The sequence below is a fragment of the Pseudomonas sp. P4_C4 genome, assembly GCF_056402055.1.
Genome location: NZ_JBFUID010000005.1, coordinates 111,943 through 168,433, shown reverse-complemented (window position 1 = coordinate 168,433; position 56,491 = coordinate 111,943). Strand labels below are relative to the sequence as shown.

Sequence of the window (56,491 nt, the reverse complement as noted above, 5' to 3'; positions counted from 1 at the left end):
GGCCAGTTGGGGGCGGTGACCGGGCGGTTGATCAGCGCCCAGAAGCCGGTAAACAAGGCTGCGATGGCGAGCACCACGACCAGATTGAGTCCAAATTTACGCGATGACATAGCTATTTCGGGTTCCAAAGACTGTGGAACGAAGGAACGGTTGGCGGTCGCCAAGGGGCGCGCATCCTACACCGGGCATTCTCTTGTCGTACAGCGGACAGGGAATTGCCAGACATTGGGCAATCTGGTTTCGCTAAAGTTCTTTCGCTTTTTCCTGTAACTGATTTTGTCTTCATATCGCCATATAATGCCCGCCGGTTTTTGGGGTAATGGTCATGAGTACAGAAGATCCGCGGTTTGCAGGCATCGCCCGTTTGTATGGCATCGAAGGCCTTGAGCGCCTGCGCGCGGCCCATGTGGCGATCGTTGGCGTCGGTGGTGTCGGTTCCTGGGCGGCGGAAGCCATGGCCCGCTGTGGGGTCGGCGAGATTTCGCTGTTCGACCTGGACGACGTCTGCGTCAGCAATGCCAACCGTCAGCTGCATGCGCTGGACAGTACCGTCGGCAAGCCCAAGGTCGAGGTGATGGCCGAGCGTCTGCGCGGGATCAATCCGGACTGCACGGTGCACGCGGTGCCTGACTTCGTCACCCGCGACACCATGGCCGAGTACATCACACCGAACATCGATTGCGTGATCGACTGCATCGACAGCGTCAACGCCAAGGCTGCGCTGATCGCCTGGTGCAAGCGGCGCAAGATCCAGATCATCACCACCGGCGGCGCGGGCGGACAGATTGACCCGACGTTGATCCAGGTCTGTGACCTGAACCGCACGTTCAATGATCCGTTGGCCTCGAAAGTGCGCTCGACACTGCGCCGCGACTACGGCTTCTCACGCACCGTGACCCGCCATTACAGCGTGCCGTGCGTGTTTTCCACCGAACAACTGCGTTACCCGAAACCGGATGGCAGCATTTGCCTGCAGAAAAGTTTTGTCGGTGATGGCGTGAAGCTCGACTGCGCCGGCGGGTTTGGCGCGGTGATGATGGTGACGGCGACGTTCGGCATGGTTGCGGCGACCAAGGCTGTGGACAAGATCGTGGCGGGTGTGCGGCGGCCGGCGGAGCGGGTCAAGCCGCAGGCCTGATCTGTAAGGCTGATGACCCCATCGCGAGCAAGCTCGCTCCCACAGGGATTTCGGTGATCCTGTAGGAGCGAGCTTGCTCGCGATGGGCTGCGAAGCAGCCCCTTTATTGAGCTAACTCCCGCATCCGCTGAAGCACCGCATTCAAGCCATTACTGCGCGATTCGGACAACTGCCGCCCCAACCCCAACTGATTGAACCAGTCCGGCAAATCCACCTGCTGCAACTCAGCCGCCGACAACCCGTTGACCCGCGCCAGCAGCAACGCCACCAACCCGCGAATCAGCCGCGCATCGCTGTTGGCGCAGAACAGCCAATGACCATCGCGCAATTCGCCCACCAGCCACACCTGGCTTTCACAGCCGTGCACCCGGTTGGCATCACACATCTGCGCATCACTCAAGGCCGGCAGACGCTCGCCCCATTGCATCAGCAGGCGCGCGCGTTGTTCCCAGCCGGCCGCTTTCTGAAAGGTTTCGAGTGCCGTCACGGCATCGGCAGGCAGGTTCATCGCAATAGCTCCAGCGCCTGATCCAAGGCTTCAAAGAACCGCTCCAGGTCTTCGGAATCGTTGTACAGCGCCAACGACACCCGAATCGCCCCGGCCAGTTCAAAGCGTTTAAGCAGCGGCATGGCGCAGTGATGGCCGGCACGCACTGCGATCCCTTGTTCGGTCAGCAAATGCGCGAGATCGGAATTATGTACGCCCTCGACGGTAAAACTGGCCAGTGCCACTTGCGGCTTGCCCAGCAGGCGAATGCCGTTGCGCGCTTCAAGGCCCTTGAGCAGACAGGCATGCAGCGCCGCTTCATGGACGGATACGGCGTCCTGATCAAGCCCTGCGAGGTAATCCAGGGTTGCTCCCAGGCCGATCACACTGGCAATCGGCGGCGTCCCGGCCTCGAAACCCAGCGGTGCCGGGCGAAAGCGTGCGTCGTGATAATTGGCATCCAGCACCATTTCGCCGCCGAACTGCCAGGGACGCAGCTGTTGCAACGCTGTATTGCGCCCGAACAACACGCCCAGGCCATCGGGGCCGTAGAGCTTGTGGCTGGAGAACACATAAAAATCGCAGCCCAGCGCTTGCACGTCGTGGCGGCCATGGACCACGCCTTGGGCACCGTCGATCACGGTCAGGGCGTTGTGCGCCTTGGCCAGTGCCAGCAATTGAGGCAGTGGCTGCCACGCGCCAATCACGTTGGACAGTTGACTGACGGCCAGCAGACGTGTGCGCGAGCCGATCAAGCCGGTCGCGGCTTCAAGGTCGATCACGCCGTCGGCATCCAGCGGCAGGATCACCAGTTTCAGGTCGCGACGGTGCGCCAGTTGCTGCCACGGCAGCAGGTTGGCGTGATGCTCCAGGGCGCTGATGACAATCTCGTCGCCCGGATTGAAAAGATGTTCCAGGCCGTAGGCCAGGAGATTCAGCGCGGACGTCGAGCCGTGGGTAAAGATGATCTGACCGCAATCGCCAGTATTGAGCCATTGCGCGGCTTTGCGGCGGCTGTCTTCGAAAGCCTGGGTGGCGTGGGCGCCGGGCAAATGCTGCGCCCGATGCACGTTGGCCGCGCCGTTGGCGTAGTAATGCGCCAGGGCATCCAGCAGGGCTTGAGGTTTTTGCGTGGTGGCGGCGTTGTCCAGATAGGTCTGGCCTTGCCGTTGCAGGGCGGCGATGGCCGGAAAATCGGCACGCCAGGGAGAGAGAATCATCATGTTGTTCGGCCCTGGTGAACATGGGCGGGCGTACGCCAGACCCCTGTAGGAGCGAGCCTGCTCGCGATGGACGTGAACGATAACGCGCATTGTCTGAATAACCGCGTTGCCCTTACGTTTTTCGCGAGCAGGCTCGCTCCTACAGGTGGACGTGTGCTGCTTAGTTGTGAGCGTGCAGCGCTTCGTTCAGTTCGATGGCCGATTTGTGGGTTTTGCATTCCACGGCACCGGTTTCCGAATTGCGACGGAACAGCAGGTCGGTCTGGCCGGCCAGTTCACGGGCCTTGACCACTTTGACCAGTTGATTGTTTTCGTCCAGCAGCGCGACTTTGGTGCCGGCGGTCACGTACAGGCCCGACTCGACGGTATTGCGGTCGCCCAACGGGATACCGATACCGGCGTTGGCGCCGATCAGGCAGCCTTCGCCGACCTTGATCACGATGTTGCCGCCGCCCGACAGGGTGCCCATGGTCGAGCAGCCGCCGCCCAGGTCCGAACCCTTGCCGACGAATACGCCAGCGGAAACGCGGCCTTCGATCATGCCCGGGCCTTCGGTGCCGGCGTTGAAGTTGATGAAGCCTTCGTGCATCACGGTGGTGCCTTCGCCAACGTAGGCACCCAGGCGCAGACGCGCAGCGTCGGCGATACGCACGCCGGCCGGAACCACGTAGTCGGTCATTTTCGGGAACTTGTCCACCGAGAATACTTCCAGCAGCTCGCCGCGCAGGCGGGCTTCGAGTTGCAGTTCAGCCAGTTCGCTCAGATCGACCGCGCCCTGGCTGGTCCAGGCCACGTTCGGCAGCAGCGGGAAGATGCCGGCCAGGTTCAGGCCGTGTGGCTTGACCAGGCGATGGCTCAGCAGGTGCAGCTTGAGGTAGGCCTCCGGGGTGGACGACAGCTGGGCGTCTTCAGCCAGCAAGGTGGCAACCAGCGGCTTGTGACTCTCGGCCAGGCGGGTCAGCAGGGCGGCCTGGGCAGCATCGACGCTTTTCAGTGCTTCAGCCAGTTGCGAGGCCTGGGCGGTGCTGAACGCAATGGCCTGATTGCCTTCGGTGTAACCCAGGATCGGTGTGATGGCGGCGAGGACTTCAGCCGATGGCTTGAGTACCGGGGCGGCGTAGAACACTTCCAGCCATGCGCCTTGACGGTTTTGAGTGCCGACGCCGAAGGCCAGGCTGAACAGGGTAGTGGACATGTGTATACCTCTAACAAAATTGAACGGGCTGCTTACTTGAGCGCGGCCGCGTAGATGTCTGGCTTGAAGCCAATCAGGGTTCGGTCACCGAGATCGAGCACCGGGCGCTTGATCATCGAGGGCTGTGCGAGCATCAGTTCGATGGCTTTCGTCTGGTCGAGATCGGCTTTGCGTTCGTCGTCGAGCTTGCGAAAGGTCGTGCCTGCACGGTTCAACACCACTTCCCAGCCGTGCTCGTTGCACCATTGGGTCAGGTGTTCACGGTCGATACCGACCGCTTTGTAATCATGAAAGTCATAGCTGACAGCGTGTTCATCGAGCCAGGTGCGCGCCTTTTTCATGGTGTCACAGGCTTTGATGCCGAAAAGGTGCAACGTTTTGCTTGAAACGGCCAAGGAATCGCCCCCTTTACAGGTGCTGGATTTGAAAGGTGACGGATTATGCCATGGCCGAACGGTTTCGCGGCGGCTGTGGCACAAAACCTGTGTTGCGTGGCGCTGAAGCCAGTCCGGACGACAAACGGCGTAATGAAGTGCGCGGCGCCTGCGTTTGAAGGCGTTGCGGGCGCAGCGCCTGGAATTGTACAGCCTCAGTCGTCATCACCAGATTGGCGATGACGTGTTGCGTGAGGTGTTGGGGGAACTGGATTTGAGTGAGGCCAAACTCGGCCAGGTGAAACAACACCTGGCCCTGAGCGGCGGCGCGGTTATTTGCGGCGCTGGATGAACGCGCGAATCCGCTCGGCAGCTTCGACACACTCGGCAAGCGGCGCCACCAGTGCCATGCGCACACGCCCGGCACCCGGGTTGACGCCATCCACATCCCGCGACAGGTAAGAACCCGGCACCACGGTCACGTGTTCCTGCTCGAACAGGTCGCGGCAGAAGGCGGCGTCGTCACCGGCTACATTCGGCCACAGGTAGAAGCTGCCATCCGGGCGCTGTACGTCCATGACCGGGCTGAGGATTTCCAGAACCGCATCGAATTTCTCGCGATACAGCGCACGGTTGGCGCGCACATGCACCTCGTCATTCCACGCGGCAACACTGGCCAGTTGTGTTTGAACCGGCATCGCGCAGCCGTGGTAGGTGCGATAGAGCAGGAAGCCCTTGAGGATGTCGGCGTCACCGGCAACAAAGCCTGAACGCAGTCCCGGCAGGTTCGAACGCTTGGACAGGCTGTGGAACACCACGCAACGCTTGAAGTCCTTGCGACCCAGTTCTGCGCAAGCGCTGAGCAGGCCAGGCGGCGGGGTTTGTTCGTCGAAGTACAGCTCGCTGTAGCACTCATCGGCGGCAATCACGAAGTCATATTCGTCGGCCAGGGCGATCAGCTTTTTCAGGGTTTGCACCGGAATCAAAGCACCGGTCGGGTTGCCTGGCGAGCACAGGAACAGGATTTGGCAGCGTTTCCAGATCTCTGGCGACACGGCGTCGAAATCCGGGTTGAAGCCGTTTTCGTCCAGGCACGGCAGGTAATGCGGCTTGGCCCCGGCGAGGAACGCCGCGCCTTCGTAGATCTGATAGAACGGGTTCGGGCTGACCACCAGCGCGTCATCGCCACGGTTGACCACGGTCTGGGTGAAGGCGAACAGCGCTTCGCGAGTGCCGTTGACCGGCAACACGTTGCGAGCGGGGTCGATCCAGCCCTTGGGGACGTCGAAGCGACGCTCGCACCATGCCGCAATGGCTTCACGCAGCTCCGGGATACCGAGTGTGGTCGGGTACACAGCCATTTTTTCCAGATTGCTGGCCAGGGCCTCGGCGACAAAGCTTGGCGAACGGTGTTTCGGCTCGCCGATGGACAGCGCGATCGGACGCTTGTCCGGGTTCGGCGTCACGCTGCCAAGCAGGGCGCGGAGTTTCTCGAACGGGTAGGGCTGGAGCTGGGACAGGGCGTTGTTCATCAATGTATCTCGTTCGGTGTGGGAACGGGCAAGCCCTGTTTCCTGTAGGAGCTGGCTTGCCAGCGAAGGTCGTCAACGATAACGCGTGCTTACTGGGTAAGCGCGGCGCTCTTTAGTCCATCGCTGGCAAGCCAGCTCCTACAAAGGGCAGGCTCGCGTTGTTGGTTCAGATGCTGATTCGCGACAGTTTGATATCAGGTTCCTGGTTGACGCTCAGTTGTTCGACGATCGCATCCTGCAGGCGGCTGCACAGCAGCGGGTCGGACAACGGCTGATTGTTGGCGTCGGTGATGAAGAACACGTCTTCCACGCGCTCGCCGAGGGTGGCGATCTTGGCGTTCTGCAGCGACAGATCGAACTCCAGGAAGATCGTGCCAATCCGCGCCAGCAGGCCCGGGCGGTCGGGCGCCGTGAGTTCCAGCACCGTCACTGGGCGCTGGGCGTCGTTGTGGATCGTCACCTGCGGTGCAAAGGCGAAATGCTTGAGCTGGCGCGGCACCCGGCGCTGGATGATGGTCGGGTAGTCGTCCGGGTTGCGCAGGGCTTCGGTCAGGCCCTCGCGGATCTGTTTAACCCGCGCCGGATTGTCGCCAATCGAGTCGCCGTCGGTGTCGAGCACGATATAGGTGTCGAGGGTGAACTGGCTGCTGGAGGTGATGACCCGGGCGTCGTGAATGTTAAGGTTGAGCTGGTCCATCGCCGCCACGGTCACGGCAAAGAAGTCGTGCTGGTCCGGGGCATAGATGAAGATCTGCGTACCGCCTTCGAACTCGCGCTGGGTGGTTTCCTTGATCAGTACCAGTGGCCCGCCGTCGGCCGGTTGCTGGAGGATCGCGTCGCTGTGCCAGGCGACGTCGCCGGCGGTGTGACGCAGGAAATAGTCATCGCCCAACTGCGCCCACAGTTGCTCGACATCGTCCGGGTCGGTGCCGCCGCGCACCAGGATATCCAGAGCGGCGCTCTGGGTCTGGCGGATCTGCTCTTCGCGATCCACCGGGTTTTCCAGGCCGCGACGCAGGGCGCGCTTGGTCTCGGTGTAGAGCTGGCGCAGCAGGCTGGCGCGCCAGGAATTCCACAGGGTCGGGTTGGTCGCGTTGATGTCGGAGACGGTCAGCACATAGAGGTAGTCGAGGCGGGTTTCGTCGCCGACGATCTGGGCGAAATCGTGGATCACCTGCGGGTCGGACAAATCTTTGCGCTGGGCGGTGGTCGACATCACCAGGTGGTTTTGCACCAGCCACACGATCAGGCGGCTGTCCCACACTGGCAGCTGATGGCGCTGGCAAAACGCCTCGGCATCGACCGCGCCGATGTCCGAGTGGTCGCCATGCCGGCCTTTGCCTATGTCATGGTACAGGCCGGCCATGTAAATCAGCTCGGGTTTGGGCAGCTTGCCCATGAGCTTGCTGGCCAGCGGGAATTTTTCCGACACCTGGGTGTACTGCAACTTACGCAGGTGTTTGATCAGGTTCAGGGTGTGCGCGTCGACCGTATAGATGTGGAACAGGTCATGCTGCATCTGCCCGACGATAAAACCGAATTCGGGCAGATAGCGCCCCAGGATGCCGTACCGGTTCATCCGCCGCAGGTTGCGGTGGATACCGATCTTGCATTTGAACAATTCGATAAACAGGCTGGTGTTGCGAATATCATTGCGGAAGTCGTCGTCGATCAGGTGGCGGTGTTCCCGCAGCAGACGAATGGTATCGGCGCGCACGCCCTTGATTTCCGGCTGCTGGGCCATCAGCACGAAGATTTCGAGCATCGCGAACGGCGTGCGGCGGAAGACGTTGTTATTGCGTGCCTCGATATAACCGTCATGCAACTGGAAGCGCGAGTTGATCGGCTGCGGTGGGGCTTCGTCTTCCGGTGCGAGGATGACTTCCTCGAAGTGCTGGATGATCAGGTCGCTGAGCTGGGCGATGCTCATGACCACCCGGTAATACTGCTGCATGAAGTTTTCGATGGCTTGCTTGGCGTCGTCGCCTTTGAAGCCCAGCAGCCCGGCAATGGTGCGCTGGTGATCGAACAGCAGGCGGTCTTCGGAACGGCCGGCGAGCATGTGCAGGGCATAGCGAACCTTCCACAGGAACTCCTGGGAGGAGGCGAGCAGGGCGTTTTCACTCTCGACCAGGAATCCTTCGCCAGCCAGTGCCCGCAGGTTCAGGGTGCCGTACTCGCGACGGGCCACCCACAGAATCGTCTGGATATCCCGCAGGCCGCCGGGTGAGCCTTTGACGTTGGGTTCCAGGTTGTATTCGGTGTCGTTGTACTTGTGGTGGCGGGCCTTTTGTTCGGCACGCTTGGCCAGGAAGAAGTCCTTGCTCGGCCACATGTGCCCGGTGCTGGTGACGTCCAGCATGCGCTGGCGCAGATGCTCGGGGCCGGCGATGGTGCGGCTTTCCATCAGGTTGGTGACGACCGTCAGGTCGGCGCGGGCCTCGACGGCGCATTCGTCGACCGAGCGAACGCTCTGACCGACCTCCAGGCCGATGTCCCACAGCAGCGTCAGAAAACGCTCGATGGAATCGCGGAAAACTTCGTGGTCGGCGCTGTCCAGCAGGATCAGCAAATCGATATCGGAGTAAGGGTGCAATTCACCACGGCCGTAGCCGCCGACCGCGACCAGCGCGATGTCGGCGTCCTCGCTCCAGCTGAACTGCTCCCAGGCCTTTTGCAGGATGTTATCGACGAACCAGGCGCGATCCTCGATCAGCCGGCGAATGTCCCGGCCATCGCGAAAGCGCGTGTCGAGCACTTCGCGGGCCTGGCGGATCGCCTTCTTGAAAGCCGCGATCGGGCTTGCCTTCAGGGCCAGTTCCGCCTGGAACTGGCCACGGTCGAAGAGTTCGGGATCCACCTGCGGCATCGATTGGCTTTCCTTTCTATAGGCGAGGTTCGGTGGCGGGATCAGGCCGAAACGCGAGGGATGGTGTCATCGCTGCGCAGGGTGAAGATCTCGTAACCGGTTTCGGTCACCAGGAGGGTATGTTCCCACTGTGCCGAGAGCTTGCGGTCCTTGGTGATCGCGGTCCAGCCGTCGCCCAGTACCTTGGTGTCGGCACGGCCCTGGTTGATCATCGGCTCGATGGTGAAGGTCATGCCGGCCTTGAGTTCCATGCCGGTGCCAGCGCGGCCGTAATGCAGGATCTGCGGTTCTTCGTGGAACACCTTGCCGATACCGTGGCCGCAGAATTCGCGAACCACCGAGAAACCGTTCTTTTCAGCGTGCTTCTGGATGATTTCGCCGATGTCGCCCAGGCGGCAGCCGGGTTTGACGATTTCAATCGCCTTGTACATGCATTCCTGGGTGACCTGGGACAGGCGCTCGGCCCAGACCGGCACGGTGCCGACGTGGAACATGCGGCTGGTGTCGCCGTGGTAACCGTCCTTGATGACGGTGACGTCGATGTTCAGGGTGTCGCCATCTTTCAGCGGCTTGTCGTTCGGGATGCCGTGGCAGACAACGTGGTTGATCGACGTGCAGATCGACTTCGGATAGCCCTTGTAGTTGAGCGGGGCAGGGATGGCTTTCTGCTCATTGACGATGTAGTCGTGGCAGATCTGGTTCAACTGATCGGTGGTAACACCCGGCTTGACATGTTCGGCAATCATTTCCAGCACATCGGCGGCCAGTTTGCCGGCGATACGCATTTTGGCGATATCCTCGGGGGTTTTGAGGGTGACGGTCATACAGGCTCTCTCTGCGCCAGGCGGCGCTTTCTAAACGGAAAGGGCGTTGCGCGATTGATCTTCGCAGCCCTGAAAAATGCGATTCTACCAGACGATCAGCGCAAATCTGCGCCTGTGTGCATCGCTTCTCTCTATAGAATGGTGCATTCTTGGCGGATTCCAAGGGATGGAGCAAAGCGTCCGCCAGGATTTCAGAATCCGGGTTCCGTTTTGCCCTGCCTTGTGATATAAAATGCGCCGCTTTCCGGGGATGTCCCGAAAAGCCTAAATCCACACACGTGTCGACACGATGACCTGGGTGCCTTCAGCTGATGCTGCTGGTTGGTCATTGGGATACGTGGAGGCCAAACCCGACTTATTAAGGAACTATCATGTCCCAAGTCAACATGCGCGATATGCTGAAGGCCGGTGTGCACTTCGGTCACCAGACCCGTTACTGGAACCCGAAAATGGGCAAGTACATTTTCGGCGCGCGTAACAAGATCCACATCATCAACCTTGAAAAAACCCTGCCAATGTTCAACGAAGCTCTGACTTTCGTAGAGCGTCTGGCCCAGGGCAAAAACAAGATTCTGTTCGTCGGCACCAAGCGTTCCGCTGGCAAGATCGTTGCTGAAGAAGCGGCACGTTGCGGTTCGCCGTACGTCGATCACCGCTGGTTGGGCGGCATGCTGACCAACTTCAAAACCATCCGTGCTTCCATCAAGCGTCTGCGTGACCTTGAAGTTCAAGCCGAAGACGGTACTTTCGCCAAGCTGACCAAGAAAGAAGCGCTGATGCGCTCCCGTGACCTGGAAAAGCTGGATCGTTCCCTGGGTGGTATCAAGGACATGGGCGGTCTGCCAGACGCTCTGTTCGTTATCGACGTTGATCACGAGCGCATCGCGATCACCGAAGCCAACAAACTGGGCATCCCGGTTATCGGCGTAGTCGATACCAACAGCAGCCCGGAAGGCGTTGACTACATCATCCCAGGCAACGATGACGCAATCCGCGCTATCCAGCTGTACATGGGTTCGATGGCTGACGCTGTCATCCGCGGTCGCAACAATGTTGCCGGCGGCACCGTTGAGTTCGCAGCTGAAGAAACTCAGGCTGCAGCTGAGTAATTGACGCCTTGGCGTTGACTCAGTAAGCAAAAAGGGGGCTTGGCCCCCTTTTTGCCACCTCGAAAACCATTTGTCGGCGCCCACTGCTCTATCTGTAACGTGCGGCAGCTAACAAGGGTGGTTCGGGAAGAATTGATCGCCCGTTCGATCGGGTGGAATGGTTGAAAACCTATCCAAGAGGATTTTGAAATGGCAGAGATTACTGCAGCGTTGGTCAAAGAACTGCGCGAGCGTACCGGCGAAGGCATGATGGATTGCAAAAAGGCCTTGACCAAGGCTGGCGGCGACATCGAGAAAGCCATTGATGACATGCGTGCTTCGGGCGCCATCAAGGCTGCCAAGAAAGCCGGCAACGTTGCCGCTGAAGGCGCTATCGCCATCAAGGCTGACGACAAGGTAGCCGTGCTGCTGGAAGTGAACTCGCAGACCGACTTCCTGGCCCTGCAAGACGACTTCAAGAACTTCGTTGCTGCCAGCGTAGAAAAAGCCTTCGACGAAAAACTGACCGACGCAGCTCCGCTGATCGCCGCTCAGGAATCGGCCCGTGAAGCCCTGGTGGCCAAAGTTGGCGAAAACGTCAACATTCGTCGCCTGGTACGCGTAGAGGGTGACGTAGTCGGCACCTACCTGCACGGTAACAAGATCGGTGTTGCTGTTGTTCTCAAGGGCGGCGATGTTCAGCTGGCCAAAGAGATCGCCATGCACGTGGCGGCAAGCAACCCTGAGTTCCTGCTGCCATCGCAGGTTTCGCCAGAGGCCATCGAGCGCGAGAAGGGCGTTTTCCTGACCCTGAACGAAGACAAGATGAAAGGCAAGCCAGCTGAAATCGTCGAGAAGATGATTGCTGGTCGTATCACCAAGTTCCTGGCTGAAGCCAGCCTGGTCGAGCAAGCTTTCGTCATGAACCCGGAAGTCACCGTGGGTGCCCTGGCCAAGAAAGCCGGCGCTGAAATCGTTTCCTTCACTTACTTCAAGGTAGGCGAAGGCATCGAGAAGCCAGTGGACAACTTCGCAGAAGAAGTTGCTGCCCAGCTGGCTGCCGCCAAGCAATAAGACGGTTTTTTAACTGTCGCCCAGAAGAGGCTGCCCGCTTACGCGCGCAGCCTCTTTTCAGATGGGGCACCAATTTTTATTTGGTTTCCTTTTGGAACTGGCTTACAAAGCCATGTTCCGATGGCGCTGAAGCAGCGCCAAGCTAGATTGAGCGCCAGCTGTAAACAGCTCGCAAAGAATTTTTAAAATACGCCGCAGGAGAGATTCGCAATGGCTCAGCAGGGCAGTGGTTATCAGGCTCGCTATAAACGCATTCTACTCAAGCTTAGCGGCGAGGCCCTGATGGGCTCGGAAGAGTTCGGGATCGACCCGAAAGTTCTGGATCGCATGGCATTGGAAGTTGGCCAACTGGTCGGCATCGGTGTTCAGGTCGGTCTGGTCATCGGTGGTGGCAACCTGTTCCGCGGCGCGGCGCTCAGCGCGGCGGGCATGGATCGGGTTACCGGCGACCACATGGGCATGCTGGCCACTGTGATGAACGCCCTGGCAATGCGCGACGCGCTGGAACGTGCCAATATCTCGGCCATCGTGATGTCGGCCATTTCCATGGTAGGCGTGACCGATCACTACGATCGCCGCAAGGCCATGCGCCACTTGAACTCCAAGGACGTGGTGATTTTCGCGGCCGGTACGGGTAACCCGTTCTTTACGACGGATTCGGCTGCCTGCCTGCGTGCAATCGAAATCGATGCCGATGTCGTGCTCAAGGCGACCAAGGTCGATGGCGTCTACACCGCTGACCCGTTCAAAGACCCGCATGCCGAGAAGTTCGATCATCTGACCTACGATGAAGTACTGGATCGCAAGCTGGGTGTGATGGATCTGACGGCCATTTGCCTGTGCCGCGACCACAAGATGCCGCTACGCGTATTTAACATGAACAAGCCCGGCGCCCTGCTGAACATCGTGCATGGCGGCGCTGAAGGAACCCTGATCGAGGAAGGCGAACAATGATCAACGAAATCAAGAAAGACGCTAAAGAGCGCATGCAGAAGTCCGTGGAATCGCTGGCGCACAACTTCGGTCGTATTCGTACCGGCCAGGCGCACCCGAGCATCCTGGAAGGCGTGATGGTGCCGTACTACGGCGCCGACACCCCGATCAAGCAAGTGGCCAACATCTCCGTCAAGGACGCCCGTACCCTGCAAGTCGTCGCCTTCGAGCGCAACATGCTGGGTGCTGTCGACAAGGCGATCGGCAGTGCTGGTCTGAACCTGAACCCGACCAACCTTGGCGAGTTGCTGCTGATCAGCATGCCGGCGCTGACTGAAGAAACCCGTCGTGGCTTCACCAAGCAGGCTCGCGACGTTGCTGAGGATGCCCGTGTAGCGGTGCGTAACATCCGTCGTGATGCCAACAGTTCGCTGAAAGATCTGGTCAAGGAAAAAGAAATCAGCGAAGACGAAGAGCGTCGCGCCACTGGCGAGATTGACGATCTGACCAAGAAGTTCGTGGCCGAAATCGACGCGAAGCTGGCAGAGAAAGAAAAAGACCTGATGGCCGTATAAGGGTCGCGTTTTCATGGAAAAGACCAAGCAGACTGCACCGTCCGCGGTGCCGCGCCATGTCGCGATTATCATGGATGGTAACAATCGCTGGGCGAAAAAGCGCTTTATGCCGGGTGTCGCCGGGCATAAAGCGGGTGTGGATGCGGTGCGTGCGGTCATTGAGGTTTGTGCCGAGGCCAAGGTCGAAGTGTTGACCCTGTTCGCCTTTTCCAGCGAGAACTGGCAGCGTCCGGCCGATGAGGTCAGCGCCTTGATGGATCTGTTCTTCAGGGCGCTGCGTCGTGAGGCCAAGCGCCTCAACGACAACAACATCAGCCTGCGCATCATTGGTGACCGCTCGCGTTTTCATCCGGAGCTGCAGGCTGCCATGCGTGAAGCCGAGGCCATGACGGTTGGCGCCAATCGTTTTATCCTGCAGATCGCCGCCAATTACGGCGGTCAGTGGGATATTGCGCAAGCTGCGCAACGACTGGCACGAGAAGTTCAGGCCGGGCACTTGCGTCCGGAAGACATCACACCTGGTCTGCTGCAGACCTGCCTGGTCACGGGCGACCTGCCGTTGCCGGACCTGTGTATCCGTACCGGTGGCGAGCGCCGCATCAGCAACTTCCTGCTCTGGCAACTGGCCTATGCCGAGTTGTATTTTTCCGACCTGTTCTGGCCGGACTTCAAACACGATGCCATGCGCAATGCGCTGGCCGATTTCGCTTCCCGCCAGCGCCGCTTCGGTAAAACGAGCGAGCAGGTCGAGGCTGGAGCCCGGGTTTAATGCTTAAACAACGAATCATCACCGCGCTGATCCTGCTGCCGATTGCCCTGTGCGGGTTTTTCCTGCTTGAAGGTTTCGGTTTTGCACTGTTCATCGGGCTGGTCGTGACCCTGGGTGCCTGGGAGTGGGCGCGCCTGGCGGGTTTCGCCGCTCAGGCGTTCCGCGTCGGCTATGCCGCCTTGGTCGCTTTTGCGCTGTTCCTCATGTACATCCTGCCCGGCCTCGCGCCTTGGGTATTGGGTGCTTCGGTGTTGTGGTGGGCGGTGGCGACGTATCTGGTGCTGACCTATCCGCATTCGAGCGAGCATTGGTCCAATGCGGCGACCAGGTTGGTGATCGGCCTGTTGATTCTCCTGCCGGCCTGGCAAGGTCTGGTGCAGATCAAGCAATACCCGCTGGGTAACTGGCTGATCATGGCGGTGATGGTGTTGGTCTGGGGGGCCGATGTTGGCGCCTACTTCTCTGGTCGTGCTTTCGGCAAGCGCAAGCTCGCACCGCAGGTCAGTCCGGGCAAGAGCTGGGAAGGCGTTTACGGTGGTCTGGCGCTGAGTCTGGTGATTACCGCAATGGTTGCCCTGGTGCGCGACTGGACGGTGGCCGAGCTGCTCAAAGGGCTGATCGGTGCCGCGCTGATCGTGTTCATTTCGGTGGTGGGCGACCTCACTGAGAGCATGTTCAAGCGCCAGTCCGGGATCAAGGACAGCAGCAATCTGCTTCCGGGGCACGGCGGCGTGCTGGATCGTATCGACAGCCTGACAGCAGCGATTCCGGTATTTGCCGTGCTGCTGTGGATGGCGGCCCCATGAGCCGCTCGCAACAGATTACCGTTCTGGGTGCGACCGGCTCGATTGGCCTGAGTACGCTCGACGTCATCGCTCGCCATCCTGACCGTTATCAGGTCTTTGCCTTGAGTGGCTTCAGCCGCTTGAGTGAATTGCTGGCGCTGTGCGTGCGCCATGTACCGCGATTTGCTGTCGTGCCTGAGGTCGCTGCTGCCCGCACCTTGCAGGATGATTTGCGCGCGGCCGGTCTTTCGACCCGTGTTCTGGTGGGTGAGGAAGGTTTGTGTCAGGTCGCTTCCGATCCGGAAGTCGATACGGTCATGGCGGCCATCGTCGGTGCAGCGGGATTGCGCCCGACACTGGCGGCGGTCGAGGCTGGCAAAAAGATCCTCCTGGCCAATAAAGAAGCACTGGTCATGTCCGGCGCGCTGTTTATGCAGGCGGTGCGCAAGAGCGGTTCGGTGTTGCTGCCGATCGATAGCGAGCACAACGCGATTTTTCAGTGCATGCCGCTCGATTATGCCCGTGGCCTCGAGGCGGTCGGTGTACGTCGGATTCTGCTGACAGCTTCCGGCGGTCCGTTCCGGCAGACGCCAATAGCTGAACTGGCGCATGTTTCTCCCGATCAGGCGTGTGCGCACCCGAACTGGTCCATGGGGCGAAAAATCTCCGTTGACTCGGCCAGCATGATGAACAAGGGGCTTGAGTTGATCGAAGCCTGCTGGCTGTTCGATGCCAGGCCATCCCAGGTCGAGGTGGTGGTTCACCCGCAAAGTGTGATCCATTCGCTGGTCGACTACGTCGATGGTTCTGTTCTGGCGCAGTTGGGTAATCCGGACATGCGCACGCCCATCGCCAATGCCCTGGCCTGGCCGGAGCGGATTGACTCGGGTGTGGCTCCGCTGGATCTGTTTGCCATTGCACGGCTGGATTTTCAGGCACCGGATGAAGAACGTTTCCCTTGCCTGCGTTTGGCCCGTCAGGCGGCCGAGGCGGGGAACAGCGCGCCAGCGATGCTCAATGCGGCGAACGAAGTGGCGGTGGCGGCATTTCTCGACGAACGGGTTCGTTACCCGGAAATCGCGAGTATCATCGAAGAAGTATTGAATCTTGAGCCCGTAGTAGCAGTGGGTGATCTCGAGGCAGTGTTCACGGCGGACGCGAAGGCGCGATTGCTGGCCGGACAATGGTTGAGTCGTCACGGGCGCTAAATGCTGCGGATAGTTGACCCAGGCAGCAGCGGATCGGATTGCGGAGAAAGTAGATGAGCGCGCTCTATATGATTGTCGGCACCCTGGTTGCTCTGGGTGTGCTGGTTACCTTCCACGAGTTCGGCCATTTTTGGGTCGCGCGTCGTTGTGGGGTCAAAGTGCTGCGCTTCTCCGTAGGCTTCGGCATGCCTTTGCTGCGCTGGCACGACAAGCAAGGCACCGAATTCGTCGTCGCCGCGATCCCGTTGGGCGGCTACGTCAAAATGCTCGACGAGCGCGAGGGTGAAGTCCCCCTCGATCAGCTCGGCCAGACCTTCAATCGCAAATCCGTTCGTCAGCGCATTGCCATTGTAGCTGCAGGGCCGATAGCCAATTTCCTGCTGGCATTGGTGTTCTTCTGGGGTTTGGCAATGCTCGGCAGCGAGCAGGTGCGTCCAGTCATCGGGGCTGTCGAGTCCGGCAGTATTGCGGCCAAGGCGGGTTTGAGCCCCGGCCAGGAAATCGTGGCCATTGATGGTGAGGCGACTTCCGGCTGGGCGGAGGTGAACCTGCAATTGGTTCGTCGCCTGGGTGAAAGCGGCTCGTTGCAGATAATGGTTCGCGAACAGGGGGGCACGGCTGATTCTCCTCGTGAACTTGCGCTGAACAAATGGCTCAAAGGGGCTGACGAGCCCGACCCTATCCACTCATTGGGGATTCGCCCGTGGCGCCCGGCATTGCCGCCTGTCCTGGCTGAACTCGATCCAAAGGGGCCAGCTCAGGCTGCCGGCCTGAAGACGGGTGACCGGTTGCTGGAGCTTGATGGTCGTACGCTGGATGACTGGCAGCAGGTCGTCGATACCGTCCGTATGCATCCTGATACCAAAATCATGCTGCGGGTTGAGCGCGACGGTGCTCAAATCGACGTCCCGGTGACGCTGGCCGCTCGCGGCGAGCGCAAATCACCCAGCGGATACCTGGGGGCGGGGGTGAAGGCGGTCGATTGGCCACCGGAAATGATCCGCGAGGTCAGTTACGGGCCATTGGCAGCGATTGGCGAGGGGGCTCGACGCACCTGGACCATGAGCGTGCTGACCCTTGATTCTCTGAAGAAAATGTTGTTCGGCGAGCTCTCGGTAAAAAACTTGAGTGGACCGATAACCATTGCTAAAGTGGCGGGCGCTTCGGCCCAGTCGGGCGTTGCTGACTTCTTGAATTTCCTTGCTTATCTGAGTATTAGCCTGGGCGTTCTGAATTTGTTGCCCATTCCGGTACTGGATGGGGGGCATTTGTTGTTTTATCTGATCGAGTGGGCGCGTGGTCGTCCCTTGTCGGATCGGGTGCAAGGTTGGGGGATACAGATCGGTATCAGTTTGGTGATCGGGGTGATGTTGCTTGCTCTGATCAATGATCTGGGTCGACTGTAACGCTTCGCTGAATTGCGAATCTGCCGCATTTTGCGGCAGTTTGTTTATTGCCAGTTGGAATAAGAAAGGACTTCATGAAACGTCTGCTGCTAACTGCGGTTCTCACCGTATTGATGATCGCCGAAGTTCACGCCGAGTCCTTCACTATCTCTGATATTCGCGTCAATGGCCTTCAGCGGGTCTCCGCGGGTAGCGTCTTTGGTGCTTTGCCGTTGAACGTCGGTGAACAGGCGGATGATCGTCGCCTGGTGGAATCCACTCGTGCGTTGTTCAAAACCGGTTTCTTTCAAGATATCCAGCTGGGCCGCGATGGCAACGTCCTGGTCATCACGGTAGTCGAGCGCCCGTCTGTTGCCAGTATCGAGATCGAAGGTAACAAGGCGATCTCTACCGAAGACCTGATGAAAGGCCTCAAACAATCCGGTCTGGCCGAAGGCGAGATATTCCAGCGTGCCACCCTTGAAGGTGTTCGTAACGAACTGCAGCGCCAGTACGTCGCCCAGGGTCGCTACTCGGCTACCGTCGACACCGAAGTGGTGCCGCAACCGCGTAACCGCGTTGGCCTGAAGGTCAACATCAACGAAGGTACGGTTGCCGCTATCCAGCACATCAACGTGGTGGGCAACACGGTTTTCCCCGATGAAGACCTGATCGACCTGTTCGAACTCAAGACCACCAACTGGTTGTCGTTCTTCAAGAACGACGACAAGTACGCCCGTGAAAAACTGTCCGGTGACCTGGAGCGTCTGCGTTCCTACTACCTGGACCGTGGCTATATCAACATGGATATCGCTTCGACCCAGGTATCCATTACGCCGGACAAGAAACACGTCTACATCACCGTCAACGTCAACGAAGGCGAGAAATACACCGTTCGTGACGTCAAACTCAGTGGCGACCTGAAAGTCCCTGAAGACCAGGTCAAGTCCCTGCTGCTGGTGCAAAAAGGCCAGGTGTTCTCGCGCAAGCTGATGACCACCACCTCCGAACTGATCACCCGCCGTCTGGGTAACGAGGGCTATACCTTCGCCAACGTCAATGGCGTGCCTCAACCGCACGATGAAGATCACACCGTAGACATCCTGTTCGCGGTCGATCCGGGCAAGCGTGCTTACGTGAACCGCATCAACTTCCGTGGCAACACCAAGTCCGAAGACGAAGTGCTGCGTCGTGAAATGCGCCAGATGGAAGGCGGCTGGGCTTCGACCTACCTGATCGACCAATCCAAGACCCGTCTGGAACGTCTGGGTTTCTTCAAGGAAGTCAACGTTGAAACCCCGGCCGTGCCGGGTGTCGATGACCAGGTGGACGTCAACTACAGCGTTGAAGAGCAAGCCTCCGGTTCGATTACCGCCAGCGTCGGTTTCGCCCAGAGTGCCGGTCTGATCCTCGGTGGCTCGATCACCCAGAACAACTTCCTGGGTACCGGTAACAAGGTCAGCATCGGCTTGACCAAAAGCCAGTACCAGACGCGTTACAACTTTGGTTTTGTCGACCCCTACTGGACGGCTGATGGCGTGAGCCTGGGTTACAACGCCTTCTACCGCACCACCGACTACAACGACCTCGACGTCGATGTAGCGAGCTATGCCGTGGATAGCCTGGGTGCAGGGGTGAGCGTCGGCTACCCGATCAGCGAGACTTCGCGCCTGACCTTCGGCCTGACTGGGCAACAGGACAAGATCAAGACCGGTCAATACACCGTCGACGAGATTTTCGACTTCGTTAACCGTGAAGGCGATCAGTACCTGAACTTCAAGGCTTCGGCCGGCTGGTCCGAGTCCACCTTGAACAAAGGCGTATTGGCGACCCGTGGTCATTCTCAAAGCTTGACGGCGGAAGTTACCGTACCGGGTAGCGACCTGTCGTTCTTCAAACTCGATTACCGTGGCCAGTTGTTCCAGCCATTGTCTGACAACTACACCATGCGCTTGCACACCGAATTGGGTTATGGCGACGGTTACGGTTCGACCGATGGCTTGCCATTCTATGAAAACTACTATGCTGGTGGTTTCAACTCGGTTCGTGGCTTCAAGGACAGTACATTGGGGCCGCGTAGTACTCCGAGCCGCGGCGCACTCAGCACTGGCAACCCGGGTACTCTTGCTGACCCGGACCAGGATCCACTGCCGTTCGGTGGTAACGTCCTGATTCAAGGTGGTGCTGAGGTTCTGTTCCCGCTGCCATTCGTCAAGGATCAACGATCCCTGCGTACCTCGGTATTCTGGGATGTGGGTAACGTGTTCGACTCCAAGTGCGAGCAGACGACCAATACCAACCCTGCGTCGAAGTCCAACACGCAGTGCAACGATGTCAGTCTGAGCAACCTGGCCAGTTCCGTCGGTGTAGGTGTGACGTGGGTCACCGCACTGGGTCCTCTGAGTTTCGCGTTGGCCATGCCAGTCAAGAAACCGGATAACGCTGAGACTCAAGTGTTCCAATTCTCTCTTGGCCAGACGTTCTAAGCGTCTGTCCCAAAATAACGACAATGGATTTTGTAGGAGTGCATCGTGCGTAAGTTGACTCAATTGGTTCTCCTGGCGACCGTACTGGTAGCAGGTCCGGCGTTCGCCGACATGAAAATTGCTGTTCTGAACTATCAGATGGCTTTGCTGGAGTCTGACGCGGCCAAGAAATACGCCGTGGATGCCGAGAAGAAGTTCGGTCCTCAGCTGACCAAGCTCAAGGCGCTGGAAACCAGCGCCAAGGGCATTCAGGACCGCCTGATGGCCGGTGGCGACAAAATGCAGCAGGGCGAGCGGGAGCGTCTGGAGCTTGAATTCAAGCAAAAGGCCCGTGACTTCCAGTTCCAGTCCAAGGAGCTGAACGAAGCTAAAGCCGTTGCCGACCGTGAAATGCTGAAACAGCTCAAGCCGAAACTGGACAGCGCTGTGGAAGAAGTCATCAAGAAAGGTGCTTTTGACCTGGTCTTCGAGCGTGGCGCAGTGATTGATGTCAAGCCGCAGTACGACATCACTCGCCAGGTTATCGAGCGCATGAATCAGCTGAAGTAACCCATGACCGTGACCATTAAGCTCGGCCAGCTGGCCGAGTTCCTCGGCGCCACGCTACGTGGCGACCCCGAGAAAGCAATTACTGGGCTAGCCACCTTGCAGGAGGCTGGCCCAGCTCAGTTGAGCTTTCTTGCAAACCCCCAATACCGTAAGTACCTGGCAGGCAGTCAGGCTGCAGCGCTGTTGCTCAAAGCCGCTGACGCCGAAGGTCATTGCGGGGATGTGCTGGTGGTGCCGGATCCGTACGCAGCCTACGCGCGCGTTTCTCACCTGTTCGATCCCAAGCCCAAGGCCGCTGCCGGCATACATCCCACGGCAGTGATCGCTGCGGATGCGGTAGTCGATCCTGCGGCGAGTATCGGTGCTTTTGTGGTGATCGAAAGCGGTGCGCAGGTTGCAGCCGGTACGACTGTCGGCGCGCATTGCTTCATCGGTGCTCGCAGCGTGGTGGGTGAGGGTGGCTGGCTCGCGCCGCGTGTGACCCTGTATCACGACGTTCGCGTCGGCAAACGGGTCGTCATTCAGTCCGGAGCGGTGCTCGGAGGCGAAGGCTTTGGTTTTGCCAATGAAAAAGGTATCTGGCAGAAAATCGCCCAGATCGGTGGCGTGTTGATCGGCGATGACGTTGAAATCGGCGTGAATACAGCTATAGATCGCGGTGCGCTGGCCGATACCATCATCGGCAACGGTGTGAAGCTCGACAACCAGATTCAAATTGCCCACAACGTTCAGGTCGGTGATCACACCGCCATGGCGGCGTGCGTCGGGATCTCCGGCAGCACCAGGATCGGCAAGCACTGCATGCTCGCCGGTGGCGTAGGGCTGGTGGGGCACATCGACATTTGTGACAACGTTTTCATTACCGGGATGACCATGGTAACCCACTCGATTACCGAGCCAGGTGCCTATTCTTCCGGTACGGCCATGCAGCCGGCAGCCGAGTGGCGCAAAAGCGCGGCACGCATTCGTCAGCTCGATGACATCGCGCGACGTCTGCGCCAGCTGGAAAAGCAAGTAGGGGAAGTGACCCCTGACGGTAATGCTTCATCAGATGGCTGATACCATTTCCATATCAAGTGTGCACAGCCGCTAGACTGCCTCCTTGATTTGCTAGAGGGGTGCGCGTCAGTCGCGCGCTCCCAATCTTTACATAGGCTTCCCCCCGAAATGATGGACATCAACGAGATTCGCGAATACCTGCCTCACCGTTACCCGTTCCTGCTGGTGGACCGGGTAGTGGAGCTGGATGTTGAAGGCAAGCGCATTCGTGCCTACAAGAATGTCAGCATCAACGAACCATTCTTCAACGGTCACTTCCCTGCGCATCCAATCATGCCGGGCGTATTGATCATCGAAGCAATGGCTCAGGCTGCCGGGATCCTTGGTTTCAAAATGCTCGACGTGAAACCGGCCGACGGCACGCTCTATTACTTCGTCGGTTCGGACAAGCTGCGCTTCCGCCAGCCGGTTCTGCCAGGCGATCAGCTGATCCTTGAAGCCAAGTTCATCAGCTGCAAGCGTCAGATCTGGAAGTTCGAATGCCAGGCTTCGGTCGATGGCAAGCCTGTCTGCTCCGCTGAAATCATCTGCGCGGAACGCAAGCTATGAGTTTGATTGACCCTCGTGCAATCATCGATCCGACAGCCGTTCTGGCTGACGGCGTCGAGGTCGGCCCGTGGTCGATCGTCGGCGCAGGTGTGGAAATCGGCGAGGGGACAGTCATCGGGCCACACGTGATTCTCAAGGGTCCGACGCGAATCGGTAAGCACAATCGCATCTACCAGTTTTCCTCGGTGGGCGAAGACACACCTGACCTGAAGTACAAGGGCGAGGAAACCCGCCTGGTGATCGGTGATCACAACGTCATCCGTGAAGGCGTGACGATTCACCGCGGCACCATCCAGGACCGTTCGGAAACGACCCTGGGCGATCACAACCTGATCATGGCGTATGCCCACATCGGCCACGACAGCGTTATCGGCAACCACTGCATCCTGGTCAACAACACTGCACTGGCGGGCCATGTGCATGTGGAAGACTGGGCAATCCTTTCCGGTTTTACCCTGGTTCACCAGTATTGCCACATTGGCGCCCACAGCTTCTCAGGCATGGGGACGGCGATCGGCAAGGATGTTCCTGCCTATGTCACGGTGTTCGGTAACCCTGCCGAAGCCCGTAGCATGAACTTCGAGGGCATGCGCCGTCGCGGTTTCAGCGAAGATGCGATCCACGCGCTGCGTCGTGCCTACAAGGTGGTGTACCGCCAGGGTCTGACCGTGGAACAGGCGCTCGTCGAACTGGCCGAGCCTTCTGCGCAGTTCCCGGAAGTAGCGGTGTTCCGCGACTCCATCCAGTCTTCGACCCGCGGCATTACCCGCTAATCATGGCCAATCTGCGTATTGCGCTGGTAGCGGGTGAGGCTTCCGGTGACATTCTGGGTGCGGGTCTCATGCGCGCGCTCAAGACTCGTCACCCGGCTGTCGAGTTCATCGGTGTGGGTGGTCCGCTGATGCAGGCCGAAGGCCTGACCCCGTACTTCCCGATGGAACGTCTGTCCGTCATGGGCCTGGTGGAAGTGCTGGGCCGGTTACGCGAGTTGCTGGCACGGCGCAAGAAGCTGGTCGCCGACCTGATCGACGCGAAACCCGATGTGTTCATCGGTATCGACGCGCCAGACTTCAACCTCAATATCGAACTCAAGCTGCGTCAAGCCGGGATCAAGACCGTGCATTACGTCAGCCCGTCGGTCTGGGCCTGGCGGCAGAAACGGGTGCTGAAGATTCGCGAAGGTTGCGACCTGATGCTCACGCTATTCCCGTTCGAAGCTAAATTCTACGAAGAGAAGGGCGTACCGGTGCGGTTCGTCGGTCATACCCTGGCCGACGCCATTCCACTCGAAGCCGATCGCACCGCAGCGCGGGCCGAACTTGGTTTGCCTGACGGGCCGCTGGTGGCGTTGATGCCCGGCAGCCGCGGTGGTGAAGTTGGCCGACTCGGCGCGTTGTTCCTTGATACCGCCCAGCGCTTGCGTGCGCTGCGCCCGGGCGTGCGGTTTGTCATGCCTTGCGCCAGTCCGCAGCGCCGGGCTCAGTTGGAGGAGTTGCTGGCCGGTCGTGATCTGCCGCTGACCTTGCTCGATGGCAACTCCCATCTGGCCCTGGCAGCCTGCGACGCCGTGCTGATTGCCTCCGGAACCGCAACGCTTGAAGCATTGCTGTACAAGCGGCCGATGGTGGTTGCCTACCGTCTGGCGCCGCTGACGTTCTGGATTCTCAAGCGCATGGTGAAAAGCCCCTACATTTCATTGCCGAACTTGTTGGCCCAGCGTCTGTTGGTACCCGAGTTGTTGCAGGACGATGCCACGGTCGAAGCGCTGGCCCAGACCTTGTCACCGCTGATCGAAGGTGGTGAAGAGCAGACCCGTGGCTTTGATGAGATTCACCGGACCCTGCGTCTGGATGCCTCCAACCAGGCTGCGGACGCAGTTCTGAACCTGATCGGCCAAGTTAAATGAGTAAAACAAGCATGCAGATGGGGCTGGATTTCACCTTGGTCGCGCAAGTCGAAGAGTTGGTTGCCGGTGTCGATGAAGTCGGTCGCGGCCCGCTCTGTGGTGCGGTAGTGACAGCAGCGGTGATCCTTGATCCGAACCGCCCGATCCTCGGCCTGAACGACTCGAAGAAACTCACCGAAGCCCGCCGTGAAAAGCTCTACGACGAAATCTGCGAAAAAGCCCTGAGCTGGTGTATCGCTCGCGCCGAAGTCGAAGAAATCGACGAACTCAATATCCTGCACGCCACCATGCTGGCCATGCAGCGTGCGGTCGCCGGGCTGCATGTCCAGCCGAAACTGGCGATGATCGACGGCAACCGTTGCCCGAAACTGCCGATGCGCTCCGAAGCCGTGGTCAAGGGCGATAGCAAGGTTCCAGCCATCGCTGCCGCATCAATTCTGGCCAAGGTCAGTCGCGACCGAGAAATGGCTGCGTTCGAATTGATTTATCCGGGTTACGGTATCGGCGGGCATAAAGGCTACCCGACGCCCGTTCATCTGGAAGCGCTGGCACGACTTGGGCCGACCCCGATTCACCGGCGTTCGTTTGCTCCGGTGCGGCTGGCGTATGAGGCGCGGGAAGGTCTCATCGAGAGTTAGTCGCGAGGCTGATTTTTTTTACCAAGGCCCGGTACAATCCGGGCCTTGTTGTTTTCATGACTTAACGCAGGATCACTATGCCGGCTTCATTCGTTCACCTACGCCTGCACACTGAATACTCCCTGGTCGACGGTCTGGTGCGGATCAAGCCGCTGGTCAAGACCCTGGTCGGCATGAACATGCCTGCCGTAGCGGTCACCGACCAGAACAACATGTGTTCCCTGGTCAAATTCTATAAAAACGCCATGGGTGCCGGGATCAAGCCGATCTGCGGCGCCGACCTGTGGCTGTCGAACAAGGATCCGGACAACCCGCTGAGCCGGATCAGCCTGCTGGTGATGAACGCCGAAGGCTATCGCAACCTCACCGAACTGATTTCCCGCGGCTATATAGATGGTCAGCGCAATGGCGCGATCATCATCGAGCGCGAATGGGTCGCTGAAGCCAATGCGGGCTTGATCATGCTGTCGGCGGCCAAAGAAGGCGAGATCGGCCAGGCCATGCTCAGCGGCAACTCCGCCGAGGCCGAAACCCTTGCCCGCGAATGGATGGACGTGTTTCCGGATCGTTTCTACCTGGAAATCCAGCGAACCAACCGCCCGAACGATGAAGAACAGCTGCACGGCGCCGTGGCGCTGGCCGAGAAGCTCGGTGCGCCGCTGGTGGCGACCAATGACGTGCGCTTCATCAAGCAGGAAGACTTCGCCGCCCACGAAACCCGCGTGTGCATCGGTGAGGGCCGCGCCCTCGACGATCCGCGGCGTTCGAAGAATTACAGCGATCAGCAGTACCTCAAAAGCGCCGAGGAAATGGCCGAGTTGTTCAGCGATATTCCCGAGGCGCTGGAAAACACTGTCGAGATCGCCAAGCGCTGCAACATCGAAGTGAAGCTGGGCACGCACTTCCTGCCCAACTTCCCGATCCCCGATGGCATGACCATCGACGAGTACTTCCGCAAGGTGTCCTTCGACGGCCTGGAAGAGCGCCTTTCCGTTCTGCTGCCCAAGGACACCACCGAAGACTACGAGGCCAAGCGTCAGGTCTATGTCGACCGGCTGAATTTCGAGCTGGATATCATCATCCAGATGGGGTTCCCCGGGTACTTCCTGATCGTGATGGATTTTATCCAGTGGGCCAAGAACAACGGCGTACCGGTGGGCCCTGGCCGTGGATCGGGTGCCGGATCGCTGGTGGCCTACGTACAGAAGATCACCGACCTCGACCCGCTGGAATACGACCTGCTGTTCGAACGGTTCCTCAACCCGGAACGGGTATCGATGCCCGACTTCGACGTCGACTTCTGCATGGACGGTCGTGACCGGGTGATCGACTACGTGGCCGAGAAGTACGGCCGCAACGCGGTAAGCCAGATCATCACCTTCGGCTCCATGGCGGCAAAGGCTGTGGTCCGCGACGTGGCGCGGGTGCAAGGCAAGTCCTATGGCCTGGCGGATCGTCTGTCGAAGATGATTCCGTTCGAAGTCGGCATGACCCTGGAAAAGGCCTACGAGCAGGAAGAGATCCTGCGCGACTTCATCAAGGTCGATGAAGAGGCCGCGGAAATCTGGGAGATGGCCCGAAAGCTCGAAGGCGTTGTGCGTAACGTCGGCAAGCACGCCGGTGGTGTGGTGATCGCGCCGACCAAGCTGACCGACTTCTCGCCGATCTATTGCGACGAGGCCGGTGACGGCCTGGTAACCCAGTTCGACAAGGATGACGTTGAAGCTGCCGGCCTGGTGAAGTTCGACTTCCTCGGCCTGCGGACCCTGACGATCATCGACTGGGCACTGAAAACCATCAACCGCGACCGCGCCAAGGTCAACGAACCGCCGCTGGATATCGCGTTCATCCCGCTGGATGACAAACCGACCTACACCTTGCTGCAAAAAGCCGAAACCACGGCCGTGTTCCAGCTTGAATCCCGGGGCATGAAAGAGCTGATCAAAAAGCTCAAGCCCGACTGCCTGGAAGACTTGATCGCACTGGTGGCACTGTTCCGTCCGGGCCCACTGCAATCGGGCATGGTGGACGACTTCATCAACCGTAAGCACGGCCGCGCCGAGCTGGCATATCCGCACTCGGACTACCAGTACGAAGGCCTCAAACCGGTGCTGGCACCGACTTACGGCATCATCCTGTACCAGGAACAGGTGATGCAGATTGCCCAGGTCATGGCCGGTTACACCCTCGGTGGTGCGGACATGCTGCGTCGAGCCATGGGTAAGAAAAAACCCGAGGAAATGGCCAAGCAGCGCGGTGGCTTCATTGAAGGTTGCGCCACCAACAATATCGATGCGGACCTCGCCGGTAACATCTTCGACCTGGTAGAAAAATTCGCCGGTTACGGCTTCAACAAATCCCACTCCGCCGCCTATGGCCTGGTGTCGTACCAGACCGCATGGCTGAAAGCGCATTACCCGGCGCCGTTCATGGCCGCGGTACTTTCGGCGGATATGCACAACACCGACAAGGTCGTGACCTTGATCGAAGAAGTGCGGACCATGAAGCTGCGTCTCGACGCGCCGGACGTGAACACGTCCGAATTCAAGTTCACGGTGAACGACGAAGGCCGGATCATTTACGGCCTGGGTGCCATCAAGGGCGTGGGTGAGGGCCCGGTCGAGGCGATCACCGAAGCGCGTCTGGCCGGTCCGTTCAAGGATCTGTTCGATTTCTGCGCCCGGGTCGACCTCAAGCGCATCAACAAGCGCACCCTCGACGGCTTGATCCGCAGCGGCGCGCTGGATCGCCTCGGGCCGTATTTCCACGATGAGCAGAAAGCCTACCAGGCCAACATCGACCGCAATCGCGCGGTGCTGCTGACGGCCATGGAAGAAGCGATCAAGGCGGCCGAACAAACTGCACGCACCCAGGACAGCGGTCACTCCGACCTGTTCGGCGGTCTGTTTGTCGAAGCAGACGCTGACGTCTACGCCAATCACCGCAAGGCCAAGGAGCTGACCCTCAAGGAGCGCCTGAAAGGGGAGAAAGATACCCTCGGCCTGTACCTGACCGGTCACCCGATCGACGAGTACGAAGGTGAAATCCGTCGCTTTGCCCGTCAGCGCATCATCGACCTGAAGCCGGCGCGCGATACCCAGACGGTCGCCGGGATGATCATCGCCTTGCGGGTGATGAAGAACAAAAAGGGCGACAAGATGGGGTTCATCACCCTCGACGACCGCTCAGGACGGATCGAGGCCTCGCTGTTTTCCGAGGCATTCCACTCCGCGCAGTCGCTGTTGCAGACCGACGCGATGGTGGTGGTCGAAGGCGAGGTCAGCAATGACGACTTCTCCGGTGGCCTGAAGTTGCGGGTCAAGCGAGTGATGAGCATGGAAGATGCGCGCACCAACCTGGCCGAAAGCCTGCGCCTGAAGTTGCATGCCAAGGACCTCAAGGGCGATCAGCTACGCTGGCTGGGTGAACTGTTGAAGCGTCACCGCGGTGCGTGCCCGATCACCATGGATTACACCAGTCCTGATGCGAAGGCCTTGTTGCAGTTCGGCGAAGGCTGGCGGATCGATCCGGCGGATGCGTTGATTCAAGCCCTGCGTGACCAGTTCGGGCGAGACAACGTCTTCCTCCAATACCGTTGACCGGCAGGTGATATCAGAACGCCTGCCCGCAACCTGAATTTTTAATCTCGACCTCAACGCGCCTCTCCCTTAAGGTAGGGCGCGAATAGACAACCGGCCGGCCCAAGATCCCTTGGGACTCGACCCAAGACGGACGCCTATGAACCCGAATTTTCTAGATTTCGAACAGCCGATCGCCGACCTGCAAGCCAAGATCGAAGAGTTGCGCTTGGTCGGTAATGACAATTCGCTGAATATCGGCGATGAGATCTCCCGCCTGCAGGACAAGAGCAAAACGCTGACCGAAGACATTTTCGGCAAGCTGACCAGCTGGCAGATCGCACGTCTGGCGCGTCACCCGAAACGTCCGTATACCCTGGACTACATCGAACACATCTTCACCGAGTTCGACGAGTTGCACGGTGACCGTCACTTCTCCGACGACGCTGCCATCGTTGGCGGCATTGCCCGTCTGGACGACCAGCCGGTGATGATCATCGGTCACCAGAAGGGCCGTGAAGTGCGCGAGAAAGTTCGCCGCAACTTCGGCATGCCACGTCCGGAAGGCTACCGTAAGGCTTGCCGTCTGATGGAAATGGCCGAGCGTTTCAAAATGCCGATCCTGACCTTCATCGACACCCCGGGCGCCTACCCTGGCATCGACGCCGAAGAGCGTAACCAGAGCGAAGCGATCGCCTGGAACCTGCGGGTCATGGCTCGTCTGAAAACCCCAATCATCGCCACCGTGATCGGTGAAGGTGGTTCTGGTGGTGCACTGGCGATCGGTGTCTGCGACCAGTTGAACATGTTGCAGTACTCGACCTACGCGGTGATCTCGCCGGAAGGTTGCGCTTCGATTCTGTGGAAAACCGCCGAGAAAGCACCGGATGCCGCAGAAGCGATGGGCATCACCGCCGAGCGCCTCAAGGGCCTTGGCATCGTGGACAAGGTGATTGGCGAGCCATTGGGCGGCGCGCACCGCGATCCGGGCGCCGCAGCCGCATCGATCCGCGCCGAGTTGAGTTCGCAACTGGCGATGCTGAAGAAGTTCGATAACGACGCGCTGCTGACCCGTCGTTATGAGCGTCTGATGAGCTACGGCCTGTAATCGACCACGCAATACCCCTGTGGGAGCGAGCTTGCTCGCGATAGCGGTGTAACTGCCAACAGATATGTTGAATGTTCGATCGCAATCGCGAGCAAGCTCGCTCCCACATTTGATTTGCGCAAGGTGGCGGATATGAGTCGGTCCAATGTTGATCTGTCAGCCAGACTCCTGCAGAACCTGGTCTCGTGGCGCAATGCTGCGACCTGGCGCGTCGCCTTCTCTGGCGGCCTGGACTCCACAGTCCTGCTGCACCTTCTTGCACACCTCGCAAAAACCGAATCCCTGCCGGCGCTGAGCGCCATCCACGTTCATCACGGCCTTCAAGCCGTGGCCGATGCGTGGCCGGAGCATTGTCGTTCTGTGTGTGCTGCGCTGGGCGTCCCGTTGCAGATCGTTCGTGTACAGGTGCAGCCCGGTGCCAGTCTGGAGCGTGCGGCCCGGGACGCGCGTTATCACGCGTTCACCGAAGTGACTCGGTCCGGTGAAGTGCTGCTGACTGCCCAGCACCGCGACGATCAGGCGGAAACCCTGTTGTTTCGCCTGTTGCGCGGAGCGGGCGTGCGCGGATTGTCCGGGATGCCGCGTCAGCGCCCGTTGGGCAAGGGGCATTTGCTGCGGCCATTGCTCGATGTCACGCGGGCTGAACTGGAGGCTTATGCCAGTGCGCATGGCTTGAGCTGGATTGAAGATCCCTCGAACCAGGATCGGCAGTACTCGCGCAATTACCTTAGGCATCAAGTCTTCCCCGTGCTGATCCAGCGCTGGCCGCAAGCGGTGGCGACCATGGCCCGCAGCGCGGCGCATTTGACTGAAGCGCAGGGGTTGCTCGAAGAACTGGCGGACATGGATTTGCGTGAGGCCAGCTCTGCCAGTGAGTTTGCCTGGCTGGGCTTGCGATCCCTTGAACTGGCGCCGCTTGCGCAATTGTCTGTTGCCCGGCAGCGCAATGCCTTGAGTCATTGGCTCGATCCGCTGACTCGCTTGCCGGATACTGACCATTGGTCGGGTTGGGAGAATTTGCGCGACGCCAACGGCGATGCCTGCCCGGTGTGGCGGCTGGCCGATGGCGAACTGCATCGGGCGGGCGGGCGCATCTGGTGGCTCTCCGGTTGCTGGTTGCGCACTGCGCCCTCTGCTGGAGCGTGGCAAAGTCCGGTATCACCGCTGATATTGCCGGATAACGGTGTACTGAGTGTCACCGGCCAAATCCCCGATGGCCCCTTACAGATCCGCTATCGTGAAGGGGGAGAGGTCATGGTTTTGCCAGGCCGCGGCCATCGGGACCTGAAACGTTTGCTCAATGAAAGCGGTGTACCGTCCTTCGTACGCGGCAGATTGCCGCTGCTCTACAAAGACGGGAAACTGCTGGCGGTAGCGAACCTCAAGGGGCTCGATGGTGGTGCGCTCGGCGACTGGCATTTGCATTGGCAGCCACTGAACGAAGATCAAGGTTTGAGCTGAAAGGGGCTTTCCGGTAGACTACGCTCCCTTCTTGATACAACTTCTGTGGATTCGCCTGAATTGCAGGAGTTGCCGATTACCAAGCAGTCTTTGCTGGGCGATTCCAAAAAATGTGTAGCGAGCAACGAACCGGTGTTTCATTTTCCGGTCTGTCCCAACGCGGCGGTTTTTTTGAAAGGTGCGCTGTGATTAATGCAGGTGATCGGGGGCTTCGGCCTTCCTTCGCTTTCCCCGGCGGCTCGGACCGCTTTAACGCAGACTTCTAGGGTTTTTCATGACGCGCTACATATTCGTCACGGGCGGTGTTGTTTCTTCATTGGGGAAAGGCATTGCATCGGCATCATTGGCGGCCATCCTGGAGGCGCGGGGACTTAAGGTCACCATGCTGAAGCTGGACCCGTACATCAACGTCGACCCGGGCACCATGAGCCCGTTCCAGCACGGTGAAGTGTTCGTCACTCACGACGGCGCCGAGACCGACCTGGACCTGGGCCACTACGAGCGGTTCATCCGCACGACCATGACCCAGAACAACAACTTCACCACCGGCCGTGTCTACGAACACGTCCTGCGCAAAGAGCGCCGTGGTGACTACCTGGGTGCAACCATCCAGGTGATCCCGCACATCACCGACGAAATCAAGCGCCGCATCATCAAGGGTGCGGGCGACGCTGACGTGGCAATGGTCGAGATCGGCGGCACCGTGGGTGACATCGAGTCGCAACCGTTCCTCGAGGCGATCCGCCAACTGCGTTTCGAAGTCGGCGCCAAGCGCGCGATGCTGATGCACCTGACACTGGTGCCGTACATCGCCACTGCCGGCGAAACCAAGACCAAGCCAACCCAGCACTCGGTGAAGGAACTGCGTTCCATCGGCCTGCAACCAGACGTGCTGGTCTGCCGCTCCGATCACCCGATCGATATTTCCTCGCGTCGCAAGATCGCGCAGTTCACCAACGTTGAAGAGCGTGCGGTGATCGGCCTGGAAGACGCCGACACCATCTACAAGATCCCGGGCATCCTGCACTCCCAGGGCCTGGACGATTTCGTCGTCGAGCGTTTCGGCCTGCAATGCGGCGGTGCCGATCTGTCCGAGTGGGAAGCCGTGGTCGACGCCAAGCTCAACCCTGAGCACGAAGTCACCATCGCCATGGTCGGCAAGTACATGGAACTGCTGGACGCCTACAAGTCGCTGATCGAAGCGATGAGTCACGCCGGCATCAGCAATCGTACCAAGGTCAACCTGCGCTACATCGACTCTGAAGACATCGAAAACCAGGGCACCGCACTGCTGGAAGGCGTCGATGCAATCCTGGTACCTGGCGGCTTCGGTCTGCGTGGCGTTGAAGGCAAGATCACTGCCGTTCAATACGCTCGCGAAAACAAGGTTCCGTACCTGGGCATCTGCCTGGGCATGCAAGTGGCCGTTATCGAGTTCGCACGTAACGTGATGGGCTGGAAAGACGCCAACTCCACCGAGTTCGATCGTGCAAGCGGTCATCCGGTCGTGGGCCTGATCACCGAGTGGGAAGATGCCACCGGTGCCGTCGAAACCCGTACCGAAACCTCCGATCTGGGCGGCACCATGCGCCTTGGCGCGCAGGATTGCCTGCTGGAGCCGGGTTCCCTGGTCCACGGTTGCTACGGCAAGGACGTGATTGTCGAGCGTCATCGTCATCGCTACGAAGTGAACAACAACCTGCTGCCGCAAATCATGGAAGCCGGTTTGAAAATCTCCGGTCGTTCCGGTGATGGCGCACTGGTTGAAGTGGTAGAAGCTCCGGATCACCCATGGTTCGTCGCTTGCCAGTTCCACCCAGAGTTCACCTCGACGCCACGCGACGGTCACCCGCTGTTCAGCGGTTTCGTCAAGGCAGCGTTGGTTCAACACCAGAAGAAGGCGTAACCCCGATGGCACAGAAGATCATCCGCGTCGGCGACATCGAGATTGCCAACGACAAGCCCATGGTGCTGTTCGGCGGCATGAACGTGCTGGAAAGCCGCGACATGGCAATGCAGGTTTGCGAAGAGTATGTGAAGGTCACCGAAAAGCTCGGTATCCCTTACGTGTTCAAGGCCAGTTTCGACAAGGCCAACCGGTCTTCTGTGACCTCCTATCGTGGTCCTGGCCTGGAAGAAGGCATGCGCATCTTCCAGGACATCAAGCAAGCCTTCGGCGTGCCGATCATCACCGACGTCCACGAGCCGGATCAGGCCGCGGTCGTCGCTGAAGTCTGCGACATCATCCAGTTGCCAGCCTTCCTGTCGCGCCAGACCGACCTCGTGGTCGCGATGGCCAAGACCGGTGCAGTGATCAACATCAAGAAAGCCCAGTTCCTCGCACCTCATGAAATGAAACACATCCTGAGCAAATGCGTGGAAGCGGGTAACGATCAGTTGATCCTCTGCGAGCGTGGTTCGAGCTTCGGCTACAACAACCTGGTCGTCGACATGCTTGGCTTCGGCATCATGAAGCAGTTCGAATACCCGGTGTTCTTCGACGTGACCCACGCGCTGCAAATGCCTGGTGGTCGCTCCGATTCCGCTGGCGGTCGTCGCGCCCAGGTCACCGACCTGGCGAAGGCCGGCATGAGCCAGTCCCTGGCCGGCCTGTTCCTGGAGGCCCACCCGGATCCGGACAACGCCAAATGCGACGGTCCTTGCGCCTTGCGCCTGGACAAACTGGAGCCATTCCTGGCCCAGCTCAAAGCTTTGGACGAACTGGTGAAGAGTTTTCCGACGGTAGAAACCGCGTAATCCTCATTTCTCCGGTAAAGTACCGCACGATTTAACGCTCAGGCCCTCGGGCCTGAGCCTTGTCGTCTGCAAGACAGCCCGCTGCACCTCACTTGCCGACGATTGAAGATTTCCTACAGCTGCGTCGTTTTCGTCAACTTTGGAGTGTTTACAACAATGGCTAAAATCGTCGACATCAAAGGTCGTGAAGTTCTCGACTCCCGTGGCAATCCCACCGTGGAAGCGGACGTGCTTCTCGACAACGGCATCATCGGCAGTGCCTGCGCGCCGTCCGGTGCTTCCACTGGCTCGCGTGAAGCGCTCGAGCTGCGTGATGGCGACAAGAGCCGTTACCTGGGCAAGGGCGTTCTGAAGGCCGTAGGCAACATCAACGGTCCGATCCGCGACCTGTTGAAAGGCATGGACCCAAGCGACCAGAAAGCGCTCGATCTGGCAATGATCAAGCTCGACGGTACTGAAAACAAAGGTTCCCTGGGCGCCAACGCGATCCTCGCCGTTTCCCTGGCTGCGGCCAAGGCAGCAGCACAGGACCAGGACCTGCCGCTGTACGCTCACATCGCCAACCTGAACGGCACCCCGGGTGTCTACTCGATGCCGGTTCCGATGATGAACATCATCAACGGTGGCGAGCACGCCGATAACAACGTCGACATCCAGGAATTCATGGTTCAGCCGGTTGGCGCCAAGTCTTTCTCGGAAGGTCTGCGCATGGGCACCGAGATTTTCCACCACCTCAAAGCCGTGCTGAAGGCCCGTGGCCTGAGCACTGCCGTCGGTGACGAAGGTGGTTTCGCGCCGAACCTGGCTTCCAACGAAGATGCACTGAAAGTGATCTCCGAAGCCGTGGCCAACGCCGGTTACAAGCTGGGCACCGACGTGACCCTGGCCCTGGACTGCGCGGCCAGCGAATTCTACGAAGACGGCAAGTACAACCTGTCCGGCGAAGGCCAGGTGTTCACCGCTGAAGGTTTCGCTGACTACCTCAAAGGCCTGACCGAGCGTTACCCGATCATCTCCATCGAAGATGGCCTGGACGAGTCCGACTGGGCTGGCTGGAAGATCCTCACCGACAAGATCGGCGAGAAGACCCAACTGGTAGGCGACGACCTGTTCGTCACCAACACCAAGATCCTGAAAGAAGGCATCGACAAAAAGATCGCCAACTCGATCCTGATCAAGTTCAACCAGATCGGCACCCTGACCGAAACCCTGGAAGCCATCCAGATGGCCAAGGCTGCTGGCTACACTGCCGTGATCTCGCACCGCTCCGGCGAAACCGAAGATTCGACCATTGCCGACCTGGCCGTGGGCACCTCGGCTGGCCAGATCAAGACCGGCTCCCTGTGCCGTTCCGATCGCGTTTCCAAGTACAACCAACTGCTGCGTATCGAAGAGCAGTTGAACGGCAAAGCCAAGTACAACGGTCGCAGCGAGTTCCGCGGTTGATCGATTGCTGGTAAAAAGACACCGGATTGTGTCGGAAAAATCGCTACAGCGACGTTTTTGCCACTAATCTGATGCCTTACAAGCACAAGCCTGGTTCTTCCAGGCTTCGTGCTATCAGTAGCTTCATGTTTTGGTGTGGCTGTCTTTTTTCACTGGATACCTGATATTCGATGCGCAGTCCCAATTGGTTGTTCCTCGTCTTGCTCCTGCTGCTGGCTGGCCTGCAGTACCGTCTGTGGGTGGGTAATGGCAGCCTGGCGCAAGTGGCCGAGTTGACTCAGCAGATTGCCGATCAGCAGGCTGAGAACCAGGCATTGCTGGAGCGCAACCGGGTGATGGACGCCGAAGTCAGTGAACTGAAAAAGGGCATGGAGACCGTTGAAGAACGGGCTCGCCATGAGTTGGGCATGGTCAAGGACGGTGAAACCCTTTACCAGTTGGCCCAATGATTAATTCGTTACCGGCCTTCTGGGCCGTGATTCCTGCCGCGGGCGTCGGAGCCCGTATGGCCGCGGACCGTCCCAAGCAATACTTGCAACTGGGCGGGCGCACTATTCTCGAACACAGCCTCGGCTGTTTCCTTGGTCATCCAGGCCTGAAAGGCTTGGTGGTCAGTCTTGCTGTTGACGATCCTTATTGGCCGAACCTGGCGTGCGCCAGTGATCCGCGTATTGCCCGGGTCGAGGGTGGCACCGAGCGTTCCGGGTCGGTGCTCAATGCGTTGCTGCACCTGCATGCGCAGGGCGCTGATGACGAGGATTGGGTACTGGTTCACGATGCCGCACGGCCGAACCTCAGTCGTGACGACYTGGACAAGCTGCTGGTTGAGCTGGCTGACGATCCTGTCGGCGGACTGCTGGCGGTTCCGGCTCGGGATACGCTCAAGCGAGTCGACAAGCACGGTCGTGTGGTCGAAACCGTGGATCGCAGCGTGATCTGGCAGGCCTACACGCCGCAGATGTTTCGCCTTGGGGCGTTGCATCGGGCTTTGGCGGACAGTCTGGTGGCCGATGCCGTTATCACTGACGAAGCTTCGGCGATGGAGTGGGCCGGTTCGGCACCGCGCCTGATCGAAGGGCGGTCCGATAACCTCAAGGTTACGCGTCCTGAAGACCTTGAATGGTTGAGACAGCGTTGGGCCAATCGTCGCTAAAAGATCGCAGCCTGCGGCAGCTCCTACGGAGATCGGGTACGACATCCATTTGCGGATCACCCGAAATCCTGTAGGCGCTGCCGCAGGCTGCGATCTTTTGATCTTAAATCCTGTACTCCTGCCTTTCAGCCAATCCCTCCTTCAAAAAATCCACCAACTTGCGCACCTTCGGCGACAAATGCCGCTGCTGTGGATACAGCGCCCAAACCGCGGTGTTCGGTGGTTGGTGCGCTTCCAGCAACGAAATCAACGCGCCGCTATTCAAATGCTCCAGCACGTAATAGTCCGGCAACTGACACAGTCCTACGCCTTGCAGCGCGGCATCCAGTACCGCCTGCCCACTGTTGCAACGCCAGTTTCCCTGCACCCTTTGCGAAAACTCCCGCCCGTTCTGCTCCAGTTGCCAGAGGTCCGAACTGCCGATGAGGCAGTTGTGGCGACTGAGTTCCGACAGGCTGTGCGGCCGACCGTAATGCTCAATGTAAGAAGGTGACGCGCAGAGAAACATGCGCCGCGGCGCGAGGCGGGTGGCGACCAGTCGTGAATCCTGCAAGCGCCCGAGGCGAATCGCCAGGTCGAGGCCTTCGTGCACCAGGTCAAGCTGACGATTGGTCAGTTCGATGTCGATGCGCAGTTGCGGATACAGCCCCATGAAGCGGGTCACCAGCGGCACGATGAAGCGCTCGCCGTAAGCCACGGCGCAGGTCATGCGCAGCATGCCCTTGGGTTCGCTGGTCAAGTCACCGACCGCGCGCAAGGCCTCTTCGCGGCCGTCCTGCAAACGCTGGCAATGTTGCAGGAAGGTTTGCCCTGCTTCGGTCAGCGTGACCCGGCGAGTACTGCGGTAGAGCAGACGGGTTTGCAGACGTTCTTCGAGGCGTACGATTTGTCGACTGATATGGGAGGAAGAAACCCCCAGGCGTTGCGCGGCAGCGGTGAACTGGCTGCACTCGGCAACGGCGACAAACTCGTCGATCCCTTCCCAGCGATTTTCGGACATCAATGATTATCCCTGTACGGCAATAATATTTTGCATTTACATCGATTATTCATCGTTGAGTCGTGTATTACACTCACTGTCTCGTTTTTATTCACTGGAGAGTCACCATGATCAAGTCGCGCGCCGCCGTTGCCTTCGAGGCCAAGAAGCCCCTCGAGATCGTTGAAGTCGATGTCGCCATGCCCAAGGCCGGCGAAGTCTTGCTGCGCGTGGTGGCCTCCGGTGTCTGCCATACCGATGCCTACACCTTGTCCGGTGCCGACCCGGAAGGCATCTTCCCATCGATCCTCGGCCATGAAGGCGGGGCGATCGTGGAAGCGATTGGCGAGGGCGTGACTTCCGTTGCGGTCGGCGACCATGTGATCCCGCTGTACACCCCGGAATGCCGTCAGTGCAAATTCTGTCTGTCGGGCAAAACCAACCTCTGCCAGGCGATTCGTGCGACCCAGGGCAAAGGCTTGATGCCGGATGGCACTTCGCGCTTTTCCTACAAAGGCGAAACGATTTTCCACTACATGGGCACCTCGACTTTTTCCGAATACACCGTGCTGCCAGAGATCTCCGTCGCCAAAATTCCTAAAGAAGCACCGCTGGAAAAAGTCTGCCTGCTGGGTTGTGGCGTCACCACTGGCATCGGCGCGGTAATCAATACCGCCAAGGTCAAACCGGGTGACACCGTCGCCATCTTCGGCCTGGGCGGCATCGGTCTGTCGGCTGTGATTGGCGCGGTCAAAGCCAAGGCAGGGCGGATCATCGCCATCGACATCAACCCGGCCAAGTTCGAGATCGCCAAACAATTGGGCGCTACCGATTGTGTAAACCCGAAAGACTTCGATCGTCCGATCCAGGAAGTCATCGTCGACATGACCGATGGCGGCGTCGATTTTTCCTTCGAGTGCATCGGCAATGTGCAACTGATGCGCGCAGCGCTGGAGTGCTGTCACAAGGGTTGGGGCGAGTCGGTCATCATCGGTGTTGCCGGTGCCGGTCAGGAAATCTCCACCCGTCCGTTCCAGCTGGTCACCGGCCGCGTCTGGCGTGGTTCGGCGTTCGGCGGCGTGCGCGGCCGTACCGAGTTGCCGAGCTATGTGGAAATGGCCGAGACCGGTGAGATTCCGCTGGATACCTTCATCACCCACACCATGGGCCTGGAAGATATCAACAAGGCGTTTGACCTGATGCATGAAGGAAAAAGCATCCGCTCCGTCATCCATTTCTGAGGTCTGTCATGAGTCTGGAAAATATCTCCTGCCAGAAAAGCTTCGGCGGCTGGCACAAACGCTATCGCCATCGCTCGGAAGTGCTCGGTTGTGACATGGTGTTCGCCGTCTACCTGCCGCCACAGGCGGAGCAGGGCGGCAAGCTGCCGGTGTTGTACTGGTTGTCCGGCCTGACCTGCACCGACGAGAACTTCATGCAAAAGGCCGGCGCCATGCGCATGGCCGCCGAGTTGGGGCTGATCATCGTCGCACCGGACACCAGCCCTCGCGGTCCTGATGTGCCGGGCGATCCGGATGGCGCCTGGGACTTCGGCCTCGGCGCCGGGTTTTATCTGAATGCAACCCAGGAACCCTGGTCGCGCCACTATCGGATGCATGACTATGTCGTGCAGGAATTGCCGACATTGGTCGAAGCCCATTTCCCGGCGTCGGACAAGCGCGGCATCAGTGGCCATTCCATGGGTGGCCACGGTGCGCTGGTCTGCGCATTGCGCAATCCGGGGCGCTATCTGTCGGTGTCGGCGTTCTCGCCAATCAACAATCCGATGGATTGTCCGTGGGGGCAGAAAGCGTTCTCCCGCTATCTGGGAGAGGACCGTTCGAAATGGCGCGAATGGGATGCCTGCGCGTTGATTGCCGAGGCTGATGAAAAGCTGCCACTGCTGGTCGACCAAGGCGATCGCGACGATTTTCTCGCCAACCAACTCAAGCCGGACGCCTTGCAACAGGCGGCCAAACTGGCCGGTCATGCGTTGAGGTTGCGTCTGCAACCCGGCTATGACCACAGCTATTTCTTCATCGCCAGTTTCATTGACGATCACTTGCGGCATCACGCGCATGCTCTAGGTGCCTAATGCAGGTAGAATCACGCCCTGACAAAAATCGGGGCGTTTTTTTATGCGTATTGGCCACGGCTATGATGTGCACCGTTTCGCTGAAGGCGATTTCATCACTCTGGGCGGCGTGCGCATTGCACACAGCTTCGGGCTGCTCGCTCACTCTGACGGTGACGTCCTCTTGCACGCCTTGAGCGATGCCTTGCTCGGCGCCGCGGCGCTGGGCGACATCGGCAAGCATTTCCCGGATACCGACCCGCAATTCAAGGGCGCCGACAGCCGTGCGCTGTTGCGTCATGTCGTTGCACTGGTCCATGCCAAAGGCTGGAAAGTCGGCAACGTCGATAACACCATCGTCGCCCAGGCGCCGAAAATGGCCCCGCATATCGAATCGATGCGCGCGCTGATTGCCGCGGATCTTCAAGTAGAGTTGGATCAAGTGAACGTGAAAGCTACCACCACCGAAAAGCTCGGCTTTGTCGGTCGCGAAGAAGGCATTGCCGTGCACTCCGTTGCCTTGTTGCTGCGCGCATGAACGAACTGCAACTGCTCGGCCCGCGGGCCTATGGTGAGCCCCTCGGCACCGCGGTACTGAAAGCCATCGCGGAAGATTTCCAGGTCGACGAAGTCCTCGACATCCCCCTGAGTGGCGAAGGCGAACACTTGTGGATCTGGGTGGAAAAGCGCGGTCTGAACACAGAAGAAGCGGCACGGCGGATTGCCAAGGCAGCAGGTGTGCCATTGCGCACAGTCAGCTATGCCGGGCTCAAGGATCGTCAGGCGTTGACTCGCCAGTGGTTCAGCGTGCAAYTGCCGGGCAAGGCCGACCCCGATCTGTCGGCCGCGCAAAACGATACGCTGAAGATCCTCAAGACCGCCCGCCACAAGCGCAAACTGCAACGCGGTGCGCACTCAGCCAACGGTTTTACGTTGCGCCTGACTCAATTCGCCGGTGACAAGCCTGCGCTTGAACAGCGACTGCAACTGATTGCCAAACAAGGTATCCCCAATTATTTCGGCGCCCAGCGTTTCGGCCATGACGGTGGCAACGTCGTCGACGCACGCACCTGGGCCGCGCGCAAGGCCTTGCCGGAGCAGCGCAATGTGCGCTCGCGTCTGCTTTCCACTGCGCGCAGTTTTCTGTTCAATCAAGTGCTGGCCGCACGTGTTGCCGATGGCACCTGGCAGCGTGCCCTGGTGGGCGATCTGCTGGCATTCACCGACAGTCGCAGCTTTTTCCCGGCAGGCGAAGCCGAGTGCAGCGACCCGCGCCTGGCGATTCTCGATCTGCACCCGACCGGTCCGCAGTGGGGCGAAGGTGACTCGCCGGCCACGGGCGTTGTCCATGAACTGGAGCAGGCCATCGCCGCACGCGAAGCGGATTTGCGTGACTGGTTGATCAACGCTGGTATGAGCCACGAACGTCGCATCCTGCGGCTGCCCATTGGCGGGCTGACGTGGCATTATCCCGAGCCTGACATTCTGCAACTGGAATTCATCCTGCCGGCCGGATGCTTCGCCACCGTATTGGTGCGTGAGCTTGTTGATCTGGTGCCGGTGGGGCAGACGGACAGCCCATGCGTATTCTGATTTCTAACGACGATGGGGTAACCGCACCCGGTCTCGCCGCGCTTTATGCTGCGCTGGCGGATTACACCGAATGCGTGGTTATCGCCCCGGACCAGGACAAAAGCGGCGCCAGCAGTTCGCTGACGCTCGACCGTCCGTTGCACCCGCAAACCCTGGCCAACGGCTTTATCAGCCTCAACGGCACACCCACCGATTGCGTGCACCTGGGCCTCAACGGCCTGCTGGAGCGCGAAGCGGACATGGTGGTTTCCGGGATCAACCTGGGCGCGAACCTGGGGGACGATGTCCTGTATTCCGGCACGGTGGCGGCGGCCCTTGAGGGGCGTTTCCTGAAACACCCTTCGTTTGCCTTTTCGCTGGTCTCACGCCAGGTAGACAACCTTCCCACAGCTGCCCATTTCGCGCGCAAACTGGTCGAAGCCCATGCTGACCTGGATCTGCCACCGCGTACGGTACTGAACGTGAACATTCCCAATTTGCCGCTGGACCGTATCCGCGGTATCCAGTTGACCCGCCTGGGCCATCGCGCCCGTGCCGCGGCACCAATGAAAGTGGTGGATCCGCGGGGCAAGTCCGGTTACTGGATCGCGGCGGCCGGGGATGCCGAAGACGGTGGCCCGGGTACCGATTTCCATGCAGTGATGCAGGGTTATGTTTCGATCACGCCGCTGCAACTGGATCGCACGTTCAATGATGCCTTCAGAAGTCTGGATGGCTGGCTGGAGGGACTGCGCTGATGGGTCGCGAACAAGACGATATGCTGCGTCGCGGCATCGGCATGACCTCCCAGCGAACCCGGGAGCGGCTCATCCAGCGCCTGTACGAAGAAGGTATCTCCAACGCCAGGGTGCTGGAGGTCATTCGCCGGACCCCGCGCCACCTGTTCGTCGACGAAGCGCTGGCGCATCGTGCTTATGAAGACACAGCGCTGCCGATCGGCAATAACCAGACTATCTCCCAGCCATATATGGTGGCGCGCATGAGCGAGCTGCTGCTGGAGGCAGGTCCCCTCGACAAGGTGCTGGAGATCGGCACCGGCTCGGGTTATCAGACGGCGGTGCTGTCGCAACTTGTAGAGCGTGTGTTCTCGGTCGAGCGCATCAAGGTTTTGCAGGATCGTGCGAAGGAACGTCTGGTCGAACTGAACCTGCGCAACGTGGTGTTCCGCTGGGGCGATGGCTGGGAGGGCTGGCCGGCACTGGCGCCGTACAACGGGATTATCGTCACTGCAGTGGCGACCGATGTGCCCCAGGCATTGCTTGACCAGTTGGCACCGGGAGGCCGAATGGTGATCCCTGTCGGGTCCGGAGAAGTCCAGCAATTGATGCTGATCATTCGCGAGGAACAGGGTTTTTCCAGGCATGTTCTGGGGGCTGTACGCTTCGTGCCATTGCTCAATGGGCCACTGGCCTGAGCATTTGTTTCGGCACGCTGAATTCTCTGCGATTGCCTTTGTCTTACAGCGGCATCGTGCGGTTAAACGGGATTCATCGTCAGGCAGCAAACGTGTGCGCGACACCGATTCGCTACATTAAAGGTAAAGCGTGCACGGCCCGTTATACTTGCGACAGTTCATTGCCGGACTCCGGCATTTCACATTTTCAGCCACCACAGAGGGAGCGGCGGGTGAGTCTCACAGTCATTGCGCAGCGAATGAGTAAAACGAGCTTTCAGCGCCTGGTGACTGGCCTTGTCTTGAGCACCTTGCTGGTCGGTTGTTCCAGCAACAAATCCAGCGATGTTCGTGTCGTGGACCGCAACAATGCCGCGCCACAGCGACCGGTCGTGACCACCGGACAATACGTCGTTCGGCCCAAGGACACCCTGTTCTCCATCGCCTTTCGTTACGGCTGGGACTACAAGGCCCTGGCGGCACGCAATAACATTCCTGCGCCCTACACCATCCATCCGGGTCAGACGATTCGCTTTGATGGTCGCACTGATTCAACGTCGACGGCGGTGGTCAGTTCGTCCAGTTCAACACCTTCGTCGTCGAGTAAAACCACGGTCATCCGTCGCTCGGCAAACGGTACGACCACCAGTACAACGACGGTTGTACCGTCCGTCGCGAACAAGCCTGCACCCGCTCCATTGCCCCCTCCCGGACCAGCCCCGACCGGCTGGGGATGGCCATCTAATGGCATTCTTATCGGGAAATTCTCTTCAAACGGTAGTTTGAATAAAGGAATTGATATCGCCGGAGATTTGGGACAGCCTGTTTTAGCTGCGTCTGATGGGACGGTGGTGTATGCCGGGAGTGGCTTAAGGGGCTACGGCGAATTAGTGATCATCAAACACAGTGAAACCTACGTCAGTGCCTACGGACATAACCGCAGGCTGTTGGTTCGGGAGGGGCAGCAGGTCAAGGTCGGACAGACAATTGCCGAAATGGGGTCAACGGGTACAGACCGGGTGAAACTGCATTTTGAGATTCGCCGCCAGGGTAAACCTGTAGATCCGCTGCAATTCCTGCCACGTCGTTGATCGCTTACCAGCCTGTTCCGTCGCGTAGAGGGGACAGGCTCCAGCGTTGCCAGGGAGAAAGGCGCCGCTTGAGCTTGAGGTCGAACTCACCAAAGGACTATAACAATGGCTCTCAGTAAAGAAGTGCCGGAGTTTGACATCGACGATGAGGTTCTCCTGATGGAGAGCAGCATCGATATGGATCCGATGTCGAATGATGAAGGGGCGGCTCCACCTTCCGTTCGTGCCAAATCCAAACACTCCGCATCGTTGAAACAACACAAGTACATTGACTACACGCGGGCACTTGATGCCACGCAGCTGTATCTCAATGAAATTGGTTTCTCTCCCCTGCTGTCACCCGAAGAAGAAGTTCATTTTGCGCGCCTGTCGCAAAGTGGCGATCCGGCCGGGCGCAAACGCATGATTGAAAGTAACCTGCGGCTGGTGGTGAAAATCGCCCGACGCTACGTCAATCGTGGGTTGTCGCTGCTGGACCTGATCGAAGAGGGCAACCTCGGCTTGATCCGGGCGGTGGAGAAGTTCGATCCGGAACGCGGTTTCCGCTTCTCGACCTACGCGACCTGGTGGATTCGCCAGACCATCGAACGCGCAATCATGAATCAGACCCGGACCATCCGGTTGCCGATCCATGTGGTCAAAGAGCTGAATGTGTACCTGCGGGCCGCGCGGGAGCTGACGCAAAAACTCGACCATGAACCCTCACCCGAAGAAATCGCCAACCTGCTGGAAAAGCCGGTGGGAGAGGTCAAGCGTATGCTCGGCCTTAACGAACGGGTTTCTTCGGTCGACGTCTCGCTGGGTCCGGACTCGGATAAAACCCTGCTTGATACCCTGACTGACGACCGTCCAACCGATCCATGCGAACTGTTGCAGGACGACGACCTGTCCCAGAGCATCGATCAATGGCTCTCGGAGCTGACCGACAAGCAACGCGAAGTGGTAGTACGCCGCTTCGGCCTGCGCGGTCATGAAAGCAGCACCCTTGAAGATGTGGGCCTGGAGATCGGCCTGACCCGGGAACGGGTCAGACAGATTCAGGTGGAAGGCTTGAAGCGGCTGCGCGAGATCCTGGAAAAAAATGGTCTGTCGAGCGAGTCGCTGTTCCAATAAGGCGCTCACTGCGATGGCATGAAAAACCCCGACCGGCTCGGGGTTTTTTATTGTCTGGTCTGGGGATCGAATCCCCTCGGGATTTTGGTTTCGTGCTGTAAGCCTTGGCTTACTCTTGCGTAAGTGTTCGTTATTTTTACACTCTGGCAGTCGCCTATGTTGAGCGCTATTTGCCTCTATCTTTTTGATTTATATAACTATTTTTTATTATTAATGATGTGTGACAGTTGGGGTTCGCGCCAAGGGGCGATTGATCCCGCAGGGGAAAGCTCTAGTATTCAGGTTGTGTCGACGGACAGACACGTCCTTCAAGGATGAGGGATATGGATATCGCAGGACGCGATTCATCAGGACGATGAAAAGGAACACAGGGAATAGGGAAAAAATGTGGGCGGGTCAAACCGCCCCTTTTTTTGCCTGAAAAAAAGCAAAAAGGCCCTTTTGGGGCCTTTTACAGGAACGCGGGGGTAATCAGCGTTCGAGGTCTTTGAGCTTGTTGCCAACAGATTTGTTGATGACGCGATCAAACTCTTCTGCATCAGGCAACGATTCTTTCTTCTCGGTGATGTTCGGCCAGATATCGGCCAACTCAGCGTTCAGCTCGATGAAGTTTTCCATGCCGGCCGGAACCTCATCTTCGGAGAAGATAGCCACGGCAGGGCATTCAGGTTCGCACAGCGCGCAATCGATGCACTCATCCGGGTGGATCACCAGGAAATTCGGGCCTTCGTAAAAGCAGTCCACCGGACAGACTTCTACGCAGTCGGTGTACTTGCACTTGATGCAGTTGTCGGTGACGACGAAGGTCATTTCTAATTTTCTCCTCAGGTGCGGCTTGCTGCGCCCCTTCTCGTAGGGGTCGCCAGGTTCGGGAGCGATAGTCTGCTAGCCAGGCTATTAGCCAGCAGCATCCCAAACCGCGCGAGATTCTAACAGCTTGCAAGCCGCTGCGTTAGATCCGTGTCTTAAGTGTATAGAGCATTTCGAGAGCACGACGTGGCGTCATGTCGTCCAGGTCGAGCTTGGCCAGGTCATCCAGCACCGGATGCGGCAGGCTGGCAAACAGGTCGCTTTGCTGCGGTGCCGCCGGTTTGCCTTTGGCCGGTGCCGGTGCTTCATGGGGCAGGGCGGTGTCTTCCAGGCGGCTCAAGTGCTCGCGAGCACGGGTGATGACTTCACTCGGTACGCCCGCCAGCTGCGCAACGGCCAGGCCATAACTCTGACTGGCCGGCCCGGGCAGAACGTGGTGCAGGAACACGATGCGTTCATTGTGCTCGGTGGCATTGAGGTGCACGTTGGCCACCAGTGGCTGGGCTTCCGGCAGGACGGTCAGTTCAAAGTAGTGGGTGGCGAACAGCGTGTAGGCACGCAGATGCGCCAGGCGTTCGGCCGCCGCCCATGCCAGGGAAAGACCGTCGAAGGTGCTGGTGCCGCGCCCGACTTCGTCCATCAGAACCAGGCTGCGCTCGGTGGCGTTGTGCAGAATGTTCGCGGTTTCGCTCATTTCCACCATGAAGGTCGAACGCCCGCCGGCCAGGTCATCGCTAGAGCCGATCCGGGTGAAGATGCGGTCGACCAGCGACAGTTCGCAACTGGCCGCTGGCACGAAGCTGCCGATATGCGCCAGGAGCACAATCAAGGCGGTCTGACGCATGTAGGTGGATTTACCGCCCATGTTCGGACCGGTGATCACCAGCATGCGGGTGTTGTCGTCCAGGCTCAGGTCGTTGGCCACGAACGGCGTGGTCAGCACTTGTTCGACCACCGGGTGACGACCCTGGCTGATGCGCATGCACGGTTCGCTGACGAAGCGCGGGCAGTTCAGGTCGAGGTTCAGCGCACGCTCGGCCAGGTTGCTCAACACGTCCAGCTCGGCCAGGGCGCCGGCGGTGTCCTGCAAGGGTGGCAGCTGGGCGATCAGGTCTTCGAGGAGTGCTTCGTACAGCATCTTCTCGCGGGCCAGGGCACGGCTCTTGGCCGACAATGCCTTGTCTTCGAACGCTTTGAGTTCCGGTGTAATGAAGCGCTCGGCACCTTTGAGCGTCTGGCGGCGAATATAGTCGGCAGGTGCCGATTCTGCCTGCTTGCTTGGCAACTCGATGAAGTAACCGTGGATGCGGTTGTAACCGACCTTCAGGTGCGACAGGCCGGTGCGGGCCTTTTCCCGTGCCTCGAGGTCGATCAGGAATTGCCCGGCGTTTTCGCTGAGCGACTGCAGTTCGTCGAGTTCGCTGTCGTAGCCGGTTTTCAGCACGCCGCCGTCACGAATGACTGCGGGCGGGTTGTCGATGATGGCTTTTTCCAGGAGTGCCGCCAGTTCCGGGTAGGTGCTGGTGATGGTCGCGAGTTGCTGGAGGTGCGGGGCTTCGAGCTCCGTCATTGCCACTTGCAGTTCGGGCAGTGCGCCGAGGGCGTCACGCAAACGGGCGAGGTCGCGCGGGCGGGCATTGCGCAGACCGATCCGCGCAAGAATCCGCTCGATGTCACCGATTTCCTTGAGTTGCGGTTGCAGTCTTTCGAAGCGGTAACCGTCGAGCAGGCAAGTGATCGAGGTCTGACGCGCCAACAGCACCGTCAAATCGCGTAACGGGCGATTCAGCCAGCGGGTCAGCAGTCGACTGCCCATGGCGGTCTGGCAACGGTCCACCACCGATTGCAGGGTGTTGTCGCGGCCGCCGGCCAGGTTGGTGTCGAGCTCCAGGTTGCGACGGCTGGCGCCATCGAGCACCACGGTGTCGTCCAGGCGCTCATGACGCAGGCTGCGCAAATGGGGCAGGGCGGTGCGCTGGGTTTCCTTGGCGTAGGCCAGCAGACAACCGGCGGCGCCGATGGCCAGGGTCAGGTTTTCGCAGCCAAAGCCTTTGAGATCCTGGGTCGAGAATTGCTGGCACAGGCTTTTGAGCGCCGAATCGCGCTCGAAATCCCAGGGGGCACGGCGACGCACGCCGCGGCGTTTTTCCGCCGGCAAGTCCTTGGGCCAGTCATCCGGGATCAGCAGTTCCACCGGGTTGACCCGCTCCAGTTCTGCCAGCAGGTTTTCCCAACCCTTGATTTCCAGCACGCTGAAGTTGCCGCTGGTGATGTCCAGCACCGCCAGGCCGAACAGGCGCTCATCGCCCAGGACGGCGGCGATCAGGTTGTCCCGACGCTCGTCGAGCAGCGCCTCGTCACTCACCGTCCCCGGCGTGATGATGCGCACCACCTGCCGCTCCACCGGCCCTTTGCTGGTGGCCGGGTCGCCGACCTGCTCGCAGATCACCACCGATTCGCCAAGCTTCACCAGTTTTGCCAGGTAACCCTCAGCAGCGTGGTAAGGAATTCCGCACATCGGAATCGCCTGGCCAGCCGACTGCCCGCGGGCCGTCAGGGTGATGTCCAGCAACTTGGCGGCCTTCTTCGCGTCTTCATAGAAGATCTCGTAGAAGTCGCCCATGCGGTAGAACATCAGCTGGTCCGGGTGCTGGTTTTTCAGGCGCCAGTACTGCTGCATCATCGGGGTGTGGGAGGACAGGTCGGAGACGGCTTTATTCATCGGATTGTCAGGAAGCTCGTTGAAAGAGATGGGGCAAAAGCGGGGCAACGGCCGGGCTTTTCCGCGATGGGCGCAAGGTTACCATGGGCGGTCTACCCGACGCAGGCATCACGGCCGGGTGACTTCCTTTGCCATTTAAAATCTGGATATGCATGACTTATGCAAATCGGCATTGTCTTCTTCGAGAAGAGCAAGCACTATGCGCGTTATGCAAAAACGCAACGTATCTACCGTATTAAGAGCATTGCTCGATCAGCACGGGATCTCCCCCACGGAGCTTCACCGTCGAACCGGCGTGCCTCAATCCACGCTCTCGCGCATTCTCAGCGGGAAGATCGTCGATCCTTCGGACAAACATATTTCGAAGATCGCCGAGTATTTCTCCTTGAGTACCGACCAGTTGCGTGGCCGCGCGGACGTCTCGTCTGCCGCAAATGCCGGGCGCGCTCCAGTGCATTCGGAACTCAAGGATATAAGTCTGTGGGATGACGATACCCCTGTCGATGACGACGAGGTGTCGGTCCCCTTTCTTCGCGAGGTTGAATTGGCCGCGGGATCAGGAAGATTCGTCATCGAAGAGAGCGAGCGCTCTAGCCTGCGCTTTGGCAAGCGAAGCCTGCGCCATAACGGTGTGCAGTTCGACCAGGCAAAATGCGTGACAGTACGGGGCAACAGCATGTTGCCGGTACTGCGCGACGGCGCCACGGTCGGGGTCAATGCCGGCAAGTGCGGCATTGGCGATATCGTTGACGGCGACCTTTATGCAATCAATCACAACGGTCAATTGCGGGTGAAGCAGCTGTATCGCCTGCCGTCCGGGATTCGCTTGCGCAGCTTCAATCGTGATGAGCATCCGGACGAAGATTACACCTTTCAGGAAGTGCAGGAGGAGCCGATTGTTATCCTGGGGCATGTCTTCTGGTGGGGCATGTACGCCCGCTGACACTCCCGGCGTCCAGATAAAGCCCGCTTCCCGAGCGGGTTTTTTTTGCGTGCTGAAAGCATTGGATCACATTTTCAATGCGTTGATGCATTGACTGACTATGCATCAATGCATAATCTGGTGCCTGTCTATTCAAGAACGCGGTGTGACCGTTCACTCAAGGAAGCATGAAATGACCGCTGAGCAATATGCGTTGCTGGACATGCCTCTGTGGCTGGTCATCAGCCTGCCAATACTTGGTGGCGTTACCGGTGAAATGTGGCGTGCCGACAAAGAGGGCGTTCGTGGCTGGCCCCTTGTCCGGCGCCTGAGCCTGCGGTCCGGCTCCAGCATGATCTGCGGCGCCTCGGTCATCATGCTGCTGCACGCCGCCAATGTTTCCATCTGGGCTGCCTGTGCGGGTGGCTGTTTAGCGGCGATGGCCGGGACAGAAGTGGTTCTAGGGTTGTATGAGCGTTGGGTGGCCAAGCGTATGGGGGGCGGACATGTTCCGCCCGGCGACGTGGAAGATTGATTCTCCGACAGTCCCTTTCCAGAGCCTCTGATTCCTTACATTTTGATCGGCCCTGTCGCTTGCAAGTGCGGTCTGCTCGTGTACGGTTAACCTCATCCCGCCCGATCAGGAGATGACCGTGAACGAAATCACCCAGCTCGCCGCCGAACTCGGCAGACGCTTGCAGGTTCTCAATGCCCACGTCACCACGGCGGAGTCCTGCACCGGCGGAGGCATCGCCGAGGCTATTACCCGTATCCCCGGGAGTTCGGCCTGGTTCGAGGCCGGTTATGTCACCTACTCCAACCGGCAGAAAACCCTGCAACTGGATGTCCCGGTGGAGTTGTTCACCACCGTGGGCGCGGTCAGCCGCGAGGTGGTCGAGGCCATGGTCCGGGGGGCGCAGAAGAAAAACAGCGCGTATTTCTCCGTCGCGGTCAGTGGCATCGCCGGTCCGGATGGTGGAACGGCGAACAAGCCGGTTGGCACGGTATGGCTGGCCTGGGGCATCGGAGACCAGGTGTTCTGTGAGCGGCAGCACTTCCCGGGTAATCGCGATGACGTCCGCCGACAAACGGTGAAGGCCGCGCTAGAGGGGCTGCTGCGGTATGCCGCGGCAGAAATCTCAAATCAGGGGTAGGCGATCCGGAATCGCTGTGGAATAATACTGGCTACTTATACAGGTGTTGGCCGTCAGGCCTTATTGATTACGTGAGGACTTTAATGGACGACAACAAGAAGAAAGCCTTGGCTGCGGCCCTGGGTCAGATCGAACGTCAATTCGGCAAGGGTGCCGTAATGCGTATGGGCGATCAGGACCGTCAGGCGATCCCGGCCATCTCCACGGGCTCTCTGGGTCTGGACATTGCTCTCGGCATCGGCGGTCTGCCAAAAGGCCGTATTGTTGAAATCTACGGTCCTGAATCTTCCGGTAAAACCACGCTGACCTTGTCCGTGATCGCCCAGGCTCAAAAAGCCGGCGCGACCTGCGCATTTGTCGACGCCGAACACGCCCTCGACCCTGAGTACGCCGGCAAGCTGGGCGTCAACGTCGACGACCTGCTGGTTTCCCAGCCGGACACCGGTGAACAGGCTCTGGAAATCACCGACATGCTGGTGCGTTCCAACGCGGTTGACGTGATCATCGTCGACTCCGTGGCCGCCCTGGTGCCAAAGGCTGAAATCGAAGGCGAAATGGGTGACATGCACGTGGGCCTGCAAGCCCGTCTGATGTCCCAGGCGCTGCGTAAAATCACCGGTAACATCAAGAACGCCAACTGCCTGGTGATCTTCATCAACCAGATCCGTATGAAAATCGGCGTGATGTTCGGTAGCCCGGAAACCACCACCGGTGGTAACGCGCTGAAGTTCTACGCATCGGTTCGCCTGGACATCCGCCGCACTGGCGCGGTGAAAGAAGGTGATGAAGTCGTCGGTAGCGAAACCCGCGTCAAGGTTGTGAAGAACAAAGTGGCTTCGCCGTTCCGTCAGGCCGAGTTCCAGATTCTTTACGGCAAGGGCATCTACCTCAACGGTGAGATGATCGACCTGGGTGTTCTGCACGGTTTCGTCGAGAAGTCCGGTGCCTGGTATGCCTATGAAGGCACCAAGATCGGTCAGGGCAAGGCCAACTCGGCCAAGTTCCTGGCAGACAACCCGGAAGTCGCGGCAAAGCTGGAGAAGCAACTGCGTGACAAGCTGTTGTCGCCTGCATCGGTAGCAGACGCCAAAGCTTCTGCGGTCAAAGAGACCGAAGTCGACCTGGCTGACGCTGATATCTGATCGAAGCGATGACCGCCGTACTCGATACACTCGTCGCGGTGCGGCGAACCGCAATGGACCTGCTCGCACGACGCGAGCACGGTCGTGTCGAGCTGACGCGTAAACTGCGTCAGCGCGGCGCCCTCCCTGAAATGATCGAAACAGCACTCGACCGGTTGACAGAAGAGGGGTTGTTGTCCGAAGCCCGTTACCTCGAAAGTTTCGTTTCCTACCGCGCCCGTTCCGGTTATGGCCCTTTGCGCATTCGTGAAGAGCTGGGCCAGCGCGGCCTGCAGCGCACCGATATTGAACTCGCCCTGCGTGAGAGCGGTATCGACTGGCAGGAGCAACTGGCCGATACCTGGCGGCGCAAGTTCTCCGGGCAATTGCCGACGGACGTCCGGGAGCGAGCCAAACAAGGCCGGTTCCTGGCGTATCGGGGATACTCCATGGAAATGATCAATCGCCTGTTCAGCGGTCGAGGGATGGATGATTGAACTGAAACGGCCCGCTATTTCGATAGCGGGCCGTTTTTTATGCCTCAGGAAACCTTTGACGGCTCCCGCGTGCGTTGTTGTACCTGGGGTTTTGATTGTGCCCAGTTTTCCGGCAGGTTGATGTAGTCCACAAGTTCGCGCAGACGACCATGATTGCGGGCGTTGAAGTTGAAGACCAGCCGCGCCAGATGGCTGAACTCGGCTTCGTTGTGTTCTTCACCACTGTAAGCATGCTGATGGAAGTGATCGCTCAGGCACAGGTCGGCGAAAGCCTCCTGCATGTGTTCGAGTGCGTGGTCGCTGAGTGTGTGATTCATGCGAATCAGGAACTGATGCTTGAGCCAGCGACTGGAGTGGAAGTTGCTGTAGAACTGGTTGATGTGCTCTACCGCTTCTTCGACGTTGTAGACCAGTTTCACCAGCTTCATGTCAGTGGGCAGGATGTAGTGGTTTTCCTCCAGTTGCTGGTGAATGAAGTCCAGTGCGCCTTGCCAGAATTTGCCGCCCGGCGTGTCCAGTAGCACCACTGGCACCAATGGACTCTTGCCGGTCTGGATCAACGTCAGCACTTCCAGCGCCTCATCCAGCGTACCGAAGCCGCCGGGGCACAGCACCAGGGCGTCGGCTTCCTTGACGAAGAACAATTTGCGGGTGAAGAAGAAATGGAAGGGCAGCAGGTTGGTCGTGCCGTCGACAGTGGGGTTGGCATGTTGTTCGAAGGGCAGCGTGATGTTGAACCCCAGGCTGTGTGTCAGGCCAGCGCCATCATGGGCGGCGGCCATGATGCCGCCACCAGCGCCGGTAATGACCATCATGTCCGAGCGCGCCAGCGCAGCGCCGAGCTCCCGGGCCATGCTGTAGAGCGGATGTTCGGTGGGGGTGCGGGCCGAGCCGAAAACGGTGACTTTGCGTCGCCCCTTGAATTGTTCGAGTACGCGGAAAGCCTGTTCCAGTTCGCGCAGGGCTTGCAGGGTGATTTTGGCATTCCAGCGGTTGTGGTCTTCCTGGGCCATGCGCAGCACGGTCAGGATCATGTCGCGGTAGATCGGGGTGTTCGGGCTGTTGGGTGAAATCAGCTTGAGCTGTTCTTCGACCTTGCTGATGAGGTCATGGCCGCTTTCTTCAAAATGACGGCTCAGGAGGTCATTCGGTTGGTAAGGCATTCAACTTCTCCTTCTGCACAGAACCCTCGGCCCGACAACGTAAGTCGGTGCCACGACACTTCATGTGTCGCTGTCTGCCCAGGCCCATGCCTGGGCGATCTACTTGACCCGAAAGGTATCGGATCATCCAAACAGGCTCTGTTTTTCCCTTGGATGAAAGAAACGTTCGCACAACACGACAAGCGACGGCCAGCCCCTTTCCAGCCTGAAAAAGTGAACGTGGATACCCTGAAATCTAGACCTTCACAGTGATTTGCGCTGTCTTGATCATTGCGCCACAAAGTCTTTCCTGGCAACCGCTTATTGACGATTTGCAAGGTGCTTTCACCGCTCGTCTGAACGTACGTCGCATGTGCGGCACTCTGATTTACTAAGTTACAGGTGTCACACGACAACTTTGCGTCAACGACAGGGCGCACGGTACAAGCGGTTCAAGGATTTATCGCTCAAACATGAGTGAAGTGCAGGGAGGCGGGAAACCATGACCAGAGTCGTTCTGGAGATCGATACGCAACTGTATCGATTGCTGAAGTCATCAGCCGAGACCCATCATTTGAGTCTCGAAGAGGAGTGCTGCCGGCGTTTGCGCGGTGGCGAACGCCGTTCGCATTACTTGCAGGCGCTGCTGGCGGAATTGCGCGCCGAAGATGAACAACGGCGCGCCAATTCCCGGTGATTACTTTTTCTTCTTGGCCGGTTGCAGGCAATCCGACTCCTGGAAGCTTGCGGAGCCGACCGGGCGGTTGGTCTTCACCTCGGTGAAGTCGTAACGCATGATCGCCCCCTTGGCCATCAGCTTGCGAAACCCTTCGTTTCTGCAGACAGAAGCGCCCAACTGGAAGTACACCGCTTTCGGGTCTGCACGCATCTTGTCGGCGTGGCTGCTCTGCACGCTCAGATGGTTGATCAGCTGTTTGCCTTCAACGGTGTAGCCTTGATCGAGTATGTCTTCGTTGATCGCTCGTGGAGTGCCGACGCTGCTCTGGGTGGCGACGTTTTGCAGCATTTTGTTCAGTTCCGTGTCTTTCAGGGACGCAGCCTGAGCATTGAAGGACGACGCCAGCAAAATGGCCGCGGTAGGAACGATAAGGCGCAGCATGAAACTCTCCTGGTTCAGTGATGGGGGTTGGACCCGTCACGTGGCTGTGCGTTCAGTGGCGGCGAATTATAGGGGAGGCGGGCTGGACGGTACAGGCTTGCGCCGGGCGGTCTGGTAAACTGCTGGCACTTTTCACCCTGTCGAGTGTTTTTCGTGTCGATTTCCCTTCTCTGTGGGCGTTGCCCGCTATGAGTCATGCCCCCGCGCGCTTTGCCTTGAATGCCGTAGCCCGCTTGCGCGATCAGCGCGAGGAGGAGGGCATCAAGCCGATTCAGGCCCGCGGCTGGCGCGCGCCGCGTTGCCGCGACTGCCGGGTGATCGAGAGTCACTGCCTGTGTGCATGGCGTCCGCAGGTCGCTACCCGCTCCGGCGTGTGCCTGATCATGACCAACAAGGAAGTGTTCAAGCCGAGCAACACCGGTTGGCTGATCGCCGACGTGGTAACTGACAACCATGCCTTCATCTGGTCCCGTACCGAGGTCGATCCAAAGTTGCTGGCGCTGTTGTCCGACCCGCAATGGCAGCCTTACCTGGTGTTTCCGGGTGAGTACGTCGAGCCCGAGCGTGTGACAAACAGCGTGGATGTCGATAGCACCAAGCGTCCATTGTTCATTCTGTTGGATGCGACCTGGACCGAAGCGCGGAAGATCTTTCGCAAGAGCCCCTATTTCGATCGATTGCCGATCCTCAGCCTGCTGCCGGAGAAACTCTCCCGCTACCGGTTGCGCCGCTCGACTCGCAGCGAGCATCTGTGCACGGCGGAAGTGGCGGCGCTGTGCCTCGACCTTGCAGGCGATGTAACCGCAGCTTCGGCGCTGGATGCCTATTTTGATGTGTTCAGCCAGCATTACCTCGACGCCAAACATCAGTTGGACATGAACGTTTCGACCCCGGCGCACGCCGAGTTGATGCCCTATGTGCAGCCGGTCACTCCGTTGATGGGCTGATTGTTGCGCATACTGCAATAACGTGTACCGGCCATGCTGCTTGACCACCCCGGCTTCGCTGGGCATGCTTGGCGCCGATCTGGGTGCGGCCAGAGTTTGCAACGTCGTTTTTTGCGTTGAGCGTGCTTTGTTGGTGCGGCTCCGTGGCTGTACCTTGAGTTGCTCTGGCGAAGCCCGAATGCATCGGGCGTCCCATGAAAAACAGGATCATTTGAAAAATGGCCACATACGAAATCCTGATTGCCGATGACCACCCACTTTTTCGTAGTGCCTTGCACCAAGCGCTGACCCTGAGCCTTGGCCCGGATGTCCGTCTGGTGGAAGTGGCGAGCATCGCCGAACTGGAAGTGCGCCTGACGGAAAAATCCGATTGGGATCTGGTGCTGCTGGACCTGAATATGCCGGGAGCCTACGGTTTTTCCGGACTGGTCCTGCTGCGCGGTCAGTATCCGCAGATTCCAGTAGTCATGGTTTCGGCCCAGGAAGAGCCGACCATCATGGTCAAGTCTCGTGAGTTCGGCGCCAGTGGCTTCATTCCCAAATCCAGCGACTTGAGTGTGATCCAGAAAGCCGTGCGTGCGGTTCTCGATGGCGACGTGTTCTGGCCGCCGCAGGCGTTCGAAGCGGTCAGCGTCTCGGATGAAGCCAAGGCGGCCAGCGAAGGCCTTGCCAGCCTGACGCCGCAGCAATTCCGGGTGCTGACCATGGTCTGCGAAGGCTTGCTGAACAAGCAGATCGCCTACGAGCTGAGTGTTTCCGAGGCGACGATCAAGGCGCATGTCACCGCGATTTTCCGTAAACTGAATGTGCGGACCCGGACCCAGGCCGCGCTGCTCTTGCAACAACTTGAGTCAATTTCCAGCCATTAAAGGCTGGCAACTTCACGCTTTTTTGACTTTGGTTGATCTAGCTTTCCTACTTCTTTTTTGTAAGTTGCCCACTCTATGTCACCTTTCAAAGGCCAGACCGGTCTGAAACGTATTCTCAATGCCTCCAGTTATTCGCTGGACGGCCTGCGCGCAGCCTTCACCGGTGAAGCCGCCTTTCGGCAATTGGTATTGCTCAACGTCATCCTGATTCCCCTTTCGTTCTTCCTGAATGTCAGCCGGGTCGAACGGGCGTTGTTGATCGCGGTATGCCTGCTGGCGTTGATCGTCGAGTTGCTCAACTCGGCAGTGGAAGCGGCCATCGACCGCATTTCCCTTGAGCGGCACCCGCTGTCCAAGAATGCCAAGGACATGGGCAGTGCCGCCCAGTTCGTGGCATTGAGCATGATTGCCCTGGTGTGGGCGGTAATTCTGCTCTAAGCGATCGTCGGCAGCACGATCTCGTCGCTGCGCTGAACCCCGGCGGTGAAGGCGCGGCACAGATCGAGGAACTCGCGCATCGCCGAGGTCTGATACTTCTGTTTATGCCAGATGAAATAAAACTGTCGCGCCAGATCCAGATCCGGCGTCTCGACAGGCACCAGGCTGCCGCGGCGGAATGCGTCGCGCAAAGCCAGCCTGGAAATGCAGCCAATCCCCAAACCTGACTCCACCGCGCGCTTGATCGCTTCGGTGTGCTCGAGCTCCAGGCGAATGTTTAATGAAGTGCGGTGATGGCGCATGGCTTGATCGAAGGTCAACCGCGTGCCTGAGCCTTGTTCGCGCAAGATCCAGGCT

General features: G+C 59.1%; 55 protein-coding genes and 1 pseudogene (2 of these 56 running past the window's edge). 42 read left to right on the top strand and 14 right to left on the bottom strand.

Annotated elements, in window-relative coordinates; all coding sequences use genetic code 11:
- Positions 1-110, bottom strand: partial view of a glycosyltransferase gene (locus AC1DXW_RS05400; RefSeq protein ID WP_477759820.1) — the 5' end (the start) only. It extends 2,479 nt beyond the left edge of the window; 110 of the gene's 2,589 nt are visible here — the first part of the coding sequence; its start codon is at positions 108-110; its stop codon lies off the left edge, out of view.
- A gap of 215 nt (positions 111-325) precedes the next feature.
- Here AC1DXW_RS05400 and tcdA point away from each other — a divergent pair, with 215 nt between their 5' ends.
- Positions 326-1,138, top strand: coding sequence for a tRNA cyclic N6-threonylcarbamoyladenosine(37) synthase TcdA (gene tcdA, locus AC1DXW_RS05395; protein WP_414929169.1), 813 nt, complete (start codon positions 326-328; stop codon positions 1,136-1,138).
- Between the two features lie 103 nt (positions 1,139-1,241).
- Here the strand turns inward: tcdA and AC1DXW_RS05390 are convergent, their stop codons facing one another.
- From AC1DXW_RS05390 to AC1DXW_RS05375, 4 genes are all read right to left on the bottom strand, one after another.
- Positions 1,242-1,646: a SufE family protein gene (locus tag AC1DXW_RS05390; RefSeq protein WP_477755102.1), complete on the bottom strand. Its 405-nt coding sequence runs from the start codon at positions 1,644-1,646 to the stop codon at positions 1,242-1,244.
- The gene (locus AC1DXW_RS05385) at positions 1,643-2,848 is read right to left on the bottom strand and encodes an aminotransferase class V-fold PLP-dependent enzyme (protein ID WP_477755103.1); all 1,206 of its coding nucleotides are present in this window, start codon (positions 2,846-2,848) and stop codon (positions 1,643-1,645) included. The genes AC1DXW_RS05390 and AC1DXW_RS05385 overlap by 4 nt, the downstream gene beginning before the upstream one ends.
- 160 nt (positions 2,849-3,008) lie before the next feature.
- Positions 3,009-4,043 carry a 2,3,4,5-tetrahydropyridine-2,6-dicarboxylate N-succinyltransferase gene (gene dapD, locus AC1DXW_RS05380; RefSeq protein WP_477755104.1) on the bottom strand — a complete coding sequence of 345 codons (1,035 nt, stop codon included), beginning with the start codon at positions 4,041-4,043 and terminating at the stop codon, positions 3,009-3,011.
- 32 nt (positions 4,044-4,075) lie between these two features.
- Positions 4,076-4,438 carry an ArsC family reductase gene (locus tag AC1DXW_RS05375; RefSeq protein WP_477755105.1) on the bottom strand — a complete coding sequence of 121 codons (363 nt, stop codon included), beginning with the start codon at positions 4,436-4,438 and terminating at the stop codon, positions 4,076-4,078.
- Positions 4,439-4,580: 142 nt separating this feature from the next.
- Here AC1DXW_RS05375 and AC1DXW_RS05370 point away from each other — a divergent pair.
- Positions 4,581-4,769: pseudogene (locus tag AC1DXW_RS05370) on the top strand (hypothetical protein); the annotation flags it as partial.
- On the opposite strand, the gene dapC reads toward AC1DXW_RS05370, so the two are convergent.
- From dapC to map, 3 genes are all read right to left on the bottom strand, one after another.
- Positions 4,750-5,949 (bottom strand): succinyldiaminopimelate transaminase, encoded by a 1,200-nt coding sequence (dapC, locus tag AC1DXW_RS05365; RefSeq protein ID WP_477755106.1) that lies wholly within the window; start codon positions 5,947-5,949, stop codon positions 4,750-4,752. The pseudogene AC1DXW_RS05370 and the gene dapC sit on opposite strands and share 20 nt — an antisense overlap.
- 166 nt (positions 5,950-6,115) lie before the next feature.
- Positions 6,116-8,818: a [protein-PII] uridylyltransferase gene (locus tag AC1DXW_RS05360; RefSeq protein ID WP_477755107.1), complete on the bottom strand. Its 2,703-nt coding sequence runs from the start codon at positions 8,816-8,818 to the stop codon at positions 6,116-6,118.
- 41 nt (positions 8,819-8,859) lie between these two features.
- Positions 8,860-9,642, bottom strand: coding sequence for a type I methionyl aminopeptidase (map, locus tag AC1DXW_RS05355; RefSeq protein ID WP_015093761.1), 783 nt, complete (start codon positions 9,640-9,642; stop codon positions 8,860-8,862).
- 371 nt (positions 9,643-10,013) lie between these two features.
- Between map and rpsB the strand changes: the two genes are divergently transcribed.
- The 23 genes from rpsB (at position 10,014) to ispD (ending at position 36,149) form a co-directional block, all read left to right on the top strand.
- Positions 10,014-10,751: a 30S ribosomal protein S2 gene (rpsB, locus tag AC1DXW_RS05350; protein ID WP_003222119.1), complete on the top strand. Its 738-nt coding sequence runs from the start codon at positions 10,014-10,016 to the stop codon at positions 10,749-10,751.
- A 189-nt stretch (positions 10,752-10,940) separates the two neighbouring features.
- The gene (tsf, locus tag AC1DXW_RS05345; RefSeq protein WP_477755108.1) at positions 10,941-11,804 is read left to right on the top strand and encodes a translation elongation factor Ts; all 864 of its coding nucleotides are present in this window, start codon (positions 10,941-10,943) and stop codon (positions 11,802-11,804) included.
- A gap of 210 nt (positions 11,805-12,014) precedes the next feature.
- Positions 12,015-12,758, top strand: a complete 744-nt coding sequence (gene pyrH / locus AC1DXW_RS05340; RefSeq protein WP_108216656.1) for a UMP kinase — start codon at positions 12,015-12,017, stop codon at positions 12,756-12,758.
- On the top strand, positions 12,755-13,312 hold the full coding sequence (gene frr / locus AC1DXW_RS05335) for a ribosome recycling factor (protein WP_477755109.1): 558 nt from the start codon (positions 12,755-12,757) through the stop codon (positions 13,310-13,312). The genes pyrH and frr overlap by 4 nt, the downstream gene beginning before the upstream one ends.
- A 13-nt stretch (positions 13,313-13,325) precedes the next feature.
- The gene (gene uppS, locus AC1DXW_RS05330) at positions 13,326-14,081 is read left to right on the top strand and encodes a polyprenyl diphosphate synthase (protein ID WP_477755110.1); all 756 of its coding nucleotides are present in this window, start codon (positions 13,326-13,328) and stop codon (positions 14,079-14,081) included.
- Entirely contained in the window at positions 14,081-14,887 is an 807-nt protein-coding gene (locus AC1DXW_RS05325) for a phosphatidate cytidylyltransferase (RefSeq protein WP_477759819.1), read from the top strand. The genes uppS and AC1DXW_RS05325 overlap by 1 nt, the downstream gene beginning before the upstream one ends.
- Positions 14,884-16,074, top strand: coding sequence for a 1-deoxy-D-xylulose-5-phosphate reductoisomerase (gene ispC, locus AC1DXW_RS05320; RefSeq protein ID WP_477756750.1), 1,191 nt, complete (start codon positions 14,884-14,886; stop codon positions 16,072-16,074). Before AC1DXW_RS05325 ends, ispC begins: the two co-directional genes overlap by 4 nt.
- 53 nt (positions 16,075-16,127) lie before the next feature.
- Complete coding sequence (rseP, locus tag AC1DXW_RS05315; protein WP_477759818.1) at positions 16,128-17,480, top strand: sigma E protease regulator RseP; 1,353 nt, start codon at positions 16,128-16,130, stop codon at positions 17,478-17,480.
- A 74-nt stretch (positions 17,481-17,554) separates the two neighbouring features.
- Entirely contained in the window at positions 17,555-19,945 is a 2,391-nt protein-coding gene (bamA, locus tag AC1DXW_RS05310) for an outer membrane protein assembly factor BamA (protein ID WP_477755706.1), read from the top strand.
- A 45-nt stretch (positions 19,946-19,990) separates the two neighbouring features.
- Entirely contained in the window at positions 19,991-20,494 is a 504-nt protein-coding gene (locus tag AC1DXW_RS05305) for an OmpH/Skp family outer membrane protein (RefSeq protein ID WP_046041136.1), read from the top strand.
- A 3-nt stretch (positions 20,495-20,497) separates the two neighbouring features.
- Positions 20,498-21,553, top strand: coding sequence for a UDP-3-O-(3-hydroxymyristoyl)glucosamine N-acyltransferase (gene lpxD, locus AC1DXW_RS05300; RefSeq protein ID WP_108216664.1), 1,056 nt, complete (start codon positions 20,498-20,500; stop codon positions 21,551-21,553).
- Between the two features lie 108 nt (positions 21,554-21,661).
- Complete coding sequence (gene fabZ / locus AC1DXW_RS05295) at positions 21,662-22,102, top strand: 3-hydroxyacyl-ACP dehydratase FabZ (protein ID WP_007978374.1); 441 nt, start codon at positions 21,662-21,664, stop codon at positions 22,100-22,102.
- Positions 22,099-22,875, top strand: a complete 777-nt coding sequence (lpxA, locus tag AC1DXW_RS05290; RefSeq protein WP_046041139.1) for an acyl-ACP--UDP-N-acetylglucosamine O-acyltransferase — start codon at positions 22,099-22,101, stop codon at positions 22,873-22,875. The genes fabZ and lpxA overlap by 4 nt, the downstream gene beginning before the upstream one ends.
- A 2-nt stretch (positions 22,876-22,877) precedes the next feature.
- Entirely contained in the window at positions 22,878-24,008 is a 1,131-nt protein-coding gene (lpxB, locus tag AC1DXW_RS05285) for a lipid-A-disaccharide synthase (RefSeq protein ID WP_477755707.1), read from the top strand.
- 11 nt (positions 24,009-24,019) lie between these two features.
- Positions 24,020-24,646, top strand: a complete 627-nt coding sequence (rnhB, locus tag AC1DXW_RS05280) for a ribonuclease HII (RefSeq protein ID WP_477755709.1) — start codon at positions 24,020-24,022, stop codon at positions 24,644-24,646.
- A gap of 77 nt (positions 24,647-24,723) precedes the next feature.
- Positions 24,724-28,245, top strand: a complete 3,522-nt coding sequence (dnaE, locus tag AC1DXW_RS05275) for a DNA polymerase III subunit alpha (RefSeq protein WP_477759817.1) — start codon at positions 24,724-24,726, stop codon at positions 28,243-28,245.
- Positions 28,246-28,384: 139 nt separating this feature from the next.
- Positions 28,385-29,332 (top strand): acetyl-CoA carboxylase carboxyltransferase subunit alpha, encoded by a 948-nt coding sequence (locus AC1DXW_RS05270; RefSeq protein WP_477759816.1) that lies wholly within the window; start codon positions 28,385-28,387, stop codon positions 29,330-29,332.
- 132 nt (positions 29,333-29,464) lie between these two features.
- The gene (gene tilS, locus AC1DXW_RS05265; RefSeq protein ID WP_477759815.1) at positions 29,465-30,793 is read left to right on the top strand and encodes a tRNA lysidine(34) synthetase TilS; all 1,329 of its coding nucleotides are present in this window, start codon (positions 29,465-29,467) and stop codon (positions 30,791-30,793) included.
- A gap of 274 nt (positions 30,794-31,067) precedes the next feature.
- Entirely contained in the window at positions 31,068-32,699 is a 1,632-nt protein-coding gene (locus tag AC1DXW_RS05260; protein WP_223458857.1) for a CTP synthase, read from the top strand.
- Positions 32,700-32,704: 5 nt separating this feature from the next.
- Positions 32,705-33,550, top strand: a complete 846-nt coding sequence (kdsA, locus tag AC1DXW_RS05255; RefSeq protein WP_007949350.1) for a 3-deoxy-8-phosphooctulonate synthase — start codon at positions 32,705-32,707, stop codon at positions 33,548-33,550.
- 156 nt (positions 33,551-33,706) lie between these two features.
- A complete protein-coding gene (eno, locus tag AC1DXW_RS05250; RefSeq protein ID WP_046041152.1) occupies positions 33,707-34,996 on the top strand; it encodes a phosphopyruvate hydratase in 1,290 nt (429 codons plus the stop codon).
- A 170-nt stretch (positions 34,997-35,166) separates the two neighbouring features.
- Entirely contained in the window at positions 35,167-35,445 is a 279-nt protein-coding gene (gene ftsB, locus AC1DXW_RS05245; RefSeq protein WP_007996937.1) for a cell division protein FtsB, read from the top strand.
- The gene (gene ispD / locus AC1DXW_RS05240) at positions 35,442-36,149 is read left to right on the top strand and encodes a 2-C-methyl-D-erythritol 4-phosphate cytidylyltransferase (RefSeq protein ID WP_477759814.1); all 708 of its coding nucleotides are present in this window, start codon (positions 35,442-35,444) and stop codon (positions 36,147-36,149) included. The genes ftsB and ispD overlap by 4 nt, the downstream gene beginning before the upstream one ends.
- A gap of 103 nt (positions 36,150-36,252) precedes the next feature.
- On the opposite strand, the gene AC1DXW_RS05235 is transcribed toward ispD, so the two are convergent.
- Positions 36,253-37,149, bottom strand: a complete 897-nt coding sequence (locus tag AC1DXW_RS05235) for a LysR family transcriptional regulator (protein WP_477754885.1) — start codon at positions 37,147-37,149, stop codon at positions 36,253-36,255.
- 107 nt (positions 37,150-37,256) lie between these two features.
- Here AC1DXW_RS05235 and AC1DXW_RS05230 point away from each other — a divergent pair, with 107 nt between their 5' ends.
- The 8 genes from AC1DXW_RS05230 (at position 37,257) to rpoS (ending at position 44,392) form a co-directional block, all read left to right on the top strand.
- Entirely contained in the window at positions 37,257-38,369 is a 1,113-nt protein-coding gene (locus tag AC1DXW_RS05230; protein WP_477754886.1) for an S-(hydroxymethyl)glutathione dehydrogenase/class III alcohol dehydrogenase, read from the top strand.
- 8 nt (positions 38,370-38,377) lie between these two features.
- Positions 38,378-39,223 (top strand): S-formylglutathione hydrolase, encoded by an 846-nt coding sequence (gene fghA, locus AC1DXW_RS05225; protein ID WP_477754887.1) that lies wholly within the window; start codon positions 38,378-38,380, stop codon positions 39,221-39,223.
- Between the two features lie 43 nt (positions 39,224-39,266).
- Positions 39,267-39,740 (top strand): 2-C-methyl-D-erythritol 2,4-cyclodiphosphate synthase, encoded by a 474-nt coding sequence (ispF, locus tag AC1DXW_RS05220; protein WP_007970721.1) that lies wholly within the window; start codon positions 39,267-39,269, stop codon positions 39,738-39,740.
- Positions 39,737-40,795, top strand: coding sequence for a tRNA pseudouridine(13) synthase TruD (truD, locus tag AC1DXW_RS05215; protein ID WP_477754888.1), 1,059 nt, complete (start codon positions 39,737-39,739; stop codon positions 40,793-40,795). The genes ispF and truD overlap by 4 nt, the downstream gene beginning before the upstream one ends.
- Positions 40,783-41,532, top strand: coding sequence for a 5'/3'-nucleotidase SurE (gene surE, locus AC1DXW_RS05210; protein WP_008054064.1), 750 nt, complete (start codon positions 40,783-40,785; stop codon positions 41,530-41,532). The genes truD and surE overlap by 13 nt, the downstream gene beginning before the upstream one ends.
- A gap of 41 nt (positions 41,533-41,573) precedes the next feature.
- Positions 41,574-42,209 carry a protein-L-isoaspartate(D-aspartate) O-methyltransferase gene (locus AC1DXW_RS05205; RefSeq protein ID WP_177323574.1) on the top strand — a complete coding sequence of 212 codons (636 nt, stop codon included), beginning with the start codon at positions 41,574-41,576 and terminating at the stop codon, positions 42,207-42,209.
- 212 nt (positions 42,210-42,421) lie between these two features.
- Positions 42,422-43,279 carry a peptidoglycan DD-metalloendopeptidase family protein gene (locus tag AC1DXW_RS05200; RefSeq protein ID WP_477753005.1) on the top strand — a complete coding sequence of 286 codons (858 nt, stop codon included), beginning with the start codon at positions 42,422-42,424 and terminating at the stop codon, positions 43,277-43,279.
- A gap of 105 nt (positions 43,280-43,384) precedes the next feature.
- Positions 43,385-44,392 carry an RNA polymerase sigma factor RpoS gene (gene rpoS, locus AC1DXW_RS05195; protein ID WP_477753004.1) on the top strand — a complete coding sequence of 336 codons (1,008 nt, stop codon included), beginning with the start codon at positions 43,385-43,387 and terminating at the stop codon, positions 44,390-44,392.
- Positions 44,393-44,863: 471 nt separating this feature from the next.
- Here rpoS and fdxA read toward each other — a convergent pair whose 3' ends face one another.
- Both fdxA and mutS read right to left on the bottom strand, forming a co-directional pair.
- Positions 44,864-45,202 (bottom strand): ferredoxin FdxA, encoded by a 339-nt coding sequence (gene fdxA / locus AC1DXW_RS05190; RefSeq protein ID WP_347910910.1) that lies wholly within the window; start codon positions 45,200-45,202, stop codon positions 44,864-44,866.
- A 142-nt stretch (positions 45,203-45,344) separates the two neighbouring features.
- The gene (mutS, locus tag AC1DXW_RS05185) at positions 45,345-47,924 is read right to left on the bottom strand and encodes a DNA mismatch repair protein MutS (RefSeq protein ID WP_477753003.1); all 2,580 of its coding nucleotides are present in this window, start codon (positions 47,922-47,924) and stop codon (positions 45,345-45,347) included.
- Positions 47,925-48,132: 208 nt separating this feature from the next.
- Between mutS and AC1DXW_RS05180 the strand changes: the two genes are divergently transcribed.
- From AC1DXW_RS05180 to recX, 5 genes are all read left to right on the top strand, one after another.
- The gene (locus tag AC1DXW_RS05180; RefSeq protein ID WP_477753009.1) at positions 48,133-48,867 is read left to right on the top strand and encodes a LexA family transcriptional regulator; all 735 of its coding nucleotides are present in this window, start codon (positions 48,133-48,135) and stop codon (positions 48,865-48,867) included.
- Positions 48,868-49,039: 172 nt separating this feature from the next.
- The gene (locus tag AC1DXW_RS05175) at positions 49,040-49,381 is read left to right on the top strand and encodes a phage holin family protein (RefSeq protein WP_477753002.1); all 342 of its coding nucleotides are present in this window, start codon (positions 49,040-49,042) and stop codon (positions 49,379-49,381) included.
- A gap of 118 nt (positions 49,382-49,499) precedes the next feature.
- Entirely contained in the window at positions 49,500-50,000 is a 501-nt protein-coding gene (locus AC1DXW_RS05170) for a CinA family protein (RefSeq protein ID WP_008054081.1), read from the top strand.
- Between the two features lie 83 nt (positions 50,001-50,083).
- Positions 50,084-51,142: a recombinase RecA gene (recA, locus tag AC1DXW_RS05165; protein ID WP_477753001.1), complete on the top strand. Its 1,059-nt coding sequence runs from the start codon at positions 50,084-50,086 to the stop codon at positions 51,140-51,142.
- 8 nt (positions 51,143-51,150) lie between these two features.
- Entirely contained in the window at positions 51,151-51,618 is a 468-nt protein-coding gene (gene recX, locus AC1DXW_RS05160) for a recombination regulator RecX (RefSeq protein ID WP_477753000.1), read from the top strand.
- A 44-nt stretch (positions 51,619-51,662) separates the two neighbouring features.
- On the opposite strand, the gene AC1DXW_RS05155 is transcribed toward recX, so the two are convergent.
- Positions 51,663-52,781, bottom strand: coding sequence for an LOG family protein (locus AC1DXW_RS05155; RefSeq protein ID WP_477752999.1), 1,119 nt, complete (start codon positions 52,779-52,781; stop codon positions 51,663-51,665).
- A gap of 481 nt (positions 52,782-53,262) precedes the next feature.
- Between AC1DXW_RS05155 and AC1DXW_RS05150 the strand changes: the two genes are divergently transcribed.
- Entirely contained in the window at positions 53,263-53,457 is a 195-nt protein-coding gene (locus tag AC1DXW_RS05150; protein ID WP_218430242.1) for a hypothetical protein, read from the top strand.
- On the opposite strand, the gene AC1DXW_RS05145 is transcribed toward AC1DXW_RS05150, so the two are convergent.
- The gene (locus tag AC1DXW_RS05145; protein ID WP_007990204.1) at positions 53,458-53,880 is read right to left on the bottom strand and encodes a quorum-sensing-regulated virulence factor family protein; all 423 of its coding nucleotides are present in this window, start codon (positions 53,878-53,880) and stop codon (positions 53,458-53,460) included.
- Positions 53,881-54,068: 188 nt separating this feature from the next.
- Here AC1DXW_RS05145 and AC1DXW_RS05140 point away from each other — a divergent pair, with 188 nt between their 5' ends.
- The 3 genes from AC1DXW_RS05140 (at position 54,069) to AC1DXW_RS05130 (ending at position 56,134) form a co-directional block, all read left to right on the top strand.
- Positions 54,069-54,827 (top strand): tRNA-uridine aminocarboxypropyltransferase, encoded by a 759-nt coding sequence (locus tag AC1DXW_RS05140; RefSeq protein WP_477759813.1) that lies wholly within the window; start codon positions 54,069-54,071, stop codon positions 54,825-54,827.
- A gap of 218 nt (positions 54,828-55,045) precedes the next feature.
- A complete protein-coding gene (gene erdR, locus AC1DXW_RS05135; protein ID WP_477759812.1) occupies positions 55,046-55,696 on the top strand; it encodes a response regulator transcription factor ErdR in 651 nt (216 codons plus the stop codon).
- Between the two features lie 75 nt (positions 55,697-55,771).
- On the top strand, positions 55,772-56,134 hold the full coding sequence (locus AC1DXW_RS05130; RefSeq protein WP_477752996.1) for a diacylglycerol kinase: 363 nt from the start codon (positions 55,772-55,774) through the stop codon (positions 56,132-56,134).
- Here the strand turns inward: AC1DXW_RS05130 and AC1DXW_RS05125 are convergent.
- On the bottom strand, positions 56,131-56,491 hold the 3' end of the coding sequence (locus AC1DXW_RS05125; RefSeq protein ID WP_046041182.1) for a LysR family transcriptional regulator. 566 nt of this gene lie beyond the right edge of the window; only the last 361 of its 927 coding nucleotides appear in the window; its start codon lies off the right edge, out of view; it ends in the stop codon at positions 56,131-56,133. The two genes, AC1DXW_RS05130 and AC1DXW_RS05125, sit on opposite strands and share 4 nt — an antisense overlap.

Bases quoted from the DNA above. Each gene is read 5' to 3' on its own strand.
- tcdA (WP_414929169.1), top strand. From the start codon at position 326: ATGAGTACAGAAGATCCGCGGTTTGCAGGCATCGCCCGTTTGTATGGC.
- AC1DXW_RS05390 (WP_477755102.1), bottom strand. From the start codon at position 1,646: ATGAACCTGCCTGCCGATGCCGTGACGGCACTCGAAACCTTTCAGAAA.
- AC1DXW_RS05385 (WP_477755103.1), bottom strand. From the start codon at position 2,848: ATGATGATTCTCTCTCCCTGGCGTGCCGATTTTCCGGCCATCGCCGCC.
- dapD (WP_477755104.1), bottom strand. From the start codon at position 4,043: ATGTCCACTACCCTGTTCAGCCTGGCCTTCGGCGTCGGCACTCAAAAC.
- dapC (WP_477755106.1), bottom strand. From the start codon at position 5,949: ATGAACAACGCCCTGTCCCAGCTCCAGCCCTACCCGTTCGAGAAACTC.
- AC1DXW_RS05360 (WP_477755107.1), bottom strand. From the start codon at position 8,818: ATGCCGCAGGTGGATCCCGAACTCTTCGACCGTGGCCAGTTCCAGGCG.
- map (WP_015093761.1), bottom strand. From the start codon at position 9,642: ATGACCGTCACCCTCAAAACCCCCGAGGATATCGCCAAAATGCGTATC.
- rpsB (WP_003222119.1), top strand. From the start codon at position 10,014: ATGTCCCAAGTCAACATGCGCGATATGCTGAAGGCCGGTGTGCACTTC.
- tsf (WP_477755108.1), top strand. From the start codon at position 10,941: ATGGCAGAGATTACTGCAGCGTTGGTCAAAGAACTGCGCGAGCGTACC.
- pyrH (WP_108216656.1), top strand. From the start codon at position 12,015: ATGGCTCAGCAGGGCAGTGGTTATCAGGCTCGCTATAAACGCATTCTA.
- frr (WP_477755109.1), top strand. From the start codon at position 12,755: ATGATCAACGAAATCAAGAAAGACGCTAAAGAGCGCATGCAGAAGTCC.
- uppS (WP_477755110.1), top strand. From the start codon at position 13,326: ATGGAAAAGACCAAGCAGACTGCACCGTCCGCGGTGCCGCGCCATGTC.
- AC1DXW_RS05325 (WP_477759819.1), top strand. From the start codon at position 14,081: ATGCTTAAACAACGAATCATCACCGCGCTGATCCTGCTGCCGATTGCC.
- ispC (WP_477756750.1), top strand. From the start codon at position 14,884: ATGAGCCGCTCGCAACAGATTACCGTTCTGGGTGCGACCGGCTCGATT.
- rseP (WP_477759818.1), top strand. From the start codon at position 16,128: ATGAGCGCGCTCTATATGATTGTCGGCACCCTGGTTGCTCTGGGTGTG.
- bamA (WP_477755706.1), top strand. From the start codon at position 17,555: ATGAAACGTCTGCTGCTAACTGCGGTTCTCACCGTATTGATGATCGCC.
- lpxD (WP_108216664.1), top strand. From the start codon at position 20,498: ATGACCGTGACCATTAAGCTCGGCCAGCTGGCCGAGTTCCTCGGCGCC.
- fabZ (WP_007978374.1), top strand. From the start codon at position 21,662: ATGATGGACATCAACGAGATTCGCGAATACCTGCCTCACCGTTACCCG.
- lpxA (WP_046041139.1), top strand. From the start codon at position 22,099: ATGAGTTTGATTGACCCTCGTGCAATCATCGATCCGACAGCCGTTCTG.
- lpxB (WP_477755707.1), top strand. From the start codon at position 22,878: ATGGCCAATCTGCGTATTGCGCTGGTAGCGGGTGAGGCTTCCGGTGAC.
- rnhB (WP_477755709.1), top strand. From the start codon at position 24,020: ATGCAGATGGGGCTGGATTTCACCTTGGTCGCGCAAGTCGAAGAGTTG.
- dnaE (WP_477759817.1), top strand. From the start codon at position 24,724: ATGCCGGCTTCATTCGTTCACCTACGCCTGCACACTGAATACTCCCTG.
- AC1DXW_RS05270 (WP_477759816.1), top strand. From the start codon at position 28,385: ATGAACCCGAATTTTCTAGATTTCGAACAGCCGATCGCCGACCTGCAA.
- tilS (WP_477759815.1), top strand. From the start codon at position 29,465: ATGAGTCGGTCCAATGTTGATCTGTCAGCCAGACTCCTGCAGAACCTG.
- AC1DXW_RS05260 (WP_223458857.1), top strand. From the start codon at position 31,068: ATGACGCGCTACATATTCGTCACGGGCGGTGTTGTTTCTTCATTGGGG.
- kdsA (WP_007949350.1), top strand. From the start codon at position 32,705: ATGGCACAGAAGATCATCCGCGTCGGCGACATCGAGATTGCCAACGAC.
- eno (WP_046041152.1), top strand. From the start codon at position 33,707: ATGGCTAAAATCGTCGACATCAAAGGTCGTGAAGTTCTCGACTCCCGT.
- ftsB (WP_007996937.1), top strand. From the start codon at position 35,167: ATGCGCAGTCCCAATTGGTTGTTCCTCGTCTTGCTCCTGCTGCTGGCT.
- AC1DXW_RS05235 (WP_477754885.1), bottom strand. From the start codon at position 37,149: ATGTCCGAAAATCGCTGGGAAGGGATCGACGAGTTTGTCGCCGTTGCC.
- AC1DXW_RS05230 (WP_477754886.1), top strand. From the start codon at position 37,257: ATGATCAAGTCGCGCGCCGCCGTTGCCTTCGAGGCCAAGAAGCCCCTC.
- fghA (WP_477754887.1), top strand. From the start codon at position 38,378: ATGAGTCTGGAAAATATCTCCTGCCAGAAAAGCTTCGGCGGCTGGCAC.
- ispF (WP_007970721.1), top strand. From the start codon at position 39,267: ATGCGTATTGGCCACGGCTATGATGTGCACCGTTTCGCTGAAGGCGAT.
- surE (WP_008054064.1), top strand. From the start codon at position 40,783: ATGCGTATTCTGATTTCTAACGACGATGGGGTAACCGCACCCGGTCTC.
- AC1DXW_RS05205 (WP_177323574.1), top strand. From the start codon at position 41,574: ATGACCTCCCAGCGAACCCGGGAGCGGCTCATCCAGCGCCTGTACGAA.
- rpoS (WP_477753004.1), top strand. From the start codon at position 43,385: ATGGCTCTCAGTAAAGAAGTGCCGGAGTTTGACATCGACGATGAGGTT.
- fdxA (WP_347910910.1), bottom strand. From the start codon at position 45,202: ATGACCTTCGTCGTCACCGACAACTGCATCAAGTGCAAGTACACCGAC.
- mutS (WP_477753003.1), bottom strand. From the start codon at position 47,924: ATGAATAAAGCCGTCTCCGACCTGTCCTCCCACACCCCGATGATGCAG.
- AC1DXW_RS05180 (WP_477753009.1), top strand. From the start codon at position 48,133: ATGCAAAAACGCAACGTATCTACCGTATTAAGAGCATTGCTCGATCAG.
- AC1DXW_RS05175 (WP_477753002.1), top strand. From the start codon at position 49,040: ATGACCGCTGAGCAATATGCGTTGCTGGACATGCCTCTGTGGCTGGTC.
- recA (WP_477753001.1), top strand. From the start codon at position 50,084: ATGGACGACAACAAGAAGAAAGCCTTGGCTGCGGCCCTGGGTCAGATC.
- recX (WP_477753000.1), top strand. From the start codon at position 51,151: ATGACCGCCGTACTCGATACACTCGTCGCGGTGCGGCGAACCGCAATG.
- AC1DXW_RS05155 (WP_477752999.1), bottom strand. From the start codon at position 52,781: ATGCCTTACCAACCGAATGACCTCCTGAGCCGTCATTTTGAAGAAAGC.
- AC1DXW_RS05150 (WP_218430242.1), top strand. From the start codon at position 53,263: ATGACCAGAGTCGTTCTGGAGATCGATACGCAACTGTATCGATTGCTG.
- AC1DXW_RS05145 (WP_007990204.1), bottom strand. From the start codon at position 53,880: ATGCTGCGCCTTATCGTTCCTACCGCGGCCATTTTGCTGGCGTCGTCC.
- AC1DXW_RS05140 (WP_477759813.1), top strand. From the start codon at position 54,069: ATGAGTCATGCCCCCGCGCGCTTTGCCTTGAATGCCGTAGCCCGCTTG.
- erdR (WP_477759812.1), top strand. From the start codon at position 55,046: ATGGCCACATACGAAATCCTGATTGCCGATGACCACCCACTTTTTCGT.
- AC1DXW_RS05130 (WP_477752996.1), top strand. From the start codon at position 55,772: ATGTCACCTTTCAAAGGCCAGACCGGTCTGAAACGTATTCTCAATGCC.